This window comes from Yinghuangia seranimata (assembly GCF_029953285.1).
Taxonomy (GTDB): Bacteria; Actinomycetota; Actinomycetes; order Streptomycetales; family Streptomycetaceae; genus Yinghuangia; species Yinghuangia seranimata.
Genome location: NZ_JASAOI010000068.1, coordinates 1 through 57,671, shown reverse-complemented (window position 1 = coordinate 57,671; position 57,671 = coordinate 1). Strand labels below are relative to the sequence as shown.

Annotated in this window: 40 protein-coding genes and 1 pseudogene (1 of these 41 running past the window's edge); 26 read left to right on the top strand and 15 right to left on the bottom strand. The window is 74.1% G+C overall.

The window, feature by feature from the left end; all coding sequences use genetic code 11:
- The 6 genes and pseudogenes from QI554_RS37430 to QI554_RS37405 all read left to right on the top strand — a co-directional run.
- A protein-coding gene (locus QI554_RS37430) for a ParA family protein (RefSeq protein WP_425528124.1) crosses the window boundary here: on the top strand, positions 1–120 show its 3' portion. Its footprint begins 1,062 nt before the window's first position; the window shows 120 of its 1,182 coding nt (coding positions 1,063–1,182); its start codon lies off the left edge, out of view; the stop codon is at positions 118–120.
- The gene (locus tag QI554_RS37425; protein ID WP_281476895.1) at positions 105–797 is read left to right on the top strand and encodes a hypothetical protein; all 693 of its coding nucleotides are present in this window, start codon (positions 105–107) and stop codon (positions 795–797) included. The genes QI554_RS37430 and QI554_RS37425 overlap by 16 nt, the downstream gene beginning before the upstream one ends.
- Positions 798–1,083: 286 nt before the next feature.
- Positions 1,084–2,253 carry a segregation and condensation protein A gene (locus QI554_RS37420; RefSeq protein ID WP_281476894.1) on the top strand — a complete coding sequence of 390 codons (1,170 nt, stop codon included), beginning with the start codon at positions 1,084–1,086 and terminating at the stop codon, positions 2,251–2,253.
- Positions 2,254–3,263: 1,010 nt separating this feature from the next.
- Positions 3,264–3,797 (top strand): annotated as a pseudogene (gene scpB / locus QI554_RS37415) (SMC-Scp complex subunit ScpB); the annotation flags it as partial.
- Positions 3,798–3,997: 200 nt separating this feature from the next.
- Positions 3,998–5,059 (top strand): pseudouridine synthase, encoded by a 1,062-nt coding sequence (locus QI554_RS37410; RefSeq protein WP_281476893.1) that lies wholly within the window; start codon positions 3,998–4,000, stop codon positions 5,057–5,059.
- A 94-nt stretch (positions 5,060–5,153) separates the two neighbouring features.
- Positions 5,154–5,735 (top strand): Uma2 family endonuclease, encoded by a 582-nt coding sequence (locus QI554_RS37405; RefSeq protein WP_281476891.1) that lies wholly within the window; start codon positions 5,154–5,156, stop codon positions 5,733–5,735.
- A gap of 56 nt (positions 5,736–5,791) precedes the next feature.
- Here QI554_RS37405 and QI554_RS37400 read toward each other — a convergent pair whose 3' ends face one another.
- Positions 5,792–6,841 carry an NADP-dependent oxidoreductase gene (locus QI554_RS37400; protein WP_281476889.1) on the bottom strand — a complete coding sequence of 350 codons (1,050 nt, stop codon included), beginning with the start codon at positions 6,839–6,841 and terminating at the stop codon, positions 5,792–5,794.
- Positions 6,842–7,022: 181 nt separating this feature from the next.
- On the opposite strand from QI554_RS37400, the gene QI554_RS37395 reads away from it, so the two are divergent.
- From QI554_RS37395 to QI554_RS37370, 6 genes are all read left to right on the top strand, one after another.
- Positions 7,023–10,991 carry a BTAD domain-containing putative transcriptional regulator gene (locus QI554_RS37395; RefSeq protein WP_281476888.1) on the top strand — a complete coding sequence of 1,323 codons (3,969 nt, stop codon included), beginning with the start codon at positions 7,023–7,025 and terminating at the stop codon, positions 10,989–10,991.
- 46 nt (positions 10,992–11,037) lie between these two features.
- Complete coding sequence (locus QI554_RS37390) at positions 11,038–11,835, top strand: Pr6Pr family membrane protein (protein ID WP_281476887.1); 798 nt, start codon at positions 11,038–11,040, stop codon at positions 11,833–11,835.
- Positions 11,836–11,958: 123 nt separating this feature from the next.
- Positions 11,959–14,151 carry a hypothetical protein gene (locus QI554_RS37385; RefSeq protein WP_281476886.1) on the top strand — a complete coding sequence of 731 codons (2,193 nt, stop codon included), beginning with the start codon at positions 11,959–11,961 and terminating at the stop codon, positions 14,149–14,151.
- Between the two features lie 10 nt (positions 14,152–14,161).
- The gene (locus tag QI554_RS37380) at positions 14,162–16,321 is read left to right on the top strand and encodes a hypothetical protein (protein ID WP_281476884.1); all 2,160 of its coding nucleotides are present in this window, start codon (positions 14,162–14,164) and stop codon (positions 16,319–16,321) included.
- A 411-nt stretch (positions 16,322–16,732) separates the two neighbouring features.
- Complete coding sequence (locus QI554_RS37375; RefSeq protein ID WP_281476883.1) at positions 16,733–17,818, top strand: prephenate dehydrogenase; 1,086 nt, start codon at positions 16,733–16,735, stop codon at positions 17,816–17,818.
- Positions 17,819–19,008: 1,190 nt separating this feature from the next.
- The gene (locus QI554_RS37370; RefSeq protein ID WP_281476882.1) at positions 19,009–22,758 is read left to right on the top strand and encodes a helicase-associated domain-containing protein; all 3,750 of its coding nucleotides are present in this window, start codon (positions 19,009–19,011) and stop codon (positions 22,756–22,758) included.
- Positions 22,759–22,768: 10 nt separating this feature from the next.
- On the opposite strand, the gene QI554_RS37365 is transcribed toward QI554_RS37370, so the two are convergent.
- Positions 22,769–24,154 carry an FAD-binding oxidoreductase gene (locus QI554_RS37365; protein ID WP_281476881.1) on the bottom strand — a complete coding sequence of 462 codons (1,386 nt, stop codon included), beginning with the start codon at positions 24,152–24,154 and terminating at the stop codon, positions 22,769–22,771.
- A gap of 187 nt (positions 24,155–24,341) precedes the next feature.
- The gene (locus QI554_RS37360) at positions 24,342–24,998 is read right to left on the bottom strand and encodes a TetR/AcrR family transcriptional regulator (protein ID WP_281476879.1); all 657 of its coding nucleotides are present in this window, start codon (positions 24,996–24,998) and stop codon (positions 24,342–24,344) included.
- A 148-nt stretch (positions 24,999–25,146) separates the two neighbouring features.
- On the opposite strand from QI554_RS37360, the gene QI554_RS37355 reads away from it, so the two are divergent.
- From QI554_RS37355 to der, 4 genes are all read left to right on the top strand, one after another.
- Complete coding sequence (locus QI554_RS37355; protein WP_281476877.1) at positions 25,147–26,634, top strand: MFS transporter; 1,488 nt, start codon at positions 25,147–25,149, stop codon at positions 26,632–26,634.
- A gap of 117 nt (positions 26,635–26,751) precedes the next feature.
- A complete protein-coding gene (gene cmk, locus QI554_RS37350) occupies positions 26,752–27,474 on the top strand; it encodes a (d)CMP kinase (RefSeq protein ID WP_281476875.1) in 723 nt (240 codons plus the stop codon).
- Complete coding sequence (locus QI554_RS37345; RefSeq protein ID WP_281476873.1) at positions 27,471–28,226, top strand: lysophospholipid acyltransferase family protein; 756 nt, start codon at positions 27,471–27,473, stop codon at positions 28,224–28,226. Before cmk ends, QI554_RS37345 begins: the two co-directional genes overlap by 4 nt.
- Positions 28,227–28,256: 30 nt before the next feature.
- A complete protein-coding gene (gene der, locus QI554_RS37340; RefSeq protein ID WP_281476871.1) occupies positions 28,257–29,735 on the top strand; it encodes a ribosome biogenesis GTPase Der in 1,479 nt (492 codons plus the stop codon).
- A gap of 166 nt (positions 29,736–29,901) precedes the next feature.
- On the opposite strand, the gene QI554_RS37335 is transcribed toward der, so the two are convergent.
- The 5 genes from QI554_RS37335 to QI554_RS37315 form a co-directional block, all read right to left on the bottom strand.
- Positions 29,902–30,420, bottom strand: coding sequence for a hypothetical protein (locus QI554_RS37335; RefSeq protein WP_281476869.1), 519 nt, complete (start codon positions 30,418–30,420; stop codon positions 29,902–29,904).
- 78 nt (positions 30,421–30,498) lie between these two features.
- Complete coding sequence (gene bioA / locus QI554_RS37330; protein WP_425528123.1) at positions 30,499–31,845, bottom strand: adenosylmethionine--8-amino-7-oxononanoate transaminase; 1,347 nt, start codon at positions 31,843–31,845, stop codon at positions 30,499–30,501.
- Positions 31,846–32,080: 235 nt separating this feature from the next.
- Entirely contained in the window at positions 32,081–32,866 is a 786-nt protein-coding gene (locus tag QI554_RS37325; RefSeq protein ID WP_281476867.1) for a hypothetical protein, read from the bottom strand.
- Between the two features lie 362 nt (positions 32,867–33,228).
- Positions 33,229–34,365, bottom strand: coding sequence for a hypothetical protein (locus QI554_RS37320; protein ID WP_281476865.1), 1,137 nt, complete (start codon positions 34,363–34,365; stop codon positions 33,229–33,231).
- A gap of 43 nt (positions 34,366–34,408) precedes the next feature.
- Positions 34,409–34,648 carry a LapA family protein gene (locus QI554_RS37315; RefSeq protein ID WP_281476863.1) on the bottom strand — a complete coding sequence of 80 codons (240 nt, stop codon included), beginning with the start codon at positions 34,646–34,648 and terminating at the stop codon, positions 34,409–34,411.
- A gap of 139 nt (positions 34,649–34,787) precedes the next feature.
- On the opposite strand from QI554_RS37315, the gene QI554_RS37310 reads away from it, so the two are divergent.
- On the top strand, positions 34,788–36,326 hold the full coding sequence (locus QI554_RS37310) for an MDR family MFS transporter (protein ID WP_485131023.1): 1,539 nt from the start codon (positions 34,788–34,790) through the stop codon (positions 36,324–36,326).
- Positions 36,327–36,440: 114 nt separating this feature from the next.
- On the opposite strand, the gene QI554_RS37305 is transcribed toward QI554_RS37310, so the two are convergent.
- Complete coding sequence (locus QI554_RS37305; RefSeq protein WP_281476861.1) at positions 36,441–37,256, bottom strand: SDR family NAD(P)-dependent oxidoreductase; 816 nt, start codon at positions 37,254–37,256, stop codon at positions 36,441–36,443.
- Between the two features lie 136 nt (positions 37,257–37,392).
- Here QI554_RS37305 and QI554_RS37300 point away from each other — a divergent pair, with 136 nt between their 5' ends.
- The 5 genes from QI554_RS37300 to QI554_RS37280 all read left to right on the top strand — a co-directional run bounded on the left by QI554_RS37300 (position 37,393) and on the right by QI554_RS37280 (position 44,003).
- Positions 37,393–37,893, top strand: coding sequence for a pyridoxamine 5'-phosphate oxidase family protein (locus QI554_RS37300; protein WP_281476859.1), 501 nt, complete (start codon positions 37,393–37,395; stop codon positions 37,891–37,893).
- A gap of 168 nt (positions 37,894–38,061) precedes the next feature.
- Positions 38,062–40,287 (top strand): acyl-CoA dehydrogenase family protein, encoded by a 2,226-nt coding sequence (locus tag QI554_RS37295; protein ID WP_281476857.1) that lies wholly within the window; start codon positions 38,062–38,064, stop codon positions 40,285–40,287.
- 92 nt (positions 40,288–40,379) lie between these two features.
- On the top strand, positions 40,380–41,510 hold the full coding sequence (locus QI554_RS37290; protein ID WP_281476855.1) for an Rv3169 family protein: 1,131 nt from the start codon (positions 40,380–40,382) through the stop codon (positions 41,508–41,510).
- Positions 41,511–41,616: 106 nt separating this feature from the next.
- Positions 41,617–42,807 (top strand): acyl-CoA dehydrogenase family protein, encoded by a 1,191-nt coding sequence (locus tag QI554_RS37285; RefSeq protein WP_281476853.1) that lies wholly within the window; start codon positions 41,617–41,619, stop codon positions 42,805–42,807.
- Between the two features lie 47 nt (positions 42,808–42,854).
- Positions 42,855–44,003 carry an acyl-CoA dehydrogenase family protein gene (locus QI554_RS37280; RefSeq protein ID WP_281476851.1) on the top strand — a complete coding sequence of 383 codons (1,149 nt, stop codon included), beginning with the start codon at positions 42,855–42,857 and terminating at the stop codon, positions 44,001–44,003.
- 118 nt (positions 44,004–44,121) lie between these two features.
- On the opposite strand, the gene QI554_RS37275 is transcribed toward QI554_RS37280, so the two are convergent.
- Positions 44,122–45,828 (bottom strand): protein kinase domain-containing protein, encoded by a 1,707-nt coding sequence (locus tag QI554_RS37275; protein WP_281476849.1) that lies wholly within the window; start codon positions 45,826–45,828, stop codon positions 44,122–44,124.
- A 17-nt stretch (positions 45,829–45,845) separates the two neighbouring features.
- On the bottom strand, positions 45,846–47,609 hold the full coding sequence (locus tag QI554_RS37270) for a protein kinase domain-containing protein (RefSeq protein WP_281476847.1): 1,764 nt from the start codon (positions 47,607–47,609) through the stop codon (positions 45,846–45,848).
- Positions 47,610–47,818: 209 nt separating this feature from the next.
- Between QI554_RS37270 and QI554_RS37265 the strand changes: the two genes are divergently transcribed.
- Complete coding sequence (locus QI554_RS37265) at positions 47,819–49,321, top strand: GMC family oxidoreductase (protein WP_281476845.1); 1,503 nt, start codon at positions 47,819–47,821, stop codon at positions 49,319–49,321.
- A 25-nt stretch (positions 49,322–49,346) separates the two neighbouring features.
- Here QI554_RS37265 and QI554_RS37260 read toward each other — a convergent pair whose 3' ends face one another.
- The 4 genes from QI554_RS37260 to QI554_RS37245 form a co-directional block, all read right to left on the bottom strand.
- Positions 49,347–49,685, bottom strand: a complete 339-nt coding sequence (locus QI554_RS37260) for an XRE family transcriptional regulator (RefSeq protein ID WP_281476844.1) — start codon at positions 49,683–49,685, stop codon at positions 49,347–49,349.
- 52 nt (positions 49,686–49,737) lie between these two features.
- Positions 49,738–50,100, bottom strand: coding sequence for a type II toxin-antitoxin system RelE/ParE family toxin (locus tag QI554_RS37255; RefSeq protein ID WP_281476842.1), 363 nt, complete (start codon positions 50,098–50,100; stop codon positions 49,738–49,740).
- Between the two features lie 61 nt (positions 50,101–50,161).
- Positions 50,162–51,694 (bottom strand): MFS transporter, encoded by a 1,533-nt coding sequence (locus QI554_RS37250; RefSeq protein WP_281476840.1) that lies wholly within the window; start codon positions 51,692–51,694, stop codon positions 50,162–50,164.
- A gap of 217 nt (positions 51,695–51,911) precedes the next feature.
- Positions 51,912–53,348, bottom strand: coding sequence for an aldehyde dehydrogenase (locus QI554_RS37245; protein WP_281476838.1), 1,437 nt, complete (start codon positions 53,346–53,348; stop codon positions 51,912–51,914).
- Between the two features lie 159 nt (positions 53,349–53,507).
- On the opposite strand from QI554_RS37245, the gene QI554_RS37240 reads away from it, so the two are divergent.
- The 3 genes from QI554_RS37240 to QI554_RS37230 form a co-directional block, all read left to right on the top strand.
- Complete coding sequence (locus QI554_RS37240; protein ID WP_281476836.1) at positions 53,508–55,124, top strand: acyl-CoA synthetase; 1,617 nt, start codon at positions 53,508–53,510, stop codon at positions 55,122–55,124.
- A gap of 222 nt (positions 55,125–55,346) precedes the next feature.
- The gene (locus tag QI554_RS37235) at positions 55,347–56,276 is read left to right on the top strand and encodes a CAP domain-containing protein (protein ID WP_281476833.1); all 930 of its coding nucleotides are present in this window, start codon (positions 55,347–55,349) and stop codon (positions 56,274–56,276) included.
- 126 nt (positions 56,277–56,402) lie between these two features.
- Positions 56,403–57,671 (top strand): RNA polymerase sigma factor (locus QI554_RS37230; RefSeq protein ID WP_281476832.1); only part of this gene is annotated, 1,269 nt, incomplete at its 3' end.

Here is a 57,671-nt window from a genome sequence, read left to right as displayed (position 1 = left end):
CGGTTCCCCGAGACCACCGTCGCGGGCGAACCGATCACGACGTACGCGTCCAACTCGGTGGGCGCCGCCGCATACCGTCAGCTTGCGAGGGAGGTGCTCGCCCGGTGCCGCGCCGAGTGAGTCTTCCGGGCGCCGACGAGCTGTTCCGCACCACCGGGGGCGCCGGACTGCCCGCGCGCCCGCAGGCCGCGGAGCCGGCGGGCGCCGACGGCGCGGCGGCCGGCGGAGCGTCGGGCGTCCCGGGCGCGGTGTCCGGAAACGGCAACGGCCACGCACGTGCCGTCCCCGGCCCCGCCAACGGCGGCGACGCCGAGGCCGAGCACAGCGGACCGCACAACACCGGCCACGACGCCGCCGGTTCGACCGGTCCCGGCGACGAACAGGCCGCGGTCATCGCCCAGGCCCACCAGGAGTCCCGGCTCGCCGCCGAGCGCGCCGCCGCCGGGATGCTCGAGCAGCGCACCGCCGTGCCCGCGCCCGCGCGCGAACCCGCCGGCGGCGCGGCCACGGCACGCCCCGCCGCCGCCCCCCGGCGCGGCCGCGTGCAGCGCCGCCCCAGCGGGCGGGAACGGCACGACGAGAAGATCACCGTGTACGTGTCGGCCGAGGAACTCATGGACCTCGAACACGCCCGGCTCACGCTCCGCGGCGACTTCGGGCTCGCGGTGGACCGCGGTCGGATAGTGCGCGAGGCCATCGCGGTCGTCCTCGCCGACCTGGAGGCCCGCGGCGAAGCGAGCATCCTGGTGCGGCGGTTGCGCGGCGGACCGGGGCCGGGCGCGGCACCGGGGCACTGACAGGGCGCCGACGGCGCTCCGGCGGGGCTCTGGACGGCCTCCGACCGGGTGACGGTACGGCCGACGGCCGGGCTGTTGACCGGATCATCGCGACACGGCGACGAGCGGGGCGGATCCGCTGCCGAGACACTCGGCGCGCGGACCCGCCCCGGCCGAGTTTCCGGGCACGGGTCGTGTCCCGTTCGGCCGCGGTCCACTTGTCGGGCGACGGGTTCCGGAGGAAAATCCGTTCCTCTCCGGCGGGGCGACTCGTCCGGTACGTCCCCGCCCAGCACCATGGACCCCGATGCCCACCGCGAACTCCGTACCGCCCGCCCGCCGCGCCCTCGGACGCGGACCGGGGGCCGAGCCGACGGCACCTCCGGCCGGACCGGACGAGCCGGTCGAGCCGACGGAGGCCGTCGAGACGGCCGCGGAAGCGGCTGAGCGGGCGGAACCGGTCGTCGAGGCGGTGGAGCCGGAGCCGGAGGCCGGGGCGGCGGAACCCGCCGAGGTGCCCGAGGCGGCTGCGGAAGCCGTCCAGGAGTCCGCCGTGGTCGCCGTGGTGGACGCCGGACCCGTCGGGCCGACGGCAGCGACGCCGGGCGCCGAGTCCGAGCACAAAGGATTCGCCGTCCGGCTCGACAACTTCGAGGGCCCCTTCGACCTGCTGCTCGGCCTGATCGCCAAGCACAAGCTCGACGTGACCGAGGTGTCGCTGTCGAAGGTCACCGACGAGTTCATCGCGTACATCCGCGCGCAGGGGCCCGACTGGGACCTCGGCGTCGCCACCGAGTTCCTCGTCGTCGCCGCCACACTCCTCGACCTCAAGGCCGCACGGCTGCTGCCCGCCGCCGAGGTCGAGGACGAAGAGGACCTCGCCCTCCTGGAGGCCCGCGACCTGCTGTTCGCGCGACTGCTGCAATACCGTGCGTACAAGGAGATCGCGTCGATCTTCGAGGACCGCTGGGCGAAGGAAGGCCGCCGCTACCCGCGCTCCGTCCCGCTCGAGGAGCGGTACACGGGGCTGCTGCCCGAGATCGTCATCAAGATGGACCTCGACAAGTTCGCGCGCCTGGCCGCGCGCGCGATGACGCCGAAGGAACCCAAGCTCGTCTCGATCGAGCACATCCACGTGCAGCGGGTCAGCGTCCGCGAGCAGTCCGCGATCGTCGTCGAACGGCTCCGCCGGCACGGGGCTTTGACGTTCCGTGCGCTCACGGACGACTGCCCCGACAACCTGCACGTCATCGCGCGGTTCCTGTGCCTGCTGGAGCTGTTCCGCGAGGCCGCCGTCGGGTTCGACCAGGTCGAGGCGCTCGGCGAACTGCACGTGCGGTGGACCGGCGGCGACACCGACGCACCCGAGGTGGGCGCGGAGTTCGACGAGGCGGACGGCACCGCGCCCGCGCCGGACGGACCCGAGGCCTCGGCGGAACCCGAAGAACAGCGCGACGACGTGGAGGAACCGGTATGAGCGACGACGGGTTCTGGATCGAACCGCCCGACGACCCGCCGCCCACCCCCGCGTCGCCCCCACGCCCGGACCCGACGGGCACGGACACCGCCGCGCTGCCCATACCGCGTGAGAACGCGGACACCGACGAGCCCGAAATCGAACACAGCCACGCCCGCGACCCGGAGGCGGCGGCCTGGCCGGAAGCGGACGCCCTCCCCGAGCCCCGAGCAGAGGCCCACGGGACGATCGGCGCGCATCGCCCCGACGAGAACCCCACCGACGTCGAAGCCGACCCGGCCGGGGGCTCCGCCGATGCCGCGGCGTCGGACGAGGGCGAGGCGACCGACGAGACCGCCGGCGCCCAGGGGAACGAAGCCGCTGCCGAGAGTGCGGCCGCCGACGCGGTTCCCGGCTCCGACACGGGCGAGGACGCCGGCCACAGCGAAGCTGTGACGGCTGCGCCGGCGCCTGACGCGGCCGCAGATGTGGACGACGGCCGCCGCGACACCGAGGCGGAGCCCGACCCGCAGGCCGCAGCCAATGCTCCGCGCCCCGACCGGCACGACGCTGCCCCCTCGGGCATGCACGCCAGCGGGGGCGCAGGCGTGCATCATGCGCCTCGGGCGGGCGGCGACGAAGCGGCCGCCGGTACCGCCGGCGCTGCGCGCGGCGATGCCGAGCCCATGAACGGCAGAGCTTCCCCGGTCACGGGTGCTCACGGCGCGAGCGCGAACGAATCCGTCGCCGACGCTGCGCGCGGCGACGAGGAGGCCACCACCGGCGTTGCCGGATCCAGCACAGACATGCAGGCGGGCGGGCGCGAAGCCTCTACCGAGGCCGTCGAGACCTCTGCGGGCGAGGCCGCTGTCGACGATGCGGCGGGCGCCGCCGCCGGCGCGGCGGCCGGTTCCGGTGACGCCGCCGGCGCTGCGGCTGAGGCGGCCGTCGATGTGGTGGCCGACTCCGGCGCGGTCGTCAGCGCCGTCGGGGATCCCTCGTTCCTCAAGCCGCAGCTCGAGGCCGTCCTCATGGTCGTCGAGAACCCTGTTCCGGACATCGTGCTCGCGCAGGTCCTCGAGCAGCCCACCGAGACCGTGCTGTCGGCGCTGCGGGAGTTGTCGGCCGAGTACACCGCGCAGGGGCGGGGGTTCGATCTGCGTCAGGTGGCGGGTGGCTGGCGGTTCTACACGCGGCCCGAGCACGCCGAAGCCGTGGAGAAGTTCGTCCTCGACGGGCAGCAGTCGAAGCTGACGCAGGCCGCGTTGGAGACGCTCGCCGTCGTCGCGTACCGGCAGCCGGTCAGTCGGAGCCGGATCTCGGCGGTGCGCGGGGTCAACTGCGACGGCGTCATGCGGACGCTGCTCGCGCGTGGGCTCGTCGAGGAGTACGGGACGGAGCCGGAAACCGGGGCGTTCCTCTACCGCACGACGGACTTCTTCCTCGAGCGCATGGGCCTGGGGAGCCTCGACGAGTTGCCCGAGTTGGCGCCGTTCCTGCCCGACGTCGAGGCGCTGGAGGCGGAGACCGAGGGCGAGCTCGGCGGGTTCCCGTTGCGCTCGCCGGGCCCGGTGGCGCCGCTGGAGGCCGGAACCGGGGATACTGGTGGGGAAGACCCCGCGGCGGCGGACGCCGAGGAGCCCGACGACGGCGCTCCCGCAGACCCCGCCCCCGCGGCCGACGACCCCACCGACACCGGTCACGACCCCGTTCCCGCGCCGCGGGCGACGGCGGAGGAGACCGGTCAGACGACTACGGACGATTGATGGCTGGCACAGGCAGGCAGGGCTCCGGCCGAGGAAACTACCGCGGCGCGGGCAACAACCGCGACGAGCGCTCGGGCGCCCCGCGGGGCGGCCGCGGCGCCGGTGGTGAGGGTCGCGGCGCGGGGTCCGGACGGGGCGCCTCGGGCGGTGGCCGGGGTTCCGGCGGCCAGGGCGGCGGCTACGGCGGCGGGTCCCGTTCGGGCGGCCAGGGCGGCGGCTACGGCCAGGGCCAGGGTTCCGGCGGCGGGCGCGGCAAGGGGCAGGGCACGGGGACCGGGCGTCCGGACCGGCGTCCGACGGTCGTGCGCGAGCAGCCGCGTACGCCGCGCGAGGCCCAGGAGGGCGTCCGCCTGCAGAAGGTCATGGCGCAGGCCGGCATCGGCAGCCGCCGCGCGTGCGAAGAGCTGATCGAGATGGGCCGCGTCGAGGTCGACGGCCAGGTCGTCCGCGAGCAGGGCCTGCGGGTCGACCCGGCGAAGGCCGAGATCAAGGTCGACGGCCTGCGCATCCCGACGTCCAGCGGCGAGGTCTACATCGCGCTGAACAAGCCCGCGGGCGTTGTGTCGACCATGTTCGACCCGGAGGGCCGCCCGACGCTGGCGGAGTACATCACCGACCACGAGCAGCGCCTGTTCCACGTCGGCCGCCTCGACACCGAGACCGAGGGCCTGATCCTGCTCACCAACCACGGTGAGCTGTCGAACCGCCTGACGCACCCGAGCTACGAGGTCCGCAAGACGTACCTCGCGCAGATCCAGGGCCCGATCCCGCGCGACCTGGGCAAGCGCCTCAAGGAAGGCGTCGAGCTCGACGACGGTCTGGCGCGCGCCGACAGCTTCCGCATCATCGACCAGCTCGGCAAGACCTACATGGTCGAGGTCGTGCTGCACGAGGGCCGCAAGCACATCGTCCGGCGCATGCTGGCCGAGCTGGGCTTCCCCGTCGAGCGCCTGGTGCGCACGAAGTTCGGCCCGATCCAACTCGGCGACCAGCGCCCGGGCCGCACCCGGCGGCTGTCGAACGAGGAGATCGGCCTGCTGTTCCGCGAGGTCGGCCTCTGATTAACCCGCAAGGGTGATTGCGCGGTGACTGCCTGACATGCATGTTCCGAACGGCGAGAGTAACGGCGATCAGGACAACCGGATGGAGGGGGTCATGAGCGTTGCGTACAGCCCATTGGATGAACTGCGCGCGCCGGAATGGACGTTGGAGCAGGCGCTCGCATTGCCGGCACGGACGAGTCACCGCGTCGAACTCGTCGACGGGATGCTGCTGATGTCGCCGAATCCGGCGCTGCCGCATCAGCGCGCCTCGCGGCGACTCGCCAGTCGGCTCGAGGCGGCCCAAGCCGACGCCGGGGCGCCGTTCGAGGTTCTGGAAGCGATCAACGTGATCGCGCCGTGCGGGTTGCTGATCCCGGACATCGTGGTCGCGGACGAAGCCGCGGCCGCCGAAGCCGGCGTGTCCCTTGCGGCGGAACATGTGGTCATGGTTGTGGAGATCGCGTCGACGAACCGCAGCACGGACACGGTGCTCAAGCCCAAGCTCTACGCCGACGCGGGCGTGCGGTGGTACTGGCGGGTCGAGCTGGAGCCGACGCCTCGCCTCACCATGACCGAACTGGACCGTGGGCACTACGAGACCCGGTGTGTCGTGGACGCCGGTGACGTGGCTCGGGCCGAGCACCCGTTTCCGGTCAAGATCGACCCCGCCGATCTGGTGCGTGCTCGTAGCTGACCGGCGCCGAGCCCCCTCGCCTGGTCGGCGAAGGGGCTCGGTCGTGGTCGGGGTCGTCAGGCGCTGAGGCGAACCAGCATCTTGCCGGTGTTGGCGCCGCGCATCATGTCGCGGAACGCGGTCGGGGCGTTCTCGAGGCCTTCGACGACGGTCTCCTTCGTGCGCAGGGAGCCGTCGGCCAGCCATTCGGCGGCCTTGCCGATCCACTCGGGGAACCGGGCGAGGTGGTTGGTGATGAGCATGCCACGGAGGGTGATCTCCTGGCCGGCCGCGTAGTACAGGTTGTTCGGGCCCGTGGCGGGCTCGGTCGCGTTGTACTGGCTGATCGCGCCGACCAGGGCGATCCGGCCGCCGTGCCGCATCGCGCCGATCGCGGCCTGGAGGTGGCCGCCGCCGACGTTGTCGAGGTAGACGTCGATGCCGTCGGGGGCGGCGTCGGCGAGTTGGGCGGCGAGGTCGCCCGCGCGGTGGTCCAGGGCCGCGTCGTAGCCGAAGTCGGCGGTGAGCGCGGCGGCCTTGGCGGGGCCGCCGGCCGAGCCGATGACGGTGCGGGCGCCCAGCTTGCGGGCGATCTGTCCGGCGACGCTGCCGACGGCGCCCGCGGCAGCGGAGACGAACACGACGTCGCCCTCGCGGACCGGCGCGGTGTCGGTGAGCGCGACGTAGGCGGTGAGCCCCGTGGCGCCGAGCACGCCGAGGTACGCCTGCTCGGGGACGAGGGTCGTGTCGACGACGGTCGCGGTGGCGCCGTCCACGACGGCGTGTTCGCGCCAGCCGAGGAAGTGCACGACCGTCGCCCCGACCGGGATGTCCGCGGCGCGGGAGGCGACGACCTCACCGAGGGCGCTGCCGTCGAGCGGGGCGTCCAGGGCGAACGGCGGCATGTAGGACGGGACGTCGTTCATGCGGCCGCGCATGTACGGGTCGACCGACATCCACCGGTTGCGCACCAGCACCTGGCCGTCGGCGAGTTCGGGCAGCGGAGCGGTGGCGAGCGCGAACGCGTCGGCGGTGGGCTCACCCGTGGGGCGGGCGGCGAGGTGGATCTCGCGGGTGTGGGTGGGGAGGACGCTCTTGTCGGCGGGGGCCGGGGCGGTGCTGGTCACGGGGGCTCCTCGGTGGTGCGCATGGCGGGTTGATTCCGGTCGCCGGTCCGCCTGTTCGGGCGGTGGTCGGCGCGACGAGGACCACGGTGGACGGGGCCGCGCACGGTCGGCTCACGGTTCGCGCACGACCGGGCGGGCGGCTCCGCGTCGGCGCTGGTCACGGCCGGGTTAGCGTGGGCGGATGCGTTTCGAGGTGCTGGGCCCGCTGCGGGTGTGGACGGACGACGGGCGTCCCGTCAACGTCCCCGAGGCCAAGGTGCGGCTGCTGCTCGCCGACCTGCTGGTGCACGCCGGAACGCCGGTGTCCGTCGACCGGCTCGCCGACGACCTGTGGGGCGGCCCCGGCGAGGCCGTGCCCGGCAACCCCGGCAACACGCTGCAGACCAAGGTGTCGCAGCTGCGCCGGGTCTTCGAACAGGCCGAACCGGGCGTCGGGCGCGGCCTGGTGGCCTACCTGCCGGCCGGCTACCAGCTGCGCGTCGCCGACGAGGCCGTCGACGCCGGGCGGTTCGCGGCCCTGCTGGGACGCGCGCGGGGGACCGGTGACGCGCGGGCGCGCGTCGCGTTGCTGACGGACGCTCTGGCGCTGTGGCGCGGCCCGGCGTTCGCCGAGTTCCAGGACCCGGGGTTCGCGCGTGCCGCGGCCGCGCGGCTGGAGGAGCAGCGGTTGTCCGCCGTCGAGGAACGCGCCGAACTGCGGCTCGGGCTCGGCGAACACCACCTCGTCGCCGACGAACTCGCCGACGTCGTAGCTGCGCACCCGCTGCGCGAACGCCTGCGGGCCGCACACGTCACCGCGCTCTATCGGGCGGGGCGGCAGGCTGACGCGCTCGCCTCGTACGAGGACCTCCGCGAACGGCTCGCCGACGAGCTCGGTCTCGACCCGGGGGCGGAACTCGCCGCCCTGCGGCAGGCGATCCTCCAACAGGACGTCTCTCTGGCCCCGGTGGCGGCCCCCTCCACCGCCGAGCCGTCGCCGACAGTGGGCAACTTGCCCGCCGCGCGCGGCCCGCTGATCGGACGCGAGGCCGACGTCGAACGCGCGGCCGCGTTGCTGGCCGAGCACCGCCTGGTGACGCTGACCGGGCCCGGAGGCGTAGGCAAGACCCGCCTGGCGCTGGCGACTGCGGTGCGTGTCGCGGACCGGTTCCCCGACGGCACGTGGCTCGTCGAACTCGCGGCCGTGCGGGGCGGGGTCGCGGAGGCGGTCGCGGCGGCACTCGGGGTGCGGGAGGAGGGCGGGGCGGTCGCGGCGGCGGCGGTGGACGAGGGGGCGACGGGCGAAGGGGCTGCCGGGGGCTTCACCGGGCCTGGGGAACGCCTGGACGTAGCGGTCACGGCACGTGCGGGCGGCGGCGTTGTAGGGGCTGGTCCCGGGGCGGTGAACGAAGAGGCTGCCGGGGGCTCCACCGGGTCCGAGGCGCGCTTGGACGTTGCCGGCGCGGCTGATGTGGACGGCGGCGTTGCGGGGGCTGCCATCGGGACTGTGGAGGGCCACGGGCAGGGGGCGTCCGCCCGTTCCGACGTGAACGGTTCACGCGGTACCGGGTTCGTCGGAGAGCGGGTGCCGGTCGATCCCGTCGCGGTGCGGCTCGCGGCCGTACTGCGGTCCCGGCGGCTGTTGCTCGTCCTCGACAACTGCGAGCACGTCGTCGACGAGGCCGCCGCGCTCGCCGACCGGCTGCTGCGGCACGGGGCCGACCTGCGCGTCCTGGCGACCAGCCGGGAGCCGCTCGCGCTCGACGGCGAGGCGGTGTCGCCGGTGGCGCCGCTGGCGGAGGCGGAGGCCGTACGCCTGTTCGTCGCACGGGCCGAGGCCGCCGCGCCCGGGTTCGCGCCCGACGCGGGCGAGCGGGAGCTGGTCGCGGGGCTGTGCCGGCGTCTCGACCACCTGCCGCTCGCACTCGAACTCGCCGCCGCGCGCGTACGGGTGCTCGGCGTGCGCGGGCTCGCCGACCGGCTCGACGACCGTTTCCGGCTGCTCGCGGCGGGACGGCGGGACGCCCCGGCGCGGCAACGCACCCTGCGGGCCGTCATCGACTGGAGCTGGGAGCCGCTGAACGGGCCCGAACGCGCTGTGCTCCGGCGGCTCGCGGTGTTCGCGAACGGGGCGACGCTGGAGGCCGTCGAGGCCGTGTGCCGGGCGTCCGACGAGCCCGCGGTGGACGTGCTCGACGTGGTCGCGCGGCTCGTCGACCGTTCGCTGGTCACGGTCGTGGAGGGCGACGCGGGCGTGCGTTACCGGCTGCTCGAGTCCGTCGCCGCGTACGGGCTCGAACGGCTGGCCGAGGCGGGGGAGTCCGACGAGGTCCGGGACCGGCACATGGCGTACGCCGTCACCCTCGCGGAACGCGCTGACGCACACCTGTACGGCCACGACCAGCGCACCTGGCTGCGCACCCTCGACGCCGAGGCCGCCGACCTACGCGCCGCACTCGACCGGGCCGTCACCCGAGGCGCCGCCGACGAGGCGCTCAGGCTGGTCGCGGCCCAGTCCTGGTACTGGCTGCTGCGCGGCCGCCTGACCGAGGCACGGCGGGCACTGCGCCTGGCACTGGCGGTGCCGGGCGGCCCGACGCAGGCCTACGCGGACGCCCGCGCGCGCTTGGCGGCGTTCGCGCTGTTCGCGGGGGAGCGGGAGCTTGCCGACGAGGCGGTGGTGGATGACGGCGGCGGTCGGTGGGCCGGTTCGACCGCTGCCAGTGGCCTTGCGCACGCGGACCGGGCCGCAGGTGGTCCGGTGATGCCCGCGCAGGGTGAGGCGGGAAGCCGTTCGGCAGTAGCCGACGTGCGCGTCGCCGGCGAAAGACGGCCTGAGGACGACGCGGTGACGGTCAGCGGCGATGGGTGGCGCGATGGAACGACCGCGGGGGGCCGCGGACCGGAGCACCTGTCGGCGGCGAGCCGCGCGGGCGCTGAGGGCGGTCCTGGTGTGCCGTCGGAGGACAGGGCCGAAACCACGTGGTCGCCGACCGACCGAGGCGGCCTCGCGCACGGGGGCGGTGCCACAGGTGGGCCGGTGGTACCCGCGAGCAGAGACGGCTCCGGGGCTCTGCCCGCACTCGGCGCGGGCGCGACTGCTCGCGGGACGGCCGGGCCCGCCGGCGGTGCCGATGTGGTCGAACCGGCCTTCGCGTCGGAGGTGGGGGACGCCGCCACGACGCCCGGCGACCGGGCCGCATGGCTGCTTGCGTTCGCACGGTCGGGGTTCGGGAGTGCCGCTGAGGTCGGCGGCGAACTGGCCCGGCTCATCGCGGCGTTCGAGGCGTCGGGGGATCGGTGGGGGCGTGCGGCTGCGCTCGTGACGCGGGCCACGCAGGCGATGTACCGGGGGGACCTGGTCGGGTTGCGCCGGGACGCCGCGGACAGTGCCGCGCTGTTCGACGCGCTCGGCGACCGTTGGGGCCGCGTGCGGGCCGGTGAACTCCTCGGCGTGCTGGCCGAGATCGGCGGGGACTACGCCGAGGCGGCGCGGCTGCTGCGGGCCGGGCTGCGCGGGGCCGAGGAGTTGGACCTGCCCACGGACGCGGCGTTCCATCTCGGACGGCTCGGCCGGATCGCGTTGTTGACCGGGGACCTCGCGGGCGCCGACGTGTTCCACGAGCGGGCCCGCGCGATGGCCGTCGAGCAGTCGCACGAGACGGCGCGGCAGTTCGCCGAGCTCGGCCTCGCGCTCGCGGCGCGGCGCCGGGGCGACCTGGAGGCGGCCGAGCGGTGGCTGCTGCCGTGGCTGGCCTGGAACCGCCGCCTGGAGGTCGCCGCGGGGGAGGCGCTGGTGCTGGCCGAGCTGGGGTTCGTCGCCGAGCAGCGCCGCGACCTGGCCGCCGCCGAGGCCCGGCACCGCGAGGGGCTCGCGGCGGCGCGGCGTACCGGCGATCCGCGTGCGCTCGCGTTGGCGCTCGAGGGCCTCGCGGGCGCCGCGGCCGCAGCGGGGGACGGCGTCCGCGCGGCGCCGCTCCTGGGTGCGGCGGCCGCCTTGCGAGAGTCGGCCGGGACGCCGCTGCCGCCCGCCGAGCGCGTCGACGTCGACCGTGCGACGGCAGCGGCGCGGGCCGTGCTGGGCGCGGACGGGTTCGCGGCGTACGAGGCGAAAGGTCGGCGCGGCGCGGAGGCCGGTCCCCTGTCCGTGATCGACGTTTTCCTATCATGATCGGATGTCTGCGAAGAATGCCCGAGAGTCATCGGATGCGTCGGATATGTCGGACTCGTCGGGCGGCGGCGGTCCGGTAGGCCGGACCGACGCACCGGGCCCGACCGCCGCCCCCGTCGCCCCGACCGCACCCGGCGGGCACGCCGACGGCACCGGGCACATCGCCGAACGCCCCGGCCCCGGCCGCCAGGACGTCCGCACCTCGGCCCGCCTCTGGCACGGACTCACCGCGCTCGTCGGCATCACCGGCCTGGTCGTCCAGCTCGTGCTCAGCGCACGCGGCGGGTCGGCCTTCGCCTCCGACAACGCCGCCGTGCGCGTCCTGCGCTACTTCAGCTACTTCACGATCCAGAGCAACATCCTGGTCGCCGTCACCGCAGTGCAGCTCACGCTGCGGCCCGACCGCGACGGACCGCTGTGGCGCGTCCTGCGGCTCACCGCGTTGGTCTGCATCACCACCACCGGCATCGTGTACACGACCGTCCTCGCCGGCATCGTCGAACTCCATGGTGCAGGCCTGCTCGCCGACCGGCTGCTGCACTACGCGGTGCCGTTCCTCGCGGTGCTCGGCTGGGTGCTGTTCGGGCCGCGGCCGCGCGTCGAGCGGGCGACTCCCGTCAAGATCCTGGCCTTTCCCGTGCTGTGGGCGGCGTACACGCTGGTCCACGGCGCGGTCACCGACTGGTACCCGTACCCGTTCACCGACGTCGGCGAGCACGGATACGTCACCGTCGTACGGAACATCGTCCTCGTGGGCGTGCTCATCGTGCTGCTGGGCACGGCGTTCCGGTTCGGCGACCGCGCACTGCCCGTCGTGCCCGACCGGCGGCGACGCCCGCGGTGAACACACTCGGCGAGCCTGCTGCGGCACCGCCCGCAGGCTGCTAGAACGTAGCCAGGACACGGCACGGGCCCGCCGCCGCGGGAGCGGACGGGGCGGGCCGTTCGGGGATGCTTGGGGGGTGGCGTGGCGGCGGACGCGGGTGGTGCACTGCTCGACCGGATCGTCTACCGGTGGCAGGAACGCGACTTGCTGGGACGGCGCGGGCTCGGGCCCGCGGCGACCACGCTGCCCGCGGACCGGCTGCCGCAGTGGGCCGACGGGCTGGCCGAGTACGTCGGCATGGACGTCGACGTCGAGACCGGCCCGTACACGAGCGTGTGCTGGGCCCGCACCGCGGCCGGACCGGCCCTGATACACCGCGAGTTCGCGCTGCACGGGCGCGACAACACGCCGGGCAACGTCGCCCACGCCCTGCTCGACCCCGGGCGCGCGCTCGGGCCGCATGTGGTGCTCGCGCTCGGCATGTTCGACTGGGCGACCGACGGGCCGGCCCTCGCCGACCCCGAATCCGGGCCCGGTCTCGAACGCATCGCCGCGGGCCGCCTCGTCGCCGTCGCCCACGAACGGGCCGACGCGATGCGGGCCGCCGCCCGCGACCGGCGCGCCGTCCTCGAACAGGTCACCGCCGCGCTCCTCGCCCGACCGCGCGCCGGCCTGTCGCTGCTCCGCGCCGACGCCGGGCCCGACCCGGCGCCGCTGCTGTGGGGCGTCTTCGACCTGGTGAGCCATCTGGTGCGCGGCAGTTGGAGCTTCTCGACGTACGAGACCGCCGACGACGCGAACCGGCCCCGCTTCGTGGTCGTCCCGCGCTGGCCCGACGGGCGGGCGACCCGAGGGCGGGTGCGGCTCGGCGCGGCCGAACTCGACACCGGCGCGTGCGCGGAGGCGGCCCGGCTGCTCGTGGACTTCTACGTCGAACGGCCGTGGGACCAGACCCGCCAACTCCTGCGCGGCCTGCGCACGATCGCCGAACTCGGACCGGACGCCAAGGCCGACGCCATCAAGGACGCCATCGCCGGCGCGCCACCGGCCCCGGCAGGCGCGGGCGTTCCGGTGAACCTGCGGAAGGACCCGCGCAGGACGCACGAGGCCCACGCGGCCCAGGCGGCGGTCCGCGCGGCGGCGGGCCGACTGGGCGGCGAGACTCCGTCCGACTGGGACGAGTTGGTGCGCGGCGACGGGCAGCCGGCCGCAGGGACAGAGCAGTTCGCCGACGGGGGCGCCCGCCCGGCGGCGTCCGTCGCGCCCGTCGCGGCCGTCGCTCCGCCTCGGGTGGAGCGGCCTCAAGGCCGCGGCGCCGGGCAGCCGGACCAACGGTTCCTCGACGCGGAGGGGGTCGCGAACGCGCCTGCAGCGCAGGGCGGCGGGGCCGCGGGCGAGAACGACGGCGTCGGACGGCGTGCCGGTGTGGCGGCCGAATCCGGGCGACCCGTCGCCGCAGGCGCGGCCGTTGCTCCGCCCCGGGTCGAGCGGCCGCGCGGGCCCGCGCCCGTCCAGCCCGAAACGCGGTACCTGCCCGTCGCGCTGCCCGTGCCCGAACGGGCCCGGGGCGGAGGCGAGTCCGTGCCGCCGATGGCCGCGCGGCCCGCGGCGCCGCCCGCCGCGCCGGGCGCGTTCGGGGCCGCACCGCCGGCGCCGCCCGTACCGCCGCCTTCCGCTCCGCCCGCTCCTCCCGTCCAGTTCGGGGCCGCGCCGCCCCCGGCGGTCGCCGAACCCGCGCCGCGGGACTGGAACCACGCCGCGTGGGCCGCGGACGGAGTCGACGAACACTCGTTCCGTTCGCTCGCGGACGCCGCGCGCGTGCTGTCCGGCGGAGCTGCGGGCGCCGACGACGAGGTGCGGCGGCTGGTGTCGCAGGCCTCGCTCGTCGCGGTCGCGGTCGCCTTGGAACGGGCCGAAGAGCCCTTGCTGCCTGCGCTGTTGGGGCGGCTCGGCGAACTCGTCGTGGCCGCGGTGGGCGGAGCGTCCGCGCTGCCGTCGCCGCGGGACCAGGCGTACCTCGAACGCGCGCTCGCGGCCCTCGACGGACCGCTGCGCACGCTCGACCGCAGCGGTGTGGCACGCCATCAGATCGCCTCGATCATCGGACAGTTCGCCGCATTTGTCCTCGACGGGTGCCAGACTGGCAACACAGCCGAGCAGCTCGCGCTGGTCGTCCGCAACCTCGACACGGTGCCCGGCACCTACCGGCCCTACCAGCAGGAACTCATCCGCGCCGTGGTGGCACACGGCCTCGGCGCACGGTTCTACGAGGAGATCGGGCGGCTGTGGGCCGCCAGCCGGTCCCTTCTCCCCACTCCGGCGGACTCCATATAGAGGGGTAGTCATGGAGGGCTCCACCCGCGCGACGACGACCCGCCAGCCGCTGCACCAGATCGTCTACCGGTGGCAGCGCCAAGACCTGTTCGGACGCAAGGGCCTCGGCCCGGCCGCGACCTCCCTGCCGGTCGCGGACCTCGCGCGGCTGGGGCCCGACCTGGCCGACTCCGTCGCCGCCGAGTTCGGCGGCGACGGGGCCCCGCTGACCAGCACCTCGCTGGTGCACGTCGACGCGTACGCGGCCGTCGTGCACCGCGTGGCCGCCGAGTTCGAACAGGGCCGGCTCGGCAACAACGCCCACGTCCTGCTCGGCACCCGCGCCGCGCTCACCCCGCACGCGGTGCTGGCCCTCGACGGCTGGTCGTGGCGCGCGGGGCAGCCCGCGCTCGGCGAGATCCCGGTGGGGCGCCGGCTGGCCCGCGTCCCGGCGAAGATCCTCGACGACGCGCTCACCGAACGGGCGTTCGCGCTCCGCGACGCGGCCCGCGAACAGGGCGACGCGCTGGCGGTCGTGCTCGCCGCGGTGCTGCGCCGCCCGACGATGGGGTTCTCGCTGCGTACCGCCGACACGGGCGGCGACCCGGTGGGGCTGCTGTGGGGGCTCTTCGACCTGATCACTGTGCCGCTGCCGGGGCCGCTCACGTTCTCCACGTACGAGACCGCCGACGACACGGGGCGGCCCCGGTTCGTGGTCGTGCCGCGCTGGCCGTCGCGGCTGTGGAGCGGCCGCCACCGCATCGACCCCGACGCCGAGGCGCGGACCGACGTGTTCCGGGTGGCCGCCGACCTCATGGTGCGCCGGTACGCCGACAGCGACTGGGACACGATGTACCCGCTGCTGACCGGGCTGCAGTCGGTGCGCGGCATGCCGCCGTACGACCGCGCCGTCGAGATCCGCGACCGGTTCGCGGCCGCGTCGGGCACGACGGCCGGCTGGTCGGGCGGCATCGCGACGGACGCGGCGCTCGCGGCTGAGGCCGTCGACCGGGTGCACGAGGCCGTCGAGTCCGGCTTCGACACGACGCCGGACGAGCCCGCCGACGACGACGGACCGGTGGATCCGCTGGAGCGGACGGCGAGACTGCGCGCGGCCGGGCTCGTGCGGGCGCCCGAGCCGCTCCGGGTCGGCCCGACGGCGTTCGACGACCTGGAATGGGACGAGGCGGAGGCCGAGGCGTACGCGGAGCGGGGCGGCGGGCGTGGGGACGAGTCGTCGACGTTCGCGTTCTTCGACAAGCGGGTGGGGGACGACGAGGGCGGGGCGGTAGGGCCGGAGCCGGAGCCGGGGCCGGGGCCGGGACGGGGGCCGGAACCGGGACGGGGACCGGGCGACGGCGCGGCGAGTGGCGACGAGACCGGCCCGGACGGCGGGCGGGGCCCACTGCCACGCCAGGACGGGGCACGTGACGCTGACGTCGGCCGCGGGGTGGAGCCCGCACCCGAGTCCGACCTCACGGAGGCCACCGGTCTCCATACGGCAGCTGTGCCGGCCTTCGACGACGACGCCCTGAGCGGCGAACCGGAGGCCTTCCCCCGGCGCTCCGCGCCTGCCGCGCAGACCGTCGGCGCCGCGCTCCCGGACCGTCCCGACGCGCCGCCGCCCAGCGCGGGGACCGCCGAACACGAGCGCTGGAAGCACAGGGGCGTCTACGACGAGGACATCGACGCCCTCAAGTTCGCCGCCGACCAGGTCGCCGACGGGGGAGCCGAGCGCGCGGTGGCGTTCGTCGAGGACATCGTCGCGCTGGCCGCCGCGCTGGAGCTGGCCGACATACGGCTCATGCCGTACGTCGTCGAGCACCTGCCGCGGCGCCTCGACGACGCGCCGCGCTGGTCCCAACGCGAGCGGCACGCCGTGCGGCACACGCTGCTGTACCCCGTCCGGTACGGCGACCGGCTGGTCGAGGCGGGCGTCGACCCCCAGGCCGTCCGACACCTGTTCGAACGCGTGGTGCGGGTCGTGCTGACGCTGGAGAAGGACCCGGCCAAACCGCTGCGGATCCTCGCCCAGGACATGGTCAGCGACCGGCGCAGGCTCGCCCCGTACCCGGTCCTCGACGACGTGCTGCGGCATTCGGCGTGGGACGAGGTGTACTACCAGGAGATCGGACGGCGCTGGCTCGAGCTCAACCCGTTCGCGGAGGGGGAGCCGGCGGCGGAAGGCTGACGGGCCCGCGCTGGGCGCCCGGGAGCCGGGGGCGAGTGTGGCGGCCTCGGACCGGAGCGTTTGCGGTCCCGCACGGCCGACGCTCGGCAGCCCAGCCAGCCAAGCCCGACCCTTCCCAGGCCAGCCCAGCCCAGCCCCGTCCACCCGGCTCAACCCCCCCGGCTCAACCCCCCGGCTCAACCCCCCGGCTCAACCCGGCCAGCCAGGCCCAACCGTGCTCGCCCCGCCCGTCCGGTCCTGCCCGGCGCGCCGCTGCGTTCGGCATGTGGGCGGTGGCCCGGCCGTTCGGGGTCGGGCGGATAGCCTGGGGACGACGGCGCCCCAGTGTGTCGTGCCGCCCCCGCATTCCGCCGGATGCCGCCCGGACCAGGCCGGTCCCGATGTGGCCTCCCCGCTGCAACGGAGCTCGTCATGCGTACCGCCGCCGTGGTCGGCACCGGCCTCATCGGGACCTCGGTCGCGCTCGCGCTCACCGCGCGCGGGACCACCGTGTACCTGCGTGACGCGGACCCCACCGCCGCCCGCACCGCGGCCGCGCTCGGCGCCGGGCTGGACGAGGCGCCCCCCGCGCCCGTCGACCTCGCCGTGCTCGCCGTTCCGCCGGCGCGCATCGCGGCGACGCTCAAGGAGTGCCAGGACGCGGGCCTCGCGCACAGCTACACCGACGTCGGCAGCGTCAAGGAGCAGCCGCTGCGCGACATAGAAGCGCTCGGCTGCGACGTCACCCGCTACATCGGCGGCCACCCGCTCGCCGGCCGCGAACGCTCCGGACCGCTGGCCGCGCGCGCCGACCTGTTCGACGGCCGCCCGTGGGTGCTCACGCCCGCGCGCGACACCGACACCGAGACGCTCAACCGCGCGCTGGAGATGGTCGCGCTGTGCCGGGCCGTCCCGGTGGTGATGGAGCCTCGCGCCCACGACCACGCCGTGGCGCTCGTCTCGCACGCGCCGCACCTGGTGTCCGCGCTCATGGCCGCCCGGCTCGAGGACGCCGCCGACACCGCGACCCGGCTCGCCGGACAGGGCGTCCGCGACGTCACCCGCATCGCCGGCTCCGACCCGCGGCTGTGGCTCGAGATCCTCGGCGCCAACGCCACGGCCGTCGCCGACGTGCTGGCCGGCCTCGCCGACGACCTCAACGACACCGTCACCGCCCTGCGCGCCCTCGCCGCCGAGGACGAGGCCAAGCGCCAGGTCGGCAGCGAAGGCATCAACGGCATCCTCCGGCGCGGCAACGCCGGCCACGCCCGGATCCCCGGCAAGCACGGCGCCCCCGCCGCGCGGTACGAGGCCATCCCAGTCGTGGTGGGCGACCAGCCGGGCGAACTGGCACGGCTGTTCGCCGACGTCGGCAGCTCCGGCGTCAACATCGAGGACATCAGCATCGACCACTCGCCGGGCCGCCCGGCGGGCCTCGTCGAACTCAGCGTCGACCCGGCGGCGGCCGACGGCCTCGTGGTGGACCTGCGGCGCAAGGGGTGGAACGTCCAGCGCTGAACGCCCCCGGCGCGGGCGGGCCCCAGGCGAAGCCGACGTGCGGCCCCGTCGGTGGAGGCCCGCCTCGGCGCGAGGCCGCCCTCGGGACGCGGTCGGCAGCCGGCGTGCCGTTGCGGTTCGGCGGGACGGCTGCTGGGGCCGACTGGGATCGGGCGTCGTGCGGCCGCGGCACCTGCCGAGACTGACCACACGCGAGTGCGACGGAAGGGGATTCCGCCGCACACGCATTCGGCTGCGCGACATGCCGCGCACGCGAATGGTGGCTGGTGACCGTCGCGTCGGCCGTGGCGACGCCGCCGACCGCGGCGAGGGCGCGGAAAACGGTTCGGCCGCGCAACACCGTGTGCCGCGCGATCGTTTGCCGCGGTGGCCTCGGCGCCGGCCCGGCTGTGGTCCGCCCGGAGCCCGGTGTGTTGCGCGCGCCTGGGCGACGACGCGGCCGAACTGCTGCCGGCCGTTCGCGCGCGGCGGCACCCGGACCGGCCCGTTGCTGTGACCCTGGCGCGGCGCTAGCAGTCGCCGTCGGCAGCCCGGTGCATTCCGAGGGCCTCGCCGCACGCGCAGCGCGCCGTCAGTTCGGCGGTCAGGCACACGGCCGAACGGCTGCTCGCCCTTCGCGTGCGGCGGCACCCGGGCCCGCCCGCCGCGGTGGCCTCGGCGAGCGCCTAGCAGTCGCCGCCAGGGAGCCTGGTGGGTTCCGCGCGTCTCGTCGCCGACGCGGCCGAACGGCGCCCCGCCCTTCGCGCGCGACTGCACCTGGACCGGCCGGTCGCCGTGGCCCTGGCGCGGGGCGAGCAGCTGCCGTCGGGAGCCGGGCGCGTTCCGAGGGCTTCGCCGTGCAAAGTGCGCCGTGAGGTCGGCGGCCAGGCACACGGCTGAACGGCTGCCCGCTGGACGCGCGCGGCGGCACCCGGATCCGCCCGCCGCCATGGCCTCGGCGGGCGTCCAGCAGTCGCCGTCCGGGAGCGCGGTGCGTTCCGCGCGTCTCGTCGACGATGCGGCTCAACGACTGCCCGCCGCGCACGTGTGACGGCACCTGGAAGCGCGCTCCGCCCGTCCCGGCGCATCCGGCGCACCTGCAACTCGGGTCGTCGAAAGCGGTCGTGGCGTCCGCCGTTTCGCAGAGCGCCACCCCTGCGCCACCCCGCCGAAACTGCCAACCCCTCCGGGGCTTCTGGCAGTCTGGACGGGTGACGCTGTCCACCACCGACTCGCTCGCGGTGTACCTCGCTTCGCTCTCCGCACCCGACCTCGCGCACATCGTCACCACCACTCCGACGGTGCCCGAGTTCCCGCGGCCGACCACCTTGCGTCACCTCGCCGTGTGCCTGGCGGACCCCGAAACCGCCCTGTTGGGCTGCTCGTTCCTCAGTCGCGGCGAACTCCAGCTCCTCGAAGTGCTGTGGGCCGTCGCTGAAGAGCGGCCACCCGGCGGTGCGGCGCGCATCGGGCGGGAGGCCGGTCCGCGGCTCGACGACGACCCCGTTGTGGTCGTCGACCCCGACGCGCTCCTCAGTCTCGTCGGCGGCGCGCACCACGCCGAGGTCCACGAACTCGCCCCCGCACTGGACGCGTTGACTGCTCGCGTGCTGGCCTGGCCCGAGGACGGTCGGATCCGCCTGCACCCCGGATCGGCGTCGGTGTTCCCGCTGCCGCTCGGGCTCGGCGCACCCGCGTACGGCCTGCTGCTCGGCCAGCGGCCCGAGGAACTCCAGGCCATCGTCCGAGAGTTGGGCGGCCTCCCGGCGGGCCGCAAGGACGACAACGCGGCCCTCGCCGCGCGGCTGCTGGCCGACCCCGACGTGGTGCGGCGCGTCGCGTCCCGCCTCGATCCGCCGGCCCGCGCCGCGCTCGAGGAGCTGACCGAGGTCGGCATCCGCCGCGACCCCAGCGCCGACTGGGGCTACTACCGGCGTCGGGCGGCGAACCCGGCGAACGTCGACGGCTACGCCCGGCTGCGCCGCCGCGGCCTGCTGCTGCCGACCGGCGACGGCTGGGAGATGATGCCGCGCGAGGTCGCGCTGGCGCTGCGCGGCGACGACTACCGCGTTCCGTTCGAGGCGCGGCCGCCGGACGTTCCGACCGCGCCCGTCGACCGGGCGGCGGTGCTCGGGGCCTCCGCCGCGGCCGCCGCGGCCGCGCTCGACCAGGCGACCCGCCTGCTGCACACCTGCGCGGTGAGCCCGCCCCAACTGCTCAAGAGCGGCGGCGTCGGCGTACGGGAGCTGCGCCGCCTGACCCGCGAACTGGCCTGCGACGAGGCCGCGGTACGGCTGTGGCTGCACGTCGTCGAGTCGGCGGGGCTGGTGGTCGCCGACCAGGAACGCGGACAGGTCCTGCCGACCCGCACGTACGACGAGTGGCTCGACAACGAACCGGCCGCGCGGCTGCTGGCGTTGGTCCGAGGCTGGGTGACGATGCCGGACGCCCCGACGCTGGACGTCCTGAACTCCACGGCCACGCCGCCCGCACACACCCCCGCCGCGAGCCCGCTCCTCGAGACGGTATCCACCACCCCGCCGAAATCCCGCCCCCCGGCCCCGCTTTCCGGCACCTCACGGCACGGCGGCCTGGCCCTCGTCGCCCGCGGCGCCCTCCTCCGAACCCTGGGAACCCAGAACCCCGACCGCGCAGTCACCGACACCACGGCACTGGCCCGCTGCGTGGCCTGGATCTGCCCAACCCCCTTCCGCCAAGGCCTCGACGAGATCGTCGCCGACCCGGACCCCCACCACCCCCCGGACCCACCACACCGAGAACTCGTCGCCACCGTCCCCGTCCCCGCCCGCCACCCCCTCTCCGACGAACGGACCGGCCCGACGCTGCCAGGCCGTGCTGACCGCGGTGCCTCGAACATGGCGCCGGCTGCGGCGAAGGGCGTTGAGGGAGAGGCGGACGAAACCGGTTCAGGCGCTCTGCGGCTTGCCGACCGCGACGCCCCGCGCGGGGCGGGCGACGCGGAGGCCGGGGCAGTGGAGGGCGGTCCCGGCGGTCTGCCGGCGCCGACGGCCGTTGATGCCGACGATGCCGCAGCGGTCGGTGCCCCCTCGGCACAGCAGGGCGAGGGCTTGGCAGGCGAAGGCGGTTCACGTGGCGCGCCGCCCGATGGCCGCGACGCTGCGCGCGGGGCGGGCGACGCGGAGACCGGGGTGGCGGAGCGCTGTTCGAGCGCCTTGTCGACGCCGACGGGCCTCGACGACGGCGGAGCGTCAGCTCCCCCCGCCTCCTCCCCGACGGTCGCCCGCGGCGCTTCGCGCGCGGCCGCTATTGCGACGGGCCTAACAGGCGCGCCTTCGGGCGACTCCACCGCTACGGAGCCCGATCCGGCCGTCCCACCGATCGCCCGCGACGCTGCGCGCGGGGCGGCAACGGAGGCTGAGGCAGCGGAAGGTGCTCCCAGCGGTCCGTCGGCACCGGCGGGAGGCCGCGACGCGCAGTACGCTGCGCCTCTGATCGCGGCCTCGGCGCACTTGGCTCCCGACGATGGCGATGGCGCAGCGCCCGGTGCCCCCTCCGCGTCGGTCGACCGCCACGCTTCGCGCGCGGCCCCTGCTGCGGCTGGTCTACCGGGTACGCCTGCAGGTCGGCCCACAGCTGCGGCGTCCGACCTGGCCGGTTCGTCGGTCGGCCGCGACGCCGCGCGTGCGGCGTCCGGCTCTGCTGATTCCGTTGCTTCGGAACCCGGTTCGGTCCCCGCCTCCGGCATCGGGGGCGACGCTGGGGCGTCGGGTGCGGGCCGCTCGTCGGAGGTGCCCTCGACTGCGGGGGATTCGGCGGCTGGGTCGGTCGACCTGCTGCGGCTTGGGGCCGATCTCTCTCTCACCGCGCCCTGTGACTGCCCCGACTGTCGCGACGCCGCTGAGGAGCTTGAGTATGCGTATCGCGGGCGGTTCGACGCTGTCGCGTTCACCGTGGCGGCGTTGGCTGAGGCGACGGCGTTGGGGTTGGTGGCCGACGGGGCGTTGACGGCGCTTGGGGGTGGGGTCGCCGTTCAGCACAGTGCGGCGGCGTTGTTGGCAGCCGCTGAGGAGTTGTTGCCTCCCGCGGTGCGGCGGGCGCGGTTTCAGGCGGATTTGACGGTGGTTGTCGCGGGGGCGCCTGCCGTGGAGTTGGCGCGGTTGTTGAACGGGTGTGCGAACGCCGAGACGCAGGGCCGGGCGCGGGTGTGGCGGTTCGGGGAGGCGTCGGTGCGGCGGCATTTGGATGCCGGGGGGACCGCAGCCGGGTTGTTGGCGGAGTTGGCGGAGGTGGCCGTCGGGGAGTTGCCGCAGCCGTTGGAGTACCTGATCCACGCGGTGGGCCGCCGGTACGGTCGGGTGCGCGCGGCGCCCGCGGCGTGTGTGGTCTATTCCGACGACGAGGCCCTCGTCACGGAGTTGCTGCACCACCGGGCGTTGTCCGCGCTGCGGTTGCGGCGGATCGCGCCGACGGTGCTGTTGTCGGCGGAGCCGTTGGAGGCTTCGGTCGCGGCGATGCGGCGGGCGGGGTACGCGCCGGCCGCGGAGACGGAGACGGGGAGCGCGCTGGTGGAGCGGCCCGCCGAGTTCCGGGCGGAGTCGTCGGAGCGGCAGGGGAGTTGGCCCGTCGCGCTGCCGATGCCGGAGGACCTGTCGAAGGACTGGCAGGAGTGGGCGGCGGAGTTGCTGGAGCGGGCGGCGCGGCCGGCGCCGGTGCTGCCGGCGAAGGCGGCGCGGCTGCGGGAGGCGGCGCCGTTGCTGGGGCCGGAGGACTGTCTGGTGCTGGCGGACGCGTTGGACCGCGGCAGCGCCGTGCGGGTGGCCGCGACGGCGTACAACGGCGAGCCGTTGACCAGCACGGTCGCGCACCTGGCGATGGCGGGCGACAGCCTGTACATGCGGCCGCCGAACGGCCGTCCGGCGTTGCTGCCTTTCCGTCTGGAGACGCTGTGGATGGTGCTGCCGGGCGAGGACCCGGGATGATCCGCCGCGGCTACGCGGGCTTGATGTTGTGGTTCAGGTGGAAGACGTTCTGCGGGTCGTACTGCGCCTTGACGGCGCCCAGGCGCGCGTAGTTGTCCGGGCCTCCGAAGCCGGCGATCAGGCGGTCCCGGCCCTCGTCGCCGATGAAGTTGAGGTAGACGTTGCCGCTCGCCCACGGCTGCATGTCGGCGCGTACCGACCGCACCCACTGGATGCAGCGTTCGTCGTCGGCGGCGTCCTCCCACAGCCCGAACGGGTGGACGGCGAACGGCGAGGCGCGCCACGGCATCGGGTAGTCGGCCGCGTTGCGCGCCATGGCGCCGCCCTGCGGGAACACCACGTGCTGGCAGCCGGAGGGCACCGGCATGCTGCCGGCCCGGGCGCAGAACCGGTCGATGGCCTCGTCGGGGAGCCCGTCGAGGTATTCGGCGGACCAGTAGTTCCGCATGCCGGGCGGGTCGTCGAGCATCGACTGGAACATCTGGTACGGCACGGGCGCCACCATGGCGCCGTTGGGTGCCATGGCCATCAGCGGTCCGGCGAGGTCCTGCACCGCCTCGACGGGGCCGGCGTACGTGATGAGCGCGCCGCACGCGAGCTGTCCCTGCAGCTCCGGGGGCACGAAGTCCTCCGGCGGGCCGGTCATGAAGATGCAGCCGCCGCCGCACTCGTCGGGTGCGTCCATGATGAAGTCGCGGTAGGTGCGGGCGACTTCGGGCCCGGCGTCGGGTTCGTACAGGAACATCGCGACGGAGAAGTCCGGGAGCGGGAAGAGGCGCATCGTGAACGCGGTGACGACGCCGAAGTTGCCGCCGCCGCCGTGCAGCGCCCAGAACAGTTCGGGCTCGTGGTCGGCGTCGGCGGTGAGGATCTGCCCGTCGGCGGTGACCATTTCGACGGCGAGCATGTTGTCGCACGCGAGCCCGTACTTGCGTTCGAGCCAGCCGGAGCCGCCGCCGAGGGTGAAGCCGCCGACGCCGGTGGTGGAGACGCGGCCGCCGGTGGTGGCCAGGCCGTGGGCGGTCGTGGCGGTGTCCAGGTCGGCCATCGTCGCGCCGCCGCCGACCCTCGCGGTGCGGGCGTCGGGGTCGACCGTGACCTTGTTCATACGCCGCAGGTCCAGGACGACGCCGCCCTCGGACAGCGCGTTGCCGAGGACGCCGTGCCCGCCGCCGCGCACCGAGACCTCCAGGCCCATGCTCCGCGCCGCGGCGAGGGCCTGGACGACGTCGGCGGTGTCGGCGCACTGCGCGATGAGGCCTGGGTGTTTGTCCACGGACCCGTTGTAGACGGCCCGGGCGTCGTCGTAGCCCCGGTCGGAGGGCAGCAGGACGTCGCCGGAGAATGCGCCGCGCAGCGTGGTGAGCGCCGCGGCGTCGAGGCCGAGGGTGGTCATGGCGTGGCCCTTCGGGTGATCCCCGAGCCGCCCCGAGCGGGGCCGTCGCACCGGAGGGCGCCAGGGCGCAGTCGGCGAACGCGCCGGGCGGGCCTGACCCGTCCGGGGGCGTCCTCGGCACGGCGGCACTTCCCACGGTAGACCCCCTCGGGGCGGAGGTCAGCCCGGGGACGGCCGCCCGTCCGGTTCAGCCGGCGGGCGCCGGGTCGCTCGGGGTGCGCCCGTAGATGGAGCGGCCGACGACGACGGTCAGGGTGTCCAGCAGGCCGGGCGGGACGGGGTCGGTGCCGGACGGCCCGATGGCGTCGGACAGCGCCTGGGTGAGCAGCCGCACCATGAGCGCGCCGAGGTCGGCGGCGGGCGGGCCGTCGGGGGCGAGGCCGGCGGCGCGGTCGCGGTCGATGCGGGCGGTGGCGTTGGCGGCGAGCCGGCCGAGCATGCGGTCGCGGCACTCCAGCAGCGCGCCGGTGGCGTCCTCGCGCAGCACGACCTTGAGCAGCGGGCCGTGCGCGCTCCACAGCGCGGCGAGCCCGGCGAGGGAGGCGTGCAGTTCCTCGCGGCTGCCGCCGGGGCTGGTCAGCCAGCTGTCCGCGACGTCCATGATCGCGTCGCCGACCGGGTCGAGCAGGGCCTCGAAGACAGCCTGCTTGCTCGCAAAGTAGAAGTAAAAAGTCGGGCGGGAGATGCCGGCTCCGGAGACCAGGTCGTCGACCGTGATGCGCTCCAGCGGCTTGTCGGCCAGCAGCCCCCTCGCGGTCCGCAGGATCGCCTGTTCCCGCAGGTCGCCCTTGCTCGGACCGCGCCTGCGGCCGCCTGCCCGCTCGTGCACTTCCTGCTGCTCCATGGCCGCCATTGTCCCGTCTCCGCGGGGGTGTCCGCGGTCGGCCCGATTCGCGCTCTCGACGCATCATCGGGAATACTCAACACACAGTTGAGTTTATCCCTGCCGTACCGCCGTCAACCGGACGTCCCTCGAAGCAAGGACTTCGCCCGTGCCTGCCACCGCAGCTACAGCGCCCGCGAGCGCCACCCGCGCCCCGCACAGCGGCGTCCTGATCGCCGCACTGTCGTTCGCCGCCATGGTCGGCGCGATGCTCCAGACCCTCGTCGTCCCCGTCCTCAGCACCATCGGCGCCCGCCTCGACGCCGACGCCGGCGCCGTCTCGTGGGTGCTGACCGCCAACCTGCTCGCCGCCGCCGTCATGACGCCGCTGTTCGGCAAGACCGGCGACCTCTACGGCAAGAAGCGCATGCTGCTCGTCGCGCTCGGCATGATCCTGGCCGGATCGCTGCTCGCCGCCGTGACGACGTCGCTGCCGCTGCTGATCGTCGCCCGCGTCCTGCAGGGCGCGTGGGGCGGCCTGTTCCCCGTGGCGCTCGGCGCGCTCCGCGACGAACTGCCGCCGAACAAGCTCACCGGCGCGATGGCCATGGTCTCCGGCATGATCGGCATCGGCGGCGGCATCGGCCTGGTGCTCACCGGCCTGCTGACCAACCACCACGGCGACTACCACCGGGTGTTCTGGGCCGCGTTCGTCCTGACCGCGCTCGCCGCGGCCGCCGTGCTGTTCGTCGTCCCGCGCCGTGAGCCCACGCAGAAGGGCCGCATCGACTGGGCCGGCGCCGGACTGCTCGGCGCCGCGCTCGTGACGCTGCTGCTGCCCGTCTCGCAGGGCAACACGTGGGGCTGGACGTCGGTCCGCACGATCGGGCTGTTCGTCGTCTCCGCGGCGCTGTTCGCCGCCTGGGCCACCGTGGAGCGGCGCGTCGCCGACCCCATGGTCGACATGAAGGTGTTCGTCAAGCGCCCCGTCGCGTTCACGAACCTCGCGGGCGTGCTGGTCGGCGTGAACATGTTCGTCGGCTTCCTCGCCGTCTCGCAGTTCGTGCAGATGCCCGAGCGGGTCGCCGGCTACGGCTTCACCGCCTCCGTCCTGTCGGCGTCCACCGTGTACCTGCTGCCGGGCGCGCTGTCCGCGATCATCGCGGCCCCGGTCGGCGGCCTGCTGGTGCGCCGCTTCGGCGGCCGCCACGCGCTCGCCGTCGCCGGCGCGATCAGCCTCGTCGCGTACGTCTTCGTCGCGTTCGCGCACGACAAGAGCTGGCACCTGATCGTGGTGGCCGTCGCCGTCCAGTCGTCGGTCGCGATCGCCTACGCCGCGATGCCCGCGCTGATCATCGCCGAGGTCCCCGTCGAGCAGACCGGCATCGCCAACAGCGTCAACGCCATCGCCCGCTCCGTCGGCAGTTCGCTCGCCAGCGCGATCGTCACCTCCCTCCTCACCAGCCACCTCATCGCCGGACTGCCGGTCAAGGTCCCCACCGAGGGCGCCTTCACCGCCTCCTTCGTGGTCGGCGCGATCGCCGGCGGCCTGGTCCTCCTCGTCGCCCTGGTCGGCCTGCCCCGGCACCGCACCCGCACCATCGCCGCCCACGCCGTCCCCACCCCCGCCGAGACCCCGGCCGACGCCCGCGCCTGACCCCTGCCGGGCCGTCCCGGCCCCCCGGAACCGTCCCGTCCGGCCGCCCCTGGGCCCTCCCCGGGGGCGGCCGACGGATTCGGGGATGATCGGGCCCTCCCGTTCCCGGTACCCTCGATGGGACACCCCCCCCAGAACATCGAAGGGTCATCGACCGTGGAAGCACGCACGCCGCTCGCGACGATCGTGGTCGCGGTCGACGGACCGTCCGGTTCCGGCAAGTCCAGCGTCTCCAGGGCGGTCGCCCAGGCGCTCGGGCTGCGCTACCTCGACACCGGCGCCATGTACCGCGCCGTGACGTGGTGGATGCTCGGGAACGGCGTGGACGTGCACGACGCCGCCGCCGTCGCGGCGGCCGCCGACAAGCCGGACATCGTGTCGGGCACCGACCCGGCCGGGCCGACCATCACCGTCGACGGCGTCGACGTCGCCGGCCCCATCCGCGGCCCCGAGGTCACCGCCGCGGTCAGCGCGGTCAGCGCGGTCCCCGAGATCCGCACCCGCCTGGTCGCCCTCCAGCGCGCCGCGATCGGCGAAGGCGGCATGGTCGTCGAAGGCCGCGACATCGGCACCGTCGTCACCCCCGACGCCGCCCTCAAGGTCTACCTCACCGCCTCAGAGGCGGCCCGCGCCGCGCGCCGCAACGCCGAGCACAACGACCCGCGCACCGACGTCGCCGCCACCCAGGCCGACCTCGCCCGCCGGGACGCCCTCGACTCGGGACGCGTCACCGCCCCGCTGTCGATGGCCGCCGACGGCGTGCTCGTCGACACCACCGAGATGGACCGCGACCAGGTCGTCGCCCACCTGCTCGGCCTCGTCGAGGACCGCCTGCGGTGAGCCGGGGGACGACGCCGCTGCCCGCGCCGCGCGGCACGGCGGACCCGGCGCGCCGGCCCCGGTGGCCGGTGCCCGCCGACATCACCAAGCCGCCGCTGTCCGGCGCCGCGCACTGGATCGGTGTCCCGCTGCTGCGGTCGTTCTGGCGGATCCGCTCACTCGGCACCCACCACGTGCCGCTCGGCGGCCCGGTCATCCTGGCCGGCAACCACACCAACTTCGCGGACGGCCCGCTGCTGTACGCGTTCAGCCCGCGCCCCGTGCACTTCTGGATCAAGCAGGAGATGTTCACCGGCGTGCTCGACCCGGTGCTGCGCGGCATCGGCCACATCCCCGTCAGCCGCGGCAGCGCCGACCGGGGAATGATCATGTCGTCCCTGAAGGTTCTCCAGGCGGGCAACGCGCTCGGCGTGTTCCCCGAGGGCACCCGCGGCGCGGGCGACTTCGCCGAGGTGCACAACGGTCTCGCGTACCTCGCGATGCGCTCCGGCGCGCCGATCGTGCCGGTCGCCTGCCTGGGCACCGGCGAGCGCGGCGCGTCCATCGGGTCGCTGCCCGCGTTCCGCGCGAAGATCGACGTCGTGTACGGCAAGCCGTTCCTGCCCGCGCCCGACACCGGCAAGCGCTCCCGGCGCGCCGTCACGGACGCGTCGGAGCGCATCGTCGAACGACTGACCGCACACTTGCACGAGGCCGAGCGTCTCACCGGCCGGGCCGCGAAGGTCCCGGCCGGCGCCGACGCCCGCGCCTGAGATCACCACCGAACACTGAGGACGCATCCCATGCAGCACGACGCCGGATCCGGCGCTTCCGCCGACGAGACGCCGGGGTTCATCGACACCGCCGCGTGGGAGGCCGACTTCGACCCCGACGAGTGGGTGGACGCCGGCGGCGACCTGCTCGGCGGCGGCGAGGAGGAGGCCGAGGCGCACGCCGCCATGCCGGTCCTCGCCGTCGTGGGCCGCCCCAACGTCGGCAAGTCCACGCTCGTCAACCGCATCATCGGCCGCCGCCAGGCCGTCGTCGAGGACACCCCGGGCGTCACCCGCGACCGCGTCAAGTACGACGCCGACTGGAACGGCCGCCGCTTCACCGTCGTCGACACCGGCGGCTGGGAGAAGGACGTCGCGGGCATCGACCTGTCCGTCGCCCTCCAGGCCGAGTTCGCCATCGACAACGCCGACGCGATCCTCTTCGTCGTCGACGCCACGGTCGGCGCCACCGACACCGACGAGGCCGTCGTCAAGCTGCTGCGCCGCTCCGGCAAGCCGGTCGTGCTGGCCGCCAACAAGGTCGACAACCTCGGCCAGGAGTCCGACGCGGCGATGCTCTGGTCGCTCGGCCTCGGCATGCCGTATCCCGTCTCGGCCGTGCACGGCCGCGGCAGCGGCGACCTCCTCGACGCCGTCCTCGAGGTGCTGCCGGAGGCCCCCGCGCAGCGGTTCGGCGTGGGCGTCGGCGGGCCGCGCCGCGTCGCGCTGCTCGGCCGCCCCAACGTCGGCAAGTCCTCGATGCTGAACAAGCTCGCGGGCGAGAACCGCGTGGTCGTCGACCCGATGGCCGGCACCACCCGCGACCCTGTCGACGAGATGATCGAACTCGGCGGCAAGACCTGGAAGTTCGTCGACACGGCGGGCATCCGGCGGCGCGTCCACCTCACGCACGGCGCGGACTTCTACGCGTCGCTGCGCACCACGGCCGCCCTCGAGAAGGCCGAGGTCGCGGTCATCCTCATCGACGGCAGCGAGCGGCTGGCCGAGCAGGACACCCGCATCATCTCGCTCGCCATCGAGTCCGGCCGGGCGATCGTCATCGCCTACAACAAGTGGGACCTCCTCGACGAGGAGCGCCGCTACTACCTCGAGCGCGAGATCGAGCAGGACCTCGTGCAGGTCCAGTGGGCGCCGCGCGTCAACGTGTCCGCCAAGACCGGGCGGCACATGGAGAAGCTCGTCCCCGCGATCGAGACCGCCCTGGACAGCTGGGAGAAGCGCATCCCCACCGGGCGCCTCAACGCGTTCCTCGGCCAGATCGTCGCCGCCCACCCGCACCCCGTGCGCGGCGGCAAGCAGCCCCGCATCCTGTTCGGCACCCAGGCCGGCACCAAGCCGCCGCGCTTCGTGCTGTTCACCTCCGGCTTCCTGGAGGCGGGCTACCGGCGGTTCGTCGAGCGCCGGCTGCGCGAGGAGTTCGGGTTCCCCGGCACCCCGATCGAGATCCGCATGAAGGTCCGCGAGAAGCGGTCCCGCAAGGCCAAGTAGTAGCCCGCGCCCTACGCCCGCCGCCGCGCACGCGGCCGTCAGGCAGACGCTCGACAGGCCCGGCTCCGCTCTCGCGGGGCCGGGCCTGTCGTCGTCCGGGGCGGCTCGTCGCCGGGGCCGGGCGCAGGGCCGGGGCGCGGGCCGGGGGGCTCGGCCGGGCGCCGGGTCACAGCGGCATGTGCTGCATCTGCTGGCCGCCCGGCGTGCCGGACGCCTGCGCCTGCGCGTGCGGCGCCTGGTTCGCCTGGTAGCCCGCCACCGGCATCAGCGCCAGCCCCGAGCGGCCCGCCGACGGGCCGCGGCCGTCGGACTGCCGGCCGTACTGGTCGTACGCGGGCTGCTGCTGCGGCGAAGCGCCCTGCGACGCCGGCTGCGGGGGCGTGTTGTACCCACCCGACGCGCCGTACCCCGACGGGCCGTACGGCACGCCGTACGCGCCCGGCCCCGGCTGGAACGCGGGCACCGACAGCGGACCGGACACCCCGAAGGAGGCCGGGCCGTACGCCGCCTGCATGCCGGTCGACGCGGACTGGTAGCCCTCCCCGTAGCGGTCCCCGGGCACCGCCCGGAACATCCGCTGCCACTCCTCCATCAGCTTGTCGAAGATCGGTGTGGCCGAGCCTCCGCTCAGAGCGGGCCGCGTGCCGGGGGCGTTGGGGTGGACGGAGTCGTCGAAGCTGTACACGAATGGTCCAACGACGGACCCTCCGCAGCGATGCGCCCTATTACCCCGTCAAGCCGGAAATTTGACCCGAAAGCGCGGTCAGCCGCGCGGGACGTGGACGTTCGCGACGACGTCCACCATTGCGGACGTCACGGTCGCCAGGTCCTCGGCGGTCATCACGTACGGCGGCATGACGTAGAGGAGCTTGCCGAACGGCCGCACCCACACCCCGCGTTCGACGAACGCCGGCTGCACGACGGCCATGTCGACCGGGTCGTCCAGCTCGATGACGCCGATCGCGCCGAGCACGCGCACGTCCGCGACGCCGGGCAGTCCGCGGGCGGGTGCCAGGCCCGCCTCCAGGCCCTCCGCGAGCCCGGCGACGCGCTCCCGCCACGGGCCCGAGACGAGCAGGTCGACGCTCGCCGTCGCGACGGCGGCCGCCAGTGGGTTGCCCATGAACGTCGGTCCGTGCATGAACGCGCCGTGCGCGCGGCTGATCGTCTCGGCGATCTCCTCCGTGCACAGCGTCGCGGCCATCGTCATGTAGCCGCCGGTCAGCGCCTTGCCCAGGCACATGATGTCCGGGGCGATCCCCGCGTGGTCGCACGCGAACAGCTCGCCGCTGCGGCCGAAGCCCGTGGCGATCTCGTCCGCGATCAGCAGCACGCCGAACTCGTCGCACAGCTCCCGCACCCGGCGCAGGTAGGCCGGCGGGTAGAAGCGCATGCCGCCCGCGCCCTGCACGACGGGCTCCAGGACGACCGCGGCCACCTCGTCGCGGTGCTTGGCCAGCAGCTCCGCGAGGTCGGCCGTGTCGGCGTCCGCAAGCGGCTTGGTGAAACCGGCCGGGGGCAGTGGCGCGAACAGGTGCTCGGGAAGCACGCCCGACCACAACTGGTGCATGCCGCCGACCGGGTCGCACACCGACATGGCCCCGAACGTGTCGCCGTGGTAGCCGCCGCGCACCGTCACCAGGCGCGTGCGGCCGCGCTGCCCGCGCGCCTGCTGGAACTGCAGCGCCATCTTCAACGCGACCTCGACCGACACCGAGCCCGAGTCGGCCAGGAACACCCGCTGCAGCGGCTCCGGCGTCAACTCGACGAGTCGGCGGGCCAGTTCGACGGCGGGCGGATGCGTGAGGCCGCCGAACATGACGTGCGCCATGCGGTCGACCTGCGAACGCACCGCGGCGTTGAGGACCGGGTGGTTGTAGCCGTGGATCGCCGACCACCACGACGCCATGCCGTCCACCAGCTCACGGCCGTCCGCGAGCCGTAGCCGCACCCCCTCCGCCGACACCACCGGGAACAGGGGGGCGTCGCCGAGCGAGCCCGCGTAGGGGTGCCACAGGTGCTGACGGTCGTACGCCACGAGCTCGTCGCCGTCGTACCGGCGGGCGGCCGCGACGGGGGACAGGGACATGGGGGAGGTGTCACCGTTCATCGGACCGACGCTAGCAGCCGGCCGATCAGCGCCCGCGTCACCCGCGCCCGCGCAGCGCGGCGTGGGGCGGGAAGGATATGGGGTCGGTCACGCGCGGCCCTGACCTGCGCACATGGCGAGCGGCGGCGGGCGATGCGCGGAACGCACGCCCGGGCGAGGCCCCGTCGCACAAACACGCGGGAGCGTGCGCCTCACCCGGCGCACGCTCCCCGCAACACGTGTGGTGTGGTCCTGGTTACACCCCGGTCAGCGGGACTGAGCCGGCCACCAGCAGGCCGCGGCGGCCGGCCTCGCGCAGCGCGGCGCCCAGCTCGTCGTTGCCGGTGTGGATGCCGATCGTGCCGACCGGCGCGGCGAACAGCAGCACGACGCCGTTGGCCCGCGCGGCCATCAGCCAGGCCTCCGGAACCTCGGCGGGGACCTGGGCCTGCCACCACGCCTCGGTGCGGCCGCTCATGCCCGGGAAGAGAACCGCCGTGAGGAAGCCGCCGTCGAGTGCGACGGACCAGCCGCTCAGCAGCGGCGGCAGCGTCATGTCCGGCGTCGCGATCGGGCTGAACCCGCGCTCGGCCAGCAGCGACAGGAACTCGTCGCGCGCGCCCTGCGTCCCCGGACGGGACACCGCGGCGCCCGGCTCGACGACCAGCGCGGCGTAGGTGATGCCGTCGCACACCATCATGCTGCCGGTGATCGAGATCGGCACCGGGCCGCCCGGGATCACGGTCGGCGTGGGGACGTTGGTCGGGTCGCCCTGCTGCGCGGCGATCAGCGGCTCGACCGCGGCGTCCGACACGGGGATGACCTGCGACGGGATGCAGCGGGCGTGCGCGAACGCGAGGACGGCCGTCTCCTGCGCCAGGTACAGCAGCGCGCTGGTCTCCTCGACGGTGGTGTCGCCGCCGCCCCGGCACGAGGCGCACGCGTACGTCTGCGGTCCGGTCTCCCCGGACACCAGGCGGAAGGCCTCGTCGTCGCCGATCTCGGCGCGTACCTCGGGGCTGACGTCCAGCAAACGTGACACGGGTGGCTCCTCGCTGCGGGTGATAGGGAGAGATGTCGCCGCGCGACGTTACCGGTCCGTCACGTTGGGTGACAGACGATGCCAGGGAACGTCACTCGTATGAGCGGAACCGGCCCGGGCGTGTCGTGCTCCGTACGGGGGATTTCGGGTTTGGCCGACTGTTTCGCCCGACATGTGTTCGACCCGGGGCCGTGGCGCGCGCCGGCCGCAGGAGCGCGCGATCCGCGGCCGGGCCGCCGGATCCGCAGGCGCGGAACAGCGTTTCGCGAGAGCACACGGTGTTCCGTCACCCGCTCGGACGCGCCATCGGCGAGGCCGACAACACGTACGGGCCGCTGGCCCGAGGCCGCTCCGGCGTGGCCTCAGCCGGTCTTCCACGCCGCGTCGGGGGCGGGCGCGCATCCGATGCCCGCCGCGACCGCGCCGTTCACGAACGCGTGGAAGAGCTGCTCGGTCGGCACGTTCCACGCGGCGGCCGGCAGCCCGTCGTGCCGGGCGAGCCGGTAGGCGTCGTTGCACGCGGGGCCGTTCACGGCCGGCTGGGTGCCGTTGACCGCGGCGATCACGGTGCCGGGCGGCATCGCGGTCGCGACGCGGCTGCCGCGCGGCGGCGGGGGAGTGACCTCCGGCGCCACCGGCAGGCGTTCGGTCAGCCGCGGCCGTTCGCCGGGGATCTCGGCGGACGGCGCGACGTAGCCGTGCGCCACGGTGAAGGAGAACGCGCGCACACCGTCGAGGTACAGGTCGCACGTCTCCACGTAGGCGTGCGGCACCGGCGTCCGCGCGGCGCTCCACCGTCCGCGCTGCGTGCCCTGCGCGACCGCGCCGAGCGCCGCCGGGTCGACGAGGCCGCACACCGGCTGGTCGCTCAGCGGCTGGGGGGCCTGCGCGCGCACCACCGGGTCGGGGTCGCCGGGCGCGGGATCCATCTCGCACTCGGCACGGGTGTTCATCTGGGCGGCGAGGCGCGCGACGAGCCGGGCGAGCTCGTCGCGGTGGTCGCTGTTGGACGCGCCGAGCAGGCGGGCGCGGACGATCACGGGCACCTTGGCGGGCTTGCCGTTCTCGTCGGTGAAGCCGAGCACGCAGTCGGGGGTGACCCAGGCGTCGTCGGGGCCGGCCATGCCGACCAGGCCGCGGCCGCTGAGCGGGGCGGAGGCCGCGCCGGTGGAGCCGGCCAGCTGGACGAGCTCCGAGCCGGCCATGTTCGGCAGGTTGACCGAGCCGACGAAGGTGGCGCCGCCGGAGCTGACCTCGCAGCGCAGCAGCGGGTACTTGGGGAGCGGCTTCTGTTCCTCGCGGACGACGGGGCTGCCGGGGGGCAGCAGCGCGGTCACGTCGGAGGTGGGCAGCATTCCGGCGCACACGCTGGCGGGCGGCGCCTCGGCCTTCGTCGTGCCGCCGACGCCGCACGCGCCGAGCAGCGCGGCGGCGGCGAGCGCCGCGGCCGTGGCCCGGAACGCGCGGAGGGGCCGATGGGGCCGGGGCTGCCTGGACACAAGCCGGAAGCTTAATCGGCCGGATCGGCTGCGGCTGGAGCCGTCAGCGTTCGCGGCGCCTGCTGATCATCCATCCGGTGAACGCGCCGACCGCGAACGTGCCGATGAGCACGATCCACATCGGCGCCTCGACGGTCGGGATCCAGAAGCGGACCGACGCCGAGCCGGTGTTGGCCAGCACGAACCACAGGGTCAGGATCCCGACGGCGATCGCGATCCAGGTCGTGTTGCTGATCTGCGAGAGGAAACCGCCGCTTCCTCCGCTCTTGCTGGTGTTTGACATGTTTTCAGGTTAGGACGCGCCGGCCCGGCGCGCGGCGCGCCGCGTTACGGCATCTCCGTGAAAGCACGCGAATGCCAAGGATCGTTAAAGTTGCCTAGCGCAACTAATGTGTCGTACATTCTTCTCCATGGGTGAACCGATGAGCCACCGCAAGATCATGGAGGCGCTGTCCGGGCTGCTGCTCGGCATGTTCGTGGCGATCCTGTCGTCGACGATCACGAGCAACGCGCTGCCGCGCATCATTGCGGACCTCGGCGGCGGCCAGTCGGCCTACACCTGGGTGGTCACCGCGACGCTGCTCGCGATGACCTGCACCACGCCCATCTGGGGCAAGCTCTCCGACCTGTTCAGCAAGAAGCTGCTCGTCCAGCTGTCGCTCGTCATCTATGTGACCGGGTCGATGCTCGCCGGGCTCGCCCAGAGCGCCGGGATGCTGATCGCCTGCCGCGTCGTGCAGGGCATCGGCGTCGGCGGTCTCACCGCCCTCGCGCAGGTGATCATGGCGGCGATGATCCCGCCGCGCGAACGCGGCCGCTACAGCGGCTACCTCGGCGTCACCTACGCCCTGGCCACCGTCGCGGGCCCGCTGATCGGCGGCGTCATCGTCGACACCCCGGGGCTCGGCTGGCGCGGCTGCTTCTACGTCGGCGTGCCGTTCGCCGTCGCGGCGCTGGTCATCCTGCAGAAGACCCTCGACCTCCCGGTTGTGAAGCGCGCCGACGTCAAGATCGACTACGCGGGGGCGACGCTCATCAGCGGCGGTGTCGCGCTGCTGCTGGTCTGGGTCACGCTGGCCGGCGACAAGTACGCGTGGATGTCGTGGCAGACCGCGGTGCTCACCGGCGGCGCCGCGCTGCTGCTCGCGCTCGCCGTCCTCGTCGAGGGGCGCGCCGCCGAACCGGTCATCCCCATGTGGCTGTTCCGCGACCGCACCATCGTGCTGGCGGTGCTGGGCAGCCTCGCGGTCGGGCTCGTCATGCTGGGCTCGACGACGTTCCTCAGCCAGTACTTCCAGATCGCGCGCGGCAAGTCCCCGACGGTGTCCGGCCTGATGACGATGCCGCTCATCCTCGGCCTCGCGATCACCTCGACCCTCGTCGGCCGGGCGATCACCGCGACCGGGCGCTGGAAGCGCTACCTCGTCGCGGGCGCGGTCGCGCTCACCGTCGGGCTCGTGCTCATGGGCACGACCCGCTTCGACACGAACCTGATCGTGCTGTCCGCGTTCATGTTCCTGGTCGGCGTGGGCGTCGGCGCGCTCCAGCAGAACCTGATCCTCGCCGTGCAGAACGCCGTCCCGGCGAGGGAGCTCGGCGCGGCCAGCTCCACCGTGGCGTTCTTCCGCAGCCTCGGCGGCGCGGTCGGCGTGTCCGTCCTCGGCGCGGTGATGGCGCACCGCGTGAAGGACTACCTGGCCGAGGGCGGCCTCGGCGGCGGCCGGGACGGCAGCGGCGGCATCCCCGACGCCCGCCACCTCCCGCCGGGCGTGCGCGAGGTCGTCGAGGGCGCCTACGGCCACGCGATCGGCGACATCTTCCTGGTCGCCGCGCCGTTCGGGCTGATGGCCCTGTTGTGCGTGCTGCTGATCAAGGAGAAGCCGCTCCAGACCGCCAAGCAGGTCGTCGCGGCCGCGCCCCGGCCCGCCGAGGCCGCCGCGGACGCCCCCGTCGCGCGCTGACCGCGCGCCCCGCAGACCCCCGCCCGGCCGCAAGCCCCCACGCGGTCGGGCGGGCCCGAACGCGACGGCGTCCGGCGTGGTCGTCGCCGCGCCCCGCCCCGCGTCTCCTGGGGCTCAGTGCGGGGCCGCCTCCATGTCGGGGAGCGGGTACGGGAACTTCACGCCGACGCCGCCGTCGACGGTCAGGACCTGGCCGGAGACGTAGCGGGACAGGTCGCCGGTGAGGAACAGCAGCGGCCCCGCGATGTCGGCGGGCCGCGCGACGTCGCGCAGCGGCGCGTTGGCGGCGTTGGCGGCGCGGCCCGGGTCGCCGAGGTAGGCGGAGACGCGCGGGGTCCACACGACGCCGGGGGCGACCGCGTTCACGCGGACGCCGGACGGGCCGAGCTCGACGGACGCCGAGCGCACCAGCGACATCAGGGCGGCCTTGGCGGCGCCGTACGCGGCGTGCATGGGCGCGCCGGTCAGCCCGGAGACGGACGCGACGAACGTGATGGCGCCGCCGCCGTTGCGGGCCATGTGGGCGCCGCCGTACTGCAGCGCGAGCAGCGCGTGGCGCAGCACGACGTTCTGGTGCCAGTCCCAGTCCTCGTCGGTGACCGACAGCAGGTCCTGGTACTTGCTCATGCCGATGATGTCGACGAGGGCGTGGACGCGGCCGAGCCGCTCCTCGGCGGTGCGCCACAGCTCGGCGACGGCTTCGCGGGAGGTGGCGTCGCCGGCCCAGGCGTGGCCGTCGACCTCCTTGGCGACGTCGTCGGCGAGGTCGGGGTCGAGGTCGACGGCGAGGACCTTCGCGCCGGCCTGCGCGAGGGCGTGCGTGGCCTGGCGCCCGATGCCCTGCCCCGCGCCGAGGACGACGACGCCCTTGCCGTCGAGGCGCAGGCGCCCGGGGTAGTCGGGGACTTCGGTGTCGTCGGTGCGCGTCATGCGTCAGGACTATCTGACGGAACGTCAAGGAGCAAGGGGGTGCGCGGCCCGGGGCTTGTCGCACGCCGGGCGCACGGTGCAGGCTGTGGCATTGTTTGACTGAAGCAATGACATTTCCGAAGGGTGAGGGGCCGGCATGGGCGAGCAGATGGGCCACGGCGTCAAGCAGCGCGACAAGGTGCGCATGACCGACGAGGAGGTCGAGGCGTTCCTCAACGAGCGCCACTCGATGACCATGTCGACGCTCAACGCCGACGGCAGCATCCACTCCATCGGCATGTGGTACGGGTTCCTCGAGGGCGAGATCGGCCTGGAGAGCAAGGCCAAGGCCCAGAAGATCCTGAACCTGCGCCGCAACCCGAACATCACGCTGCTGGTCGAGGAGGGCGACTACTACGAGGAGCTGCGCGGCGTGTCGATCGTCGGCACCGCGGAGATCGTCGAGGACCCGGACCGCATCTGGGAGCTGGGCGTCAGCGTCTTCAGCCGCTACTCGATGCCGTACACCGAGGCCCTGCGCCCGGCGGTCGAGATGATGCTCAACAAGCGCGTGGTCATCAAGGTCACGCCGAAGAAGATCGTCACGTGGGACCACCGCAAGCTCGGCCTGCCGTCCACGCGTCCCCCGCAGCAGTAGGCGGGTGAGACGGGGCGGGCCCCGGTGTCCCGCCTCGGGCCCGCCCCATCGCGCGAAAAGCTAAGGACTCCTGTCTTTTCCTTTGACCTTGACAAGGATATTGTCGGGTCATCAGGATCGGCGGGCCCGGCCCCTCCCGCCCGGAGCCCGTACAGATAGGGGAACCCAGTGCCCATCGGATACACCCCGGAACACCGCACGTTCGCCGACTCCGTCGCCGGATTCGCGCGCCGCCACGCACCCGTCGAGGCGACCCGCGCCGACCTGGACGCACTGTCGGCGGGCAGCGTCCCCGCGTTCTGGGACGCGCTGGTGGCCGAGGGCGTGCCCGCCGTGCACCTCCCCGAGGAGTTCGACGGCGCCGGAGCCGGCCTCCTCGACCTCGCCGTCGCCCTGGAGGAGTCCGGGCGCGCGCTGCTCCCCGGGCCGCTGCTGCCCACGGTGGTCACCAGCGCGGTCCTCGCCCGCTACGCCGGACCCGAGGCCGGCAAGGCGCTGCTGCCGGCCTTCGCCGAGGGGGCCACCGGCGCCGTCGCCGTCACCGCCGGACTGACCGCGCACGCGACCGCCGCCGGCTGGGAGGTCAACGGCGCGACCGGCCCGGTGCCCGGCGCCGCGAACGCCCGCCACCTGCTGCTCGGCGCCCGCGACGGGTCCCGCGAACTGTGGTTCGTCGTCACCCCCGCGGAGACCGACGCCGTCGCCGTCGAACCGCTCACCGGCGTCGACCTCGCCCGCGGCGCCGGCCGCGTCAAGGCGCACGCCCTCGAGGTCGCCTCCGCGCAGGTGCTCACCGGCGTCGACACCGAGAAGGTGCGCCGCCTGGCCGCCGTCCTCGCCTCCGCGGAAGCCGTCGGCGTCGCCCGCTGGTGCTTCGAGACCGCCGTCGAGTACGTCAAGATCCGCGAGCAGTTCGGCCGTGCCGTCGGCTCGTTCCAGGCCGTCAAGCACAAGGCCGCCAACCTCTTCACCCGCCTCCAGGTGATGACCGCCGCCGCGTGGGACGCCGCCCGCGCCGCCGACGAGACCGGCCCCGGCGCCGAGGCCCAGCTCGAACTCGCCGCCGCCGAAGCCGCCGTCACCTGCCTCCCGGCCGCCCGCGAGATCGCCCTCGACTGCATCACGATGCTCGGCGGCATCGGCTTCACGTGGGAACACGACATCAACTTCTACTGGCGCCGCGCCGTGTTCCTCGGCCAGCTCCTCGGCCCCGCCGGCACCTGGGCCGAACTGCTCGGCCGCCGCGCGCTGGAGAGCCTGTCCGGCGGCCCCGAGCGCCGCTTCGACCTCGAACTCGACGGCTCCCTCGACGCCTTCCGCGCCGAGGTCGCCGCGAACCTCGCGCGCGCCGCCGAACTCGACGAGCCCGCCCGCCGGCACTTCCTCGCCGACGAGTGCGGCTACGTCTCCCCGCACTACCCCAAGCCGTACGGCGTCGGCGCCGACCCGGCCCGGCAGATCGTCATCCAGCAGGAGTTCGCCGCCGCGGGGCTGACCCAGCCCTCCACCATCATCGGCGAGTTCGCGCTCCCGACGATCATGGCGCACGGCACCGACGCGCAGAAGGACCGCTTCGTCCCCGCCACCCTGCGCGGCGACATCGTGTGGTGCCAGCTGTTCAGCGAGCCCGGCGCCGGCTCCGACCTCGCCTCGCTCAGCACCCGCGCCGAGAAGGTCGACGGCGGCTGGCGCATCAGCGGCCAGAAGGTGTGGAACTCCAAGGCCCACGAAGCCCACTTCGGCATCTGCCTCGCCCGCACCGACCAGGACGTGCCCAAGCACAAGGGCATCACCTACTTCATCGTCGACATGAGCACCTCCGGCATCGACGTGCGGCCGCTCAAGCAGACCAACGGCCAGTCCGAGTTCAACGAGGTCTTCCTCGCGGACGTGTTCGTGCCCGACGACATGGTCGTCGGCGACGTCAACGGCGGCTGGGCCATCACCCGCACCACGCTCGCCAACGAGCGCGTCATGATCGCCGGCGGACCCGGCATGGCCGCGTACGGCAAGCTGCTCCGCGACATCGGAGCCGCGGCCGGCACCGGCGGAGCCGCCGCCGTCCCGGCCGCCACGCTCGGCCGGCTCGGCGCGTTCGCCGCCGAGAACTGGGCGCTGCGCGCCCTCACCCTGCGCTCCACCCTCCAGCAGCTGTCCGGGCTCAACCCGGGCGCCGCGTCCAGCGTCCTCAAGCTCGCCGTCACCGAGCACCAGCGCGCCGTCGTCACCGCGCGCCTGGACCGCGCCGCCGAGGCCGGCCTGGCCGCCGAGGGCGCCGCGGAGGAACTCGTCACCGCCTACCTGTCCATCCCCGCGGTGCTGCTCGGCGGCGGCACCCGCGAGATCCAGCTCAACGTGGTCGCCGAACGCATCCTCGGACTGCCCCGCGGGTGACACCGCGCCGCCGCGAGGCGGCTGACAACACCGTCAACAGGCAGCCCGGCGACCGAGCCAGAGATCCGGCACCGGCCGGCGAAAGGACGCGCATGCCCGCCCCGCTCGACGAGTTCCCGGTCCACCAGACCCCGCTGTCCATCGCGCGCGTGGCCAGCAGCGACCGCAACTTCTACGACCGCTACTACTTCAACGGCCACGACCGCACCGGCGACGTCTTCCTGATCACCGGCTTCGGGGTCTACCCGAACCTCGGCGTCAAGGACGCGTTCGTCACCGTCGGCCGCGGCAGCCGGCACACCACCGTCCGGCTGTCCGACGCGTTCGACGCGGCCACCGACGACCGGCTCAACCCGGCCGTCGGCGGCTACCGCATCGAGGTCAAGGAGCCGCTCAACGAGCTGCGCGTGGTCAGCGAGACCGCCGAGCACGGGATCGCCATGGACCTCACGTGGCGCGGCAGCTTCCCCGCGATCGACGAGGAGCCGCACGTCCTGCGCCGCGACGGCCGCGTCATCCTCGACGCGCAGCGCTTCGCGCAGCTCGGCACCTGGGAGGGCACCCTCGTCGTCGAGGGCACCGAGTACACCGTCACCCCCGACACCTGGGTCGGCTCCCGCGACCGCTCGTGGGGCATCCGCCCCAGCGGCGAGGCCGAGCCGGGCGGGCGCGCCGCCGCCGAGCGCGACCCGTCCGGCGGCATGTGGTGGACGTACGTGCCGCTGCGCTTCGACGACTTCGCGATCGTCGTCATCGTGCAGGAGGAGCCCGACGGCACCCGCACCCTCAACCAGGCCACCCGCGTGTGGCCCGCGGAGACCGGCCGCCGCCCCGAGCAGCTCGGCTGGCCCGAGTTCGACATCGAGTACGCGTCCGGCACCCGCATGCCCGTGCGCGCCACGCTCCGCATGAAGGACCTGTCCGGCAAGCCCGTCGTCGTCGACGTCGAACCGCTCGGCCACATCGCGCTCAACTGCGGCCCCGGCTACGGCATGGACCCGACCTGGACGCACGGCCAGTGGCGCGGCCGCGACTGGGCCGAGTCCGTCGTCGTCGACCTCGCCGAGGACGAAGCCGCCGCCGGACGCGCCAAGTTCAGCCTGCTCGACCACGTCGCCCGCGCCACCTGCGACGGCGCCGAGGGCTGGGGGCTGTTCGAACACGGCGTCCTCGGCCGCCACGACCCCTCCGGCTTCGCCGACTTCCTCGCCGTCGCGCCCTGACGCGCCCTGAGCCCACCGGTCCGCCGCACCGCCCGGCGAACCGTCCGCCGCACCGTCCACGCACCACGAACATCCACGAGGGACCCCGGGGTCCCGGGAGGTAACCGTGCACATCGCCTACACCCCCGAGCAGGAAGAACTGCGCCGGGAACTCCGCGAGTACTTCGCCGGGATCATGACGCCCGAGGTCCGCGAACAGCAGGCCGCGGGCGAGACCACGCTCGCCGGCCGGGACGGCGCGTACTGGAAGATCGCCAACCGGATGGGCAAGGACGGCTGGCTCGGCATCGGCTGGCCCAAGGAGTACGGCGGCCAGGACCGCTCCATGATGGAGCAGCTCATCTTCACCGACGAGGCCACCCTCGCCGGCGCCGCCGTGCCGTTCCTCACCATCAACACCGTCGGCCCGACGCTGATGGAGTACGGCACGCAGGAGCAGCGGGACTTCTTCCTCCCGAAGATCCTCTCCGGCGAGATGCACTTCTCCATCGGCTACTCCGAGCCCGAGGCGGGCACCGACCTCGCCCACCTGCGCACCCGCGCGGTGCGCGACGGCGACGAGTTCGTGGTCAACGGCTCGAAGATGTGGATCTCGCTCATCCACGTCGCCGACTACGTGTGGCTCGCCGCGCGCACCAACCCGGACGTCAAGGCGCACCAGGGCCTCACCATCTTCCTGGTGCCGACGGACACCCCCGGCCTGTCGTGGAGCGAGGTCAAGACGCTCGGCGGACAGACCGTCAGCCAGCTGACCTTCGAGGACATGCGCGTCCCCGCGTCCGCGGTGGTCGGCGAGGTCGACGGCGGCTGGGCGCTGATGACCGGCCAGCTCAACCGCGAGCGCGTGGCGCTGTGTTCGGCGGCCGGCGTCCAGCTGGCGCTGCACGAGACCCGCCGCTGGGCCGAGTCGACGCTGCTGCCCGACGGCAGCCGCGTCATCGACCAGGAGCAGGTGCAGCTCAACCTCGGCCGCGTCCAGGCCAAGGTCGAGTACCTCAAGCTCATCAACTGGAAGATCGCGTGGGCGGTCGACCACGGCAAGAAGGTCGGCCCGGCGGACGCGTCCGCCACCAAGATCTTCGGCACCGAGTTCTCCACCGAGGCCTACCGGCTGCTCATGGAGTGCTTCGGCGAGGACGCGTACCTGACGCCCGACGCGCCCGGCGTCGTCCTGCGCGGCCGCATCGAGAAGATGTACCGCTCGGCGCTGATCCTCACCTTCGGCGGCGGCACCAACGAGATCCAGCGCGACATGATCGCCATGTTCGGGCTGCGCATGCCGCGCCCGCCGCGCTGACCCCCGCCCACCGCCATCCGTCCACGCGAGAACTGAGGGATTTCGAAATGGACTTCGCGTACACCGAAGAGCAGCAGGAGCTGGTGGGTCTCGTCCAGCAGATCCTCGGCGAGCGGGTCAAGCACGAGACGCTGACCGCGCTCGAGGCGAAGGTCACCGGCGAGGGCGCGCCGCGCTTCGACCGCGACCTGTGGCAGGAGCTGGCCAAGGCCAACATCCTGGGCATCTCGCTGCCCGAGGAGTTCGGCGGCTCGGGCCTCGGCGTCCTCGAGCAGGTGCTCGTCCTCGAGCAGGTCGGCAGCACGCTCGCCCCCGTGCCCGTCTACCCGTCGATCGCGGTCGCCGCGGCCGCGATCGCCGAGCACGGCACCGCCGAGCAGAAGGCCGCATGGCTGCCCGGCGCCGTCTCCGGCGAGAAGATCCTCACCGCGGCGCTCGCCGAGCGCCTCGTCCGGGACGCCGCCGCCCCGCGCCTGACCACCGCCGAACGCGCCGACGGCGGCTGGCGGCTCACCGGCCAGAAGACCGGCGTGCCGGTCGCCACCGTCGCGGACGTCATCCTGGTCCCGGCCGCCACCCCGGACGGCGTCGGGATCTTCCTGGTCGACCCCGCCGCGGCCGGCGTCACCGTCACGCCGCAGCAGACCACCGCCAAGGAGATCGCCGGCGAACTGGTGCTGGACGGCGTGCTCGTCGGCGACGACGCGCTGCTGGGCGGCGCCGTCGACAGCGCCGTCGCGGTGTGGCTCCGCGACCGCGCCACGCTCGCGCTGTGCGCGCTGCAGCTGGGCGTGTGCGAGCGCGCCATGCGCGAGGCCGCCGCGTACACGACCACCCGCGTGCAGTTCAAGCGCCCGGTCGGCTCGTTCCAGGCGGTCGGCCACCGGCTCGCGGACTGCTACATCGACGTCGAGGCGATCCGGCTCACCACGTGGCAGGCCGCCTGGCAGGTCGGCGCCGGCATCGACGCGTCCGAGGCGGTCGCCACCGCGAAGTTCTGGGCGTCCGAGGCCGGACACCGCGTCGCGCACGCGGTCGTCCACGTCCACGGCGGCATGGGCATCGCCGAAGAGCACTTCGTGCACCGCTACTTCGTGCACGCCAAGCAGATCGAGTTCTCGCTCGGCGGCGCCAACGAGCAGGCCCTGCGCATCGGTGCCGGCTTCGCGGCGCGCCCCGCGGGGGAGTACGTCTGATCCCCGGCACACCGGCCGCCGGGCGCTCGGCCCGGCGCCGGCCGTGCGGGCAAGCGGGGTGAGACGGCACGGGCCCGGCCGCGTGACAGTTGCGGCCGGGCCCTGGTGCTGTCCGGAACTACTCCTGGTGTACGGGCTGTTCGCCGCGGACGCGGGAGGTCAACTCCTGGCCGGCGGTGATCGTCACGATGACCAGCACCACGACGTTGAACACGGCGTCGCGGTGGTCGGCGATCACCTGCCCGGTATCGCTGAAAGCCCACCACGACGTCGACAGGCACATCCACAGCACGCACACCAGCAGCGACGGGTCGGACCTGCGGCGCAGGAACCCGGCGGCCATGAAGAACGCGAGCCCCAGGAACGGCAGGGTCAGCATCGACGCCGCCTGCAGGTGTGACTTGACGCCGTAGTCGAAGCTGTAGACGTTGAAGCCGAGCGCGCTGCTCAGTGCCGCCACGTACGCCCAGCCGATCGTCAGGCTCAGGCGGGCCGACCACAGCAGGGCCAACAGTGAGGCGGCAAGCGCGACTTCGGCGGTGGTCACCAGGCCTGGAGTGCCGTCGGCGAACTGCATGGCCACATTGATGTAGGCGAGCAGGAAAGCGAGGCCCAGCACCGCCGCCGCACCCGCCTCGGTGGGGCGGAACCGCACCGTCCACGGCGACCGTGCGGCGGGTGCGGGGGCTGTCCCCGGCTCCGGCTGCGGGTAACCATGCGGCGCGGCGTGGACGTTGCCCGGCCCGCTCGGCACGCCCGGAGCGGCGAAGCCCTGCGGCGGCACTGAAGGCCTCGGCGCGGCATCGGCCTGGTTCGGCGGCGCGGGCGGCGCGGTCGGCGGCCCGGACGGAGGCGGCATCGCCGCCCCGGTCGCGGGGGCGGGCACGGGCGTGCCGAACGAACCCAACACGGACCGTGCCGCGGGGCGCGGCCCGGCGAGCGCCGTCGGCTGCGCGTACGGCGGTACCGGGTCCGGGACTTCGGCGGCCACGCTCACCGCGCGCTGCGCCGACTCCAGGGCCGAGCGCAGCGCGGAGGCGTCCGCGTACCGCTGCTGCGGCGTCTTGGCGAGCGCGTACAGGACCACCGCGTCCACCTGCCCCGGCACCTCGGCCCGGAGGGTGGACGGCGGCGCCGGTGGCTTGGTCAGGTGCTGGTTCATCACGGCGAACGGCGAGTCGCCGGCGAACGGCGGCCGCCCGACCAGGAGTTCGTAGAGCAGACAGCCCAGCGAGTAGACGTCGGTGCGGCCGTCGACCGCCGCGCCGTCGATCTGCTCGGGGGAGAGGTACGCGGGCGTGCCGACCATCAGCCCCGTCGCGGTCAGCCGCGTCGTCGTCTCGGCGAGCGCCTTCGCGATGCCGAAGTCGAGCACCTTCACCGCGCCCGACGGCGTCAGCATCACGTTCGACGGCTTGATGTCGCGGTGGATCAGCCCCAGCCCGTGGCTGTGCACGAGCGTGTCCGCGATGTCGCGGGCCACCGCCACCGCGCGGTCGACCGGCATCGGGCCGCCCTCGCGCAGCACGTCCCCGAGCGTGCGGCCGGGGACGAACTCCATGACCAGGAACGGCGTCGGCTCGGGGCCGCCGACGTCCTCGCCCACGTCGTACAGCGTCGCCACACCCTGGTGCGACAACGCGGCGACGGTGCGCGCCTCGCGGCGGAACCGCTGGCGGAACTCCTCGTGCCGGGTCAGCTCGGCAGGCAGCACCTTGACGGCGATCGTGCGGCCGAGTTCGCGGTCGGTGCCCTTCCACACCTCCCCCATCCCGCCGCGGCCCACCAGTTCGTGCAGTTCGTATCGTCCCGCGAGAACGCGCATGGGTGCGTCGCCACCTCTCAGTTCGCGGACGGCAGCCGACGGCGCGCGGCGGCCTCCTGCACGATACAAACGATCACCAGGCCCGCCAGCGTCAGCCACCCCGTGCGCACCGCCGCGGCCGACGACCAGGAGCCGCACGAGAACGCCGTGAGCATCCCGGCGACCCAGAACACCGCGGCGTAGAGCGCGGACGAGGAACGGCTGCGCAGGAACGCGCCGAGAGCGAACAGCGTGATGAGCATCAGCGGCAGCGCGACGGCGGCGTAGCGGCTGGTCAGGTCGCCCACCTCCCAACCCATTTGGCGCCCGTAGGTGTCCCGGGGGAAGTCCTCGTAGTCGCGGGACGCCGAATGCGTGAAGGCGAACATCGCGCCGGTGAGGACGGCAGTCGGCATCCAGGCGATGAGCGCCGCGATGCGGGCCGACCACAGCAGCGCGACCGGTGCGAGGACCGCGGCGGCGAGCGTCAGATAGTTGTGGCCGTTGAAGCCGTCGGCGTCGACGCTGAAGTACGTCAGCGGGATCAGTCCGATCCCGAACAGCGCCACCATTCCGTCGGCGGTGACGCGGAAGCGGACCGCCCACCGGCCGCCGGTGCCGGGCCGCACCTGCATGCCGGGCGGGACGATCCGGGTCGCGGCGTGCGCGGTCGGGCTGTACGGGGGAGCGGGGATCGCCGCGCCGGTCGTGCCGGAGGGCACCTGGTCGTGCAGCGTCGGGCGGGGCGGCGGCACGGCGGACGTCGCCGGGGCGGGCGTCGCGGGCTCCCCGCGCGGGCGCGGCGGCGCGGGCGCCGCGGTCGCGGTGGCGGTCTGCCAGGGGCCGTCGGCCCCGTGGCCGGACGGTGGGGGCGGGGTGGCCGGGGCGGCGGTGGCCGGTGCGGGGGTCGGCGGCGGCGCCGCGGCGGTGGCCGGGGTGGTGGCCGGGGTGGTCACGGCGGCGGTGCCGCCCCGCAGTTCGGCCTGCACGTCCTCCAGCGCGCCGCGCAGCTGCGCCGCGGTGTCGTACCGCTCCTCGGGACGCTTGGCGAGCAGCCGCAGGGTGACGGCGTCGACGAACTCCGGTACCTGGGGCCGCAGTCCGGACGGTGCCGGGGCGCCCTTCATCAGGTGCTGGTTCATCACGACGAACGGCGAGTCCCCGGTGAACGGCGGCCTGCCGGTAAGCAGTTCGTACAGCACGCAGCCCAGCGAGTACAGGTCCGAGCGGCCGTCGACGGACACGCCGTCGATCTGCTCGGGGGAGAGGTAGGCGGGCGTGCCGACCGTCATGCCGGTCGCGGTCAGGCGCGTCGTGGTCTCGGCGAGCGCCTTGGCGATGCCGAAGTCGAGGACCTTCACGCCGCCCGCGGCGGTCAGCATCACGTTGGACGGCTTGATGTCGCGGTGCACGAGGCCGTGCCCGTGGCTGTGCACGAGCGTGTCGGCGATGTCGCGGGCGACGGCCACGGCGCGGGCGACCGGCAGCGGGCCGTCGCGCAGGACGTCGGCGAGGGTGCGGCCGTCGACGTACTCCATGACCAGGAACGGGGTGGCCTCGGGGCCGCCGGTGTCCTCGCCCACGTCGTACAGCGTGGCGACGCCCTGGTGGGACAGCGCCGCGACGGTGCGGGCCTCGCGTCGGAACCGGGTGCGGAACTCCTCGTGGCGGGTCAGCTCCGCCGGCAGCACCTTGACGGCGACGGTGCGACCGAGCTCGCGGTCGGCGCCCTTCCACACCTCGCCCATGCCGCCTCTGCCGACCAGTTCCTGCAGTTCGTAGCGCTCCGCGAGAACGCGCATGCGATCGACCCCCAAGATGTGGACCCCGAGCGGAAGATACCGAAGCGGGGGGTGGTCCGAACCCTCTTCGGGCACATCGCGGGGACATCCCTCGACGCGGTGCGCCGCCGCCCATAAAGTGACTCAGTCAAGCAATCGACGGCGACGGACAAGCGACCGCGACGCGCAAGAACAACGCACGTACAACGCAGGTACAAAGAGGAGGACCCGTGGACGCGGACGTCATCGTCGTCGGCGGCGGCACCAGCGGGGCGGTGCTCGCCGCGCGGCTGTCCGAGCGCGCGGACCGGCGCGTCCTGCTGCTCGAACAGGGGCCCGACGACACCGCGTACGACGCGAGCGTGCTGCGCCCCGCCGCGGCCGGCGACGTGTGGGCGGGCACGCCCTTCGCCCGGCCCTACCCGATGACCGCGTCCGCAGAGCGCACCGTCCAGATGGTGCGCGGCCGCGTCCTCGGCGGCACCTCCGCCGTCAACTACCTCGCCACGCTGCGCGGCCAGCCCGCCGACTACGACGCGTGGGCCGCGCGCGGCCTCCCCGGCTGGGGCTGGCCCGACATCCTCGCGACGTTCCGCGCGATGGAGACCGACGTCGACTTCGGCGCGACCGCGCTCCACGGCGACGCCGGGCCGCTGCGCGTGCGGCGCTCGCCCGAGCATGAACGCAACGAGGCGCACCGGGCGTTCCTGGCCGGCGTCCGCGAACTCGGCGTGCCGTGGTCCGAGGACATCAACGACCCGCGCCGGCTGCCCGGGGTCGGGATCTTCCCGCTCACCGTCACCGAGAACGCCGAAGGCACCGTCGAACGCCTCACGGTCAGCCGCGCCTACCTGACCGACGCCGTGCGGGCCCGGCCCAACCTGACCGTGCTCACCGGCGTCACCGCGGCCCGCGTCGACGTCGAGGACGGCCGCGCGACACGTGTCGTCGCCGCCGACGGCCGCGCCTGGGCCGCGCCCGAGATCGTCGTCGCGTGCGGCGCCACCGGCAGCCCGGCCCTCCTACAGCGCTCCGGCATCGGACCCAAGGACCTCCTCGACGCGCTCGGCATCCCCGTGGTCGCCGACCTGCCGGGCGTCGGCGCGAACCTCCAGGACCACCTCGGCATAGCCCTCCTCTACCGGCACCCGGGCGGCACCCCGCTGCGCGGCGGGCCGGTCCAGCCGGTGTGGGTCGGGCGGACGCCGGACGCCTCGTCCGTCGACTTCCACGTCCTCGCCCTGCCGATCGGCGAACCGGGGCCGGACGGGACGCACTTCTCCCTCGTGCCGTTCCTCCTCGACGTCACCGGCCGCGGCCGCGTCGACGCCACCGGCACCGACCCCGAGGCCGAACCCGCCGTCACCATGCCCCGGCCCACCGCGCACGACCTCGCCCGGCTCGACTGGCTCCTCGACCGCATCGCCGCCCTCGAAGAGACCGCCGCCTTCACCGCCCTCGGCGTCGAACGCGTCCACCCCGCATCCGACCTACGCGCCCCGAACGCCGCCACCACCCTCGCCGACGGCGGCCTCATCAGCTACGGCCACCTGGGCGGCACCTGCGCCATGGGCCCCGACGGCGACCCCCAAGCCGTCCTCGACCCCCGCTGCCGCGTCCGCGGCATCAAGGGCCTCCGCGTCGTCGACGCCTCCACCATGCCGGTCCTCCCAGCAGGCAACACCTACCTAGGCTGCGCAATGCTCGCCGAACGCGCCGCCCGCCTCATCTGACGCGGAACGTGACGGAGGGGGCGGGTCAGCCGAGAACGAGCGACTCGTCCCCGAAGTCCGCGACGATCTTCAACGTGCCGCCCAGCGCCGCGACGTAGGCGGCAAGCGTGTCGACTTCGCTGCGCGACAGTCGGCCGCGCTCGATGTCGGAGACCCGTGACTGCGAGATCCCCATCCGCTGGGCCAGCTCCACCTGCGTGGTCTTCTGCCGCTTGCGCACCTCGGCGAGCCGGTACGCGCGAACCTCCGCGCGCAGCTCTTCCGCCCGGCGCTCGATCTCGACCTGATCCTCGGCGTCGAAGAGCTCGTCCTTGAGCTCGTCCCAGGACGCCGCCTCGGGAGTCGCCCTAGTCACCTCGCGCATGGGTCCCATCCTTTCCGAAAAATCGTGCGCCGTGGATCGCACCCCTCGGTCACTACCCCTCGCGTGCCGCCAGATGAGCCTCGTACACCAACTCGGCCAAGGGGATCGCCTCGGCGTACCAACCGCTCCACTGCCCCGATTTGTCGCCCGCGACGAGCACCACCGCATTACGGTCGGGGTCGAAGATGAACAACAGGCGTACTTCGCTCGATCCCGAGGAACCCGGCCGGAGTTCCTTGAGATGGCTGAGGGAGGAGCCGCGAACGGTGTCCACCAGCGGCCTGCCGAGTGCGGGCCCCTCTTCCGAGAGGACGGTCAGGGCCGCGCCGACCTGCTGCGCCGTCGACCGGTCCGTCTTGCGTAACTCCCGCAGCCACGACAGCGCAGGTTCCAGAACGATGATCCGCCAGGCCACAGACTGCCCTCGTCTCTCGACGTACCATGTATGCACTATATAACGCATGCATGGTATTCGGTCAGTGGGTGTTCTCGGTCGGGCGGAGGTTCTTCGGGATCTGGGTCCAGGCGAGGGCGGCGGCTGCTGCCGGGAGGGTGGCGGCGATCAGGAAGGTCGGGGTCATTCCGGCGGTGAAGGCCTTGGCGGCGGTGTCGAGGAGGGCGGTGCCGGCCGGGCCGGTGAGGGCGGTTGCGGCGTGGGCGGCTTCGCCGACGGAGTCGCGGGCGGCGGCGGTGACGTCGGCCGGGAGGTTGGTGCGGTACAGCGCCGCGGCCAGGCTGCCGAGGATGGCCACGCCCATCGCGGCGCCGAGTTCGTAGCAGGTCTCCTCGATCGCGGCGGCGCCGCCGACGTCCCGGGTCGGGGTCGCGGCCATGAGCGTGACCGAGGCCACGGTCGTTGCGACGCCCGCGCCGGTGCCGAGCATGGCGAGGGACAGTGCGACGCCCGGGTAGCCGAGGGTGCCGGTGTGGTCGACGATCCACGGCAGGGCAAGCGCGCCGGCCATCAGCAGCAGGGCGAGGCCGAGGATGTGCCGGATCGCGAACCGGTGCATGAGGGTTGGTGCGACCATCGACGCCGCGACCAGGGCGAGCGGGGCGGGGAGGAGGCGGATGCCGGCCTCCAGCGGGGTGTAGCCCTGCGCGTACTGGAACCACTGCGTCGTGAGGAACAGCACGGCGCCCATCGCGATCATGCTCAGGAACAGCGTCGAGGCCGCGATGCTGAACGGCCGGCTCGCGAACAGCCGCACTTGGAGCAGCGGGTGCGCGATGCGCAGCTGGCGGCGGACGAACACGGTGAGTGTGATTGCCGCGAGGGTGAGCAGCAGCCACGGCAGCGGGTCGCCCACGCCGGACTTGCCGAGCTGTTTGATGCCGCCCGCGAGGGCGAGCATGCCGACGACCGACTGGCCGACGCCGAGCCAGTCCCAGCGGCCACGGGCCGGGCCGCGCGACTCCGGCAGCAGCCACCAGCCGAAGCCGATCACCGCGAGCGCGACGGGGATGTTCAGAAGGAAGGCCGACTGCCAGCCGTTCCGTTCCACGAGCAGGCCGCCGACCACGGGGCCGAGCGCCATGCCGCCGCCGAAGACGGCCGCCCAGATCGCGTACGCGAGGGCCCGTTCGCGCGCGTCGGTGAAGACCGCCCGCAGCAGCGACAGCGTCGACGGCATGATCGCCGCGCCGCCGACGCCGAGCAGCGCGCGGGCCGCGACGACCTGCCACGCCGCGGTCGCGAAGGCCGCGGCCAGCGATGCGGCGGCGAACACCGCGAAGCCGATCAGCAGCAGCCGCTTGCGGCCCCACCGGTCGCCGAGCGCGCCCGCGGTGACCAGGAGGCCGGACAGCGCGAGGGCGTACGCGTCGATGATCCACAGCTGCTGGACGGAGCCCGGCTGCAGATCGGCGACCAGCGACGGGAAGGCGACGTTCAAGATCGTCGTGTCCATCGCGATGAGCAGCAGGCTGCCCGCGAGGATGGCCAGCACGATCCAGCGCCGGGGGTCGGGGGTGACGGCGGGGGTGCGGGTGACGCTTTCGGTCTTCATATGAGACAAGAGTGTCTCATATGAGGGCATTATGTGCCGAATTTGGACATCTTGGGGGTGGGGTCCGGGGCAGGCTGGGCGTGCCCGGGCGCGGGGCTTGCCGGGCCCGCCCCGACACGCCCCCGGGCGCGCCGGTGGCCCGGGACCGCACGGGTCCCGGGCCACCGGGCGACGTCCTCGCGCGCACGCGCGCCGGGCGCTGCCACGCCCGTCCGGGCTACGGCAGGACGACGGTCTTGAACTCGACCAGCGCGTCCAGCCCCTCCGGGCCGAGCTCGCGGCCCAGGCCGGACTGCTTGTAGCCGCCGAACGGCGCGCCGAAGTCCATGGCGACCCACGAGTTGACCGACATGGTGCCGGTCTCGATGCGGCGCGCGACCTCGGTGGCGGCCTCGACGTCCTCGCTCCACACGCCGCCGGACAGGCCGTACGGCGAGTCGTTGGCGATGCGGACCGCGTCGTCGACGTCCTCGTACGCGATGACGGCGAGCACCGGGCCGAAGATCTCCTCCTGCGCGATCGTCATGTCGTTGGTGACGTCCGCGAAGACGGTCGGTTCGACGAACCAGCCCTTGTCCAGGCCCTCGGGACGGCCGCCGCCGACGACCACGCGGGCGCCCTCGGCCTTGCCCTTCTCGATGTAGCCGAGGACGCGGTCGCGCTGCCGCTCGGACACCAGCGGGCCGATCGCGTTGCCCTTGACCAGCGCGTCGCCGACCGTCATCGCGCCGACGTGCTCGGCGAGCTTGGCGACCACCTCGTCGTAGCGGCTGCGCGGCGCGAGCACGCGGGTCTGCGCGACGCAGGCCTGGCCGTTGTTGTTGAGCGAGCCCGGGAGCAGGCCCGGGACCGCCTTGTCGAGGTCGGCGTCCTCGAGGAGGATGCACGCCGACTTGCCGCCGAGCTCCAGGGTGACCGGGCGCAGGCGCTCGCCGCACAGCGCGCCGATGCGGCGGCCGGCGGCGGTCGAGCCGGTGAACGACACCTTGTCGATGTCCGGGTGCACGACCAGCTTCTCGCTGACCTCGCGGTCCGCGACCACGATGTTCAGGACGCCGGCCGGCACGCCCGCCTCGATGGCGACCTCGGCCAGCAGGTAGGCGTCCAGCGCGGTCTCAGGGGACGGCTTGAGGACGACCGTGCAGCCGGCCGCGAGCGCGGGCGCGAGCTTGAGCACGGTCACGAACAGCGGCACGTTCCACGGCACGATGGCCGCGACCACGCCGACCGGCTCGCGGCGCACCAGCGTCTTGAAGATGGCGCCCTGGCGCTGCTCCTCGAACGGGTATTCGTTGACCAGCTTGGCGTAGTAGTCCAGCACCATCGTCGAGCTGAACACCTGGACGCCGATCGAGTTGTCGATCGGACAGCCGGTCTCCTGCGCGATGATCTCGGCGAACTCCTGCAGGCGCGCCATGACGCCGGCCGACAGCGCGGCGATGACCTTGCCGCGCTCCTCGGGGGTGGAGGTGCGCCACGGCCCCTCGTCGAACGCCTTGCGGGCGGCGGCGACGGCGGCGTTCACGTCCTCCTCGGTGCCCGCCGGGACGCGCCCGATGACCTCTTCGGTCGAGGCGTTGTGCACGTCGAACGTGCCCGTGCCCGCGGGGGCGACCCACTCGCCGCCGATGAACACCTTGTCGTGTACGCGCATCCCGAAACTCCCGTGATTCCATGGCCGAACGCAGCTCTGGCGCCGGACGTACCGGACCCAAGCCTCCGGCTATGTTTTTGACCTTGTCAAGGGTATGTTGCCTGGAACTGATTCAAGAACCTGTTCCAGTTCCACCGTGTTCCGCCGTGGGGGCGCCGCATGACCACCAGCCCGACGTTCAACCTGGCCGACCTGTTCGAGGTCGTCGTCGACGCCGTGCCCGACCGTGCCGCACTCATCGCGGGGGACACCCGGCTCACCTACCGCGAGCTAGACGAGCGCGCCAACCGCGTCGCGCACCACCTGGTCGGCAGCGGCGTCAAGCCCGGTGACTTCGTCGGCGTCCACGCGTGGAACCGCGCCGAGTGGATCGAGACGATGATCGGTGTGCACAAGGCGCGCGCCGTCCCGATCAACATCAACTACCGGTACGTCGAGGCCGAGCTGCGCTACCTCTTCGACAACTCCGGCATGGTGGCCCTCGTCGTCGAACGCGCCTTCGCCGGAACGGTCGCCGGCCTCGCGCCCGACTTCCCCGCGCTCGAGCACGTGCTCGTCCTCGAGGACGGCACCGACGCCGCCGAGACGGTGCCCGGCTCGGTGTCGTACGAGGACGCCCTCGCCGCCGCGTCCCCCGCCCGCGGCTTCGGCCCGCGCAGCGGCGACGACCTCTACGGCCTCTACACCGGCGGCACCACCGGCATGCCCAAGTGCGTGCTGTGGCGCAGCGAGGACATCTTCTTCGCCGCGCTCCAGGCCGGCCGCGCCGGGAAGCCGAAGGTCGAGGAGCCGGCCGAGCTGGCCGCCGACGCCCTCGCCTCGGCCGGGCACGTGATGATGGGCCTCGCGCCGATGATGCACGGCGGCGGCCAGTGGTCCATGTGGAACACGTTCTACATGGGCAACACGTACCTGCTGTGGACCGGCCGCCGCTTCGAGCCCGACACCGTCATGGCGCTCGTCGAGAAGGAGAAGGTCCTCTCGCTCGCCGTCGTCGGCGACGGCATGGCCCGGCCCCTCGCCGACTGGTACGAGGAGCACAAGGGCAAGTACGACCTGTCCTCCCTCATGGCGGTCAGCAACGGTGGCGCGCCCATGAGCGCCCCCGTCCGCAAGCAGCTCGAAAGCGTCGCCGGCCTGTTCGTCATCGACAGCTTCGGCGCCTCCGAGACCGGCGCCGCCGCCCGCCAGGCCGGCGCCCCCGACGGCGCCACCCGCTTCGCGTCGTCCAAGACCACCACCGTCCTCGACGACGACCTCAAGCCCGTCGAACCGGGATCGGGCAAGGTCGGGCGGCTCGCCGTCAGCGGGCACATCCCCCTCGGCTACCACGGCGACGACGAGAAGACCCGCGCCACGTTCCTCGTCGACGGCGAAGGCCGCCGCTGGGTCCTGCCCGGCGACTTCGCCCTCATCGAGGCCGACGGCACCCTCACCCTGCTCGGCCGCGGCAGCGCCACCATCAACACCGGCGGCGAGAAGGTCTTCCCCGACGAGGTCGAGGCCGCCCTCAAGTCGCACCCCGACGTGTTCGACGCCGTCGTCGTCGGCGTCCCCGACCCGCGGTTCGGCCAGCGCGTCACCGCGCTGATCGTCCCGCGCGAAGGCTCCGCCCCGACGTTCGCCGACGTCAGCGGGCACGCCCGCACCCTGATCGCCGGCTACAAGGTGCCCAAGGAGATCCACTTCGTGGACGGCATCGAGCGCACGGCGGCCGGCAAGGTCGACCTGCGGGCGGCCAAGGCCCGCGCCGAGGAACTCTCCAACGGCAGCTGACCCCCGCCCGACCCGGGCCCGCCGCACGCCGGACCACCGGCCGAGCGGCGGGCCCGCGGCGTTTTCCGCACCGGTGGCCGGAACACGACCGCGACCCCCGCCGGGGATTCGGCAAACCTTCGTGGCCCGGTCTGGCGAATTCCTGTTATCCCCGCGCCCCGCGCGGGTCTCCTTGGTGTCGGCCCCTTAACGTGGCCGTCCCGAGCGAGAAAGCAGAGGCGCGTGGACGACGACTTCGAGACCGAGACGCACACCCCCTACCCGGCCCCGACCGGGCGCGCCCGGCACCGGGCCGGCGGCGGTGGCGGACGGCGACGGGCCGGGGGACACCGCAGGCGGCGCGGCGGACGCACCGGCGTCGTCATCGCCGCAGCCGCGCTCACCGTCACGGCCGTGGGCGGCGCGGTCGCCGGCGGCGTCTTCGGCGGGGACGGCGCGGCCCCCGCCGGCGCCGACGCGCGACCCGGCACGTCCGCACCCGACACCGCCTCCGTCGACTCCAGCGGCCGCCCCCCGGGCGTGGCCGCCGACATCCCCGTCAACGCCAGCCCCATACCCAGTACGCCCGGCGCCCCCGGACAGCCCGGCACCGGGGCCACGCCCAGCGCGAGCACCGCCGCCGCGACCACGGCGGCACCCACCACACCCGCCGCGAGCCCCACCACCACCACCCGGCCCGCCGCGTCCACCACCACGGCCGCGCCGACCACCCGCAGCGCCACACCCCGCAAGCCCCCCGCGGCGCCCGGCACCCCCACCGGCACCGCCGCCGACTACGCCCGGCAGGTCGTCGACCTCGTCAACGTCCAGCGCGCCAACAACGGCTGCGCCCCGCTCACCGCCAACACCAAGCTCCAGACCGCCGCCCAGGGGCACAGCGACGACATGGTCGCCCGCAACTACTTCGCCCACAACAGCCCCGAAGGCTCCAGCGCCGGCGACCGCATCAACGCCACCGGCTACCAATGGAGCACCTGGGGCGAGAACATCGCCATGGGCCAGCGCACCCCCGCCGAGGTCATGGACGCCTGGATGAACAGCCCCGGACACCGGGCCAACATCCTCAACTGCTCCTTCACCGAGATCGGCGTCGGCGTCAACCTCGCCTCCGGCAGCCCGTACTGGACCCAGAACTTCGCCGCACCGCGCTGACCCGCGGGCGGGTACGCGGGTTGCCCCCCAACCCGCGTACCCGCGAAGATCCAGCACCCCGCCCCACACCGACGGAACCCCCACACCGACGGAACCCCCCCGCACAACGGAGGCCCCCGAAACCCCATGCGCGCCGACCGCACCCCACGCGACGCCCGCCACACCGCCGACCGCACCCCCGGCGGCACGGCACTCGTCATCGCCGCGCAGTCCGGCGACAGGCGGGCCCGCGAGGACCTGGCCGCCGCGTGGCTCCCCCTCGTCTACAACGTCGTCGGCCGCGCCCTCGGCGGCCACCCCGACGTCGACGACGTCGTCCAGGAGACGATGCTCCGCGCCGTCGACAACCTCCCCGCGCTGCGCGACCCCGCGGCGTTCCGGTCCTGGCTCGTCGCCATCGCCATGAACCAGGTCCGCACCCGAGCCGCCCTGCGCCGCGAAGCCGCCGTCCCGGGCCTCGACGACGCCTGGGACCTCCCCGACCCCGGCGGCGACTTCGTCGACCTGACGATCCTCCGCCTCGGCCTCTCCGGCCAGCGCCGCGAAGTCGCCGAAGCCACCCGCTGGCTCGACGAGGACGACCGCGCCCTGCTCGCCCTGTGGTGGCTCGAAGCCTCCGGTGACCTGACCCGCCCCGAACTCGCCGAAGCCCTCGGCGTCACACCGCAACACGCGGCCGTGCGGGTGCAGCGCATGAAGGAACAGCTGTCCGCGGCCCGCGTCGTCGTCCGCGCCCTCGGCGTGACACCGCGCTGCGCCGAGATAGAGACCATGACCCGCACCTGGGACGGCCACCCGGCCGCCATCTGGCGCAAACGCATAGCCCGCCACGCCCGAGGCTGCACGGCCTGCGGCGGCCACTGGACCGAACTGATACCGGCGGAAGGACTGCTGGCGAGCATGCCCCTGCTGCTCCCGGCGGGCTGGAGCGCGGCAGCCGGAGGAGCGGGAACCCTCGGCGCGGCAGCGGCGGGCGGAGCAGCGGGGGCGCACGCGGCGGGCAGCGCGATCGCGGCGGGAACGGGAGCGGGAACGGGGGCAACGGTCGCGGGAGCGGCGGGAACAGGTGCCGCAGCCGGTTCGGGAGCCGCGATATCCGGGGCCACGGCAGGCTCAGGTGCCGCCACGGCGGCGGGCGCGCACGCGGGCGGCGTCGCGGCCGGGGCAACCGGCGTCGGCGGCGCGAGCACGGCAGGCGGCGTGGCAGGCGCACACGCGGCCGGTGCGGCGGCCGGTTCGGGTGCCGCCGCATCCGGCGCGGCGGCGGGCTCGGGTACGGCTGCGGCAGCGGGCGCGCACGCGGGAGGCGTCGCGGCCGGGGCAACCGGCGTCGGCGGCGCGAGCACGGCAGGCGGCGTGGCAGGCGCCCACGCCGCAGGAGCCGCAGCCGGGACC

Excerpts from the sequence above, each read along its gene's own strand:
- QI554_RS37310 (WP_485131023.1), top strand. The coding sequence starts at position 34,788 with ATGAGCCACCGCAAGATCATGGAGGCGCTGTCCGGGCTGCTGCTCGGC.
- QI554_RS37300 (WP_281476859.1), top strand. The coding sequence starts at position 37,393 with ATGGGCGAGCAGATGGGCCACGGCGTCAAGCAGCGCGACAAGGTGCGC.
- QI554_RS37315 (WP_281476863.1), bottom strand. The coding sequence starts at position 34,648 with ATGTCAAACACCAGCAAGAGCGGAGGAAGCGGCGGTTTCCTCTCGCAG.
- der (WP_281476871.1), top strand. The coding sequence starts at position 28,257 with ATGCAGCACGACGCCGGATCCGGCGCTTCCGCCGACGAGACGCCGGGG.
- cmk (WP_281476875.1), top strand. The coding sequence starts at position 26,752 with ATGGGACACCCCCCCCAGAACATCGAAGGGTCATCGACCGTGGAAGCA.
- bioA (WP_425528123.1), bottom strand. The coding sequence starts at position 31,845 with ATGAACGGTGACACCTCCCCCATGTCCCTGTCCCCCGTCGCGGCCGCC.
- QI554_RS37395 (WP_281476888.1), top strand. The coding sequence starts at position 7,023 with ATGCGTTTCGAGGTGCTGGGCCCGCTGCGGGTGTGGACGGACGACGGG.
- QI554_RS37305 (WP_281476861.1), bottom strand. The coding sequence starts at position 37,256 with ATGACGCGCACCGACGACACCGAAGTCCCCGACTACCCCGGGCGCCTG.
- QI554_RS37280 (WP_281476851.1), top strand. The coding sequence starts at position 42,855 with ATGGACTTCGCGTACACCGAAGAGCAGCAGGAGCTGGTGGGTCTCGTC.
- QI554_RS37360 (WP_281476879.1), bottom strand. The coding sequence starts at position 24,998 with ATGGAGCAGCAGGAAGTGCACGAGCGGGCAGGCGGCCGCAGGCGCGGT.
- QI554_RS37250 (WP_281476840.1), bottom strand. The coding sequence starts at position 51,694 with ATGAAGACCGAAAGCGTCACCCGCACCCCCGCCGTCACCCCCGACCCC.
- QI554_RS37240 (WP_281476836.1), top strand. The coding sequence starts at position 53,508 with ATGACCACCAGCCCGACGTTCAACCTGGCCGACCTGTTCGAGGTCGTC.
- QI554_RS37260 (WP_281476844.1), bottom strand. The coding sequence starts at position 49,685 with ATGCGCGAGGTGACTAGGGCGACTCCCGAGGCGGCGTCCTGGGACGAG.
- QI554_RS37405 (WP_281476891.1), top strand. The coding sequence starts at position 5,154 with ATGAGCGTTGCGTACAGCCCATTGGATGAACTGCGCGCGCCGGAATGG.
- QI554_RS37375 (WP_281476883.1), top strand. The coding sequence starts at position 16,733 with ATGCGTACCGCCGCCGTGGTCGGCACCGGCCTCATCGGGACCTCGGTC.
- QI554_RS37380 (WP_281476884.1), top strand. The coding sequence starts at position 14,162 with ATGGAGGGCTCCACCCGCGCGACGACGACCCGCCAGCCGCTGCACCAG.
- QI554_RS37410 (WP_281476893.1), top strand. The coding sequence starts at position 3,998 with ATGGCTGGCACAGGCAGGCAGGGCTCCGGCCGAGGAAACTACCGCGGC.
- QI554_RS37245 (WP_281476838.1), bottom strand. The coding sequence starts at position 53,348 with ATGCGCGTACACGACAAGGTGTTCATCGGCGGCGAGTGGGTCGCCCCC.
- QI554_RS37270 (WP_281476847.1), bottom strand. The coding sequence starts at position 47,609 with ATGCGCGTTCTCGCGGAGCGCTACGAACTGCAGGAACTGGTCGGCAGA.
- QI554_RS37420 (WP_281476894.1), top strand. The coding sequence starts at position 1,084 with ATGCCCACCGCGAACTCCGTACCGCCCGCCCGCCGCGCCCTCGGACGC.
- QI554_RS37365 (WP_281476881.1), bottom strand. The coding sequence starts at position 24,154 with ATGACCACCCTCGGCCTCGACGCCGCGGCGCTCACCACGCTGCGCGGC.
- QI554_RS37390 (WP_281476887.1), top strand. The coding sequence starts at position 11,038 with ATGTCGGACTCGTCGGGCGGCGGCGGTCCGGTAGGCCGGACCGACGCA.
- QI554_RS37275 (WP_281476849.1), bottom strand. The coding sequence starts at position 45,828 with ATGCGCGTTCTCGCGGGACGATACGAACTGCACGAACTGGTGGGCCGC.
- QI554_RS37290 (WP_281476855.1), top strand. The coding sequence starts at position 40,380 with ATGCCCGCCCCGCTCGACGAGTTCCCGGTCCACCAGACCCCGCTGTCC.